The organism is Corynebacterium sp. CTNIH16 (genome assembly GCF_032821655.1).
GTDB classification, from domain to species: Bacteria; Actinomycetota; Actinomycetes; order Mycobacteriales; family Mycobacteriaceae; genus Corynebacterium; species Corynebacterium marquesiae.
On sequence record NZ_JAVBIG010000003.1, the window covers coordinates 1 to 57,671 of the forward strand.

General features: G+C 59.4%; 47 protein-coding genes and 1 tRNA gene (1 of these 48 running past the window's edge). 25 read left to right on the forward strand and 23 right to left on the reverse strand.

All coding sequences use genetic code 11. The annotated features are described in order from the left end of the window. Nucleotides 1-142 precede the first annotated feature (142 nt). Together RAE04_RS03730 and glgA are read right to left on the reverse strand one after the other, a co-directional pair. Nucleotides 143-1,585, reverse strand: a complete 1,443-nt coding sequence (locus tag RAE04_RS03730) for a GH32 C-terminal domain-containing protein (RefSeq protein ID WP_049378315.1) — start codon at nucleotides 1,583-1,585, stop codon at nucleotides 143-145. Between the two features lie 12 nt (nucleotides 1,586-1,597). Further along, nucleotides 1,598-2,776: a glycogen synthase gene (glgA, locus tag RAE04_RS03735; protein WP_317026470.1), complete on the reverse strand. Its 1,179-nt coding sequence runs from the start codon at nucleotides 2,774-2,776 to the stop codon at nucleotides 1,598-1,600. Between the two features lie 109 nt (nucleotides 2,777-2,885). Between glgA and glgC the strand changes: the two genes are divergently transcribed. Further along, a complete protein-coding gene (gene glgC / locus RAE04_RS03740; RefSeq protein ID WP_284786604.1) occupies nucleotides 2,886-4,103 on the forward strand; it encodes a glucose-1-phosphate adenylyltransferase in 1,218 nt (405 codons plus the stop codon). Here glgC and RAE04_RS03745 read toward each other — a convergent pair. Beyond that, nucleotides 4,100-4,747: an O-methyltransferase gene (locus RAE04_RS03745; RefSeq protein ID WP_317026471.1), complete on the reverse strand. Its 648-nt coding sequence runs from the start codon at nucleotides 4,745-4,747 to the stop codon at nucleotides 4,100-4,102. The two genes, glgC and RAE04_RS03745, sit on opposite strands and share 4 nt — an antisense overlap. Before the next feature lie 151 nt (nucleotides 4,748-4,898). On the opposite strand from RAE04_RS03745, the gene sigE reads away from it, so the two are divergent. The 3 genes from sigE (at nucleotide 4,899) to RAE04_RS03760 (ending at nucleotide 6,656) form a co-directional block, all read left to right on the forward strand. Continuing rightward, nucleotides 4,899-5,528 carry an RNA polymerase sigma factor SigE gene (gene sigE / locus RAE04_RS03750; RefSeq protein ID WP_005323510.1) on the forward strand — a complete coding sequence of 210 codons (630 nt, stop codon included), beginning with the start codon at nucleotides 4,899-4,901 and terminating at the stop codon, nucleotides 5,526-5,528. Between the two features lie 100 nt (nucleotides 5,529-5,628). After that, nucleotides 5,629-6,078, forward strand: a complete 450-nt coding sequence (locus RAE04_RS03755; RefSeq protein ID WP_317026472.1) for an anti-sigma factor — start codon at nucleotides 5,629-5,631, stop codon at nucleotides 6,076-6,078. Between the two features lie 23 nt (nucleotides 6,079-6,101). Further along, a complete protein-coding gene (locus tag RAE04_RS03760; protein WP_317026473.1) occupies nucleotides 6,102-6,656 on the forward strand; it encodes a twin-arginine translocase TatA/TatE family subunit in 555 nt (184 codons plus the stop codon). Between the two features lie 4 nt (nucleotides 6,657-6,660). Here the strand turns inward: RAE04_RS03760 and RAE04_RS03765 are convergent, their stop codons facing one another. Further along, entirely contained in the window at nucleotides 6,661-7,791 is a 1,131-nt protein-coding gene (locus tag RAE04_RS03765) for an Mrp/NBP35 family ATP-binding protein (protein ID WP_317026474.1), read from the reverse strand. A gap of 105 nt (nucleotides 7,792-7,896) precedes the next feature. Here RAE04_RS03765 and RAE04_RS03770 point away from each other — a divergent pair, with 105 nt between their 5' ends. Beyond that, a complete protein-coding gene (locus RAE04_RS03770; protein ID WP_294164988.1) occupies nucleotides 7,897-8,637 on the forward strand; it encodes a hypothetical protein in 741 nt (246 codons plus the stop codon). A gap of 420 nt (nucleotides 8,638-9,057) precedes the next feature. Here the strand turns inward: RAE04_RS03770 and RAE04_RS03775 are convergent, their stop codons facing one another. Next, complete coding sequence (locus RAE04_RS03775) at nucleotides 9,058-12,780, reverse strand: multifunctional oxoglutarate decarboxylase/oxoglutarate dehydrogenase thiamine pyrophosphate-binding subunit/dihydrolipoyllysine-residue succinyltransferase subunit (RefSeq protein ID WP_408933126.1); 3,723 nt, start codon at nucleotides 12,778-12,780, stop codon at nucleotides 9,058-9,060. 177 nt (nucleotides 12,781-12,957) lie between these two features. Continuing rightward, nucleotides 12,958-13,692 (reverse strand): hypothetical protein, encoded by a 735-nt coding sequence (locus RAE04_RS03780; protein ID WP_317026476.1) that lies wholly within the window; start codon nucleotides 13,690-13,692, stop codon nucleotides 12,958-12,960. A gap of 116 nt (nucleotides 13,693-13,808) precedes the next feature. Between RAE04_RS03780 and RAE04_RS03785 the strand changes: the two genes are divergently transcribed. The 3 genes from RAE04_RS03785 (at nucleotide 13,809) to RAE04_RS03795 (ending at nucleotide 17,456) form a co-directional block, all read left to right on the forward strand. After that, nucleotides 13,809-15,512, forward strand: coding sequence for a carboxylesterase/lipase family protein (locus RAE04_RS03785; RefSeq protein WP_317026477.1), 1,704 nt, complete (start codon nucleotides 13,809-13,811; stop codon nucleotides 15,510-15,512). 81 nt (nucleotides 15,513-15,593) lie between these two features. Next, on the forward strand, nucleotides 15,594-16,442 hold the full coding sequence (locus RAE04_RS03790) for a DNA primase (protein WP_294164996.1): 849 nt from the start codon (nucleotides 15,594-15,596) through the stop codon (nucleotides 16,440-16,442). A gap of 171 nt (nucleotides 16,443-16,613) precedes the next feature. Further along, nucleotides 16,614-17,456: a hypothetical protein gene (locus tag RAE04_RS03795; protein WP_317026478.1), complete on the forward strand. Its 843-nt coding sequence runs from the start codon at nucleotides 16,614-16,616 to the stop codon at nucleotides 17,454-17,456. On the opposite strand, the gene RAE04_RS03800 is transcribed toward RAE04_RS03795, so the two are convergent. After that, nucleotides 17,453-17,977 carry a hypothetical protein gene (locus tag RAE04_RS03800; RefSeq protein ID WP_408933124.1) on the reverse strand — a complete coding sequence of 175 codons (525 nt, stop codon included), beginning with the start codon at nucleotides 17,975-17,977 and terminating at the stop codon, nucleotides 17,453-17,455. The two genes, RAE04_RS03795 and RAE04_RS03800, sit on opposite strands and share 4 nt — an antisense overlap. 106 nt (nucleotides 17,978-18,083) lie before the next feature. On the opposite strand from RAE04_RS03800, the gene RAE04_RS03805 reads away from it, so the two are divergent. Further along, nucleotides 18,084-19,316, forward strand: coding sequence for an MFS transporter (locus RAE04_RS03805; RefSeq protein ID WP_317026480.1), 1,233 nt, complete (start codon nucleotides 18,084-18,086; stop codon nucleotides 19,314-19,316). A 23-nt stretch (nucleotides 19,317-19,339) separates the two neighbouring features. On the opposite strand, the gene RAE04_RS03810 is transcribed toward RAE04_RS03805, so the two are convergent. The 3 genes from RAE04_RS03810 to RAE04_RS03820 form a co-directional block, all read right to left on the reverse strand. Further along, nucleotides 19,340-20,554: an Nramp family divalent metal transporter gene (locus tag RAE04_RS03810; protein ID WP_370633389.1), complete on the reverse strand. Its 1,215-nt coding sequence runs from the start codon at nucleotides 20,552-20,554 to the stop codon at nucleotides 19,340-19,342. A gap of 172 nt (nucleotides 20,555-20,726) precedes the next feature. Further along, nucleotides 20,727-23,849 carry a DEAD/DEAH box helicase gene (locus RAE04_RS03815; RefSeq protein ID WP_317026481.1) on the reverse strand — a complete coding sequence of 1,041 codons (3,123 nt, stop codon included), beginning with the start codon at nucleotides 23,847-23,849 and terminating at the stop codon, nucleotides 20,727-20,729. Between the two features lie 539 nt (nucleotides 23,850-24,388). Then, the gene (locus RAE04_RS03820; protein WP_317026482.1) at nucleotides 24,389-24,784 is read right to left on the reverse strand and encodes a (deoxy)nucleoside triphosphate pyrophosphohydrolase; all 396 of its coding nucleotides are present in this window, start codon (nucleotides 24,782-24,784) and stop codon (nucleotides 24,389-24,391) included. A 133-nt stretch (nucleotides 24,785-24,917) separates the two neighbouring features. Between RAE04_RS03820 and RAE04_RS03825 the strand changes: the two genes are divergently transcribed. Then, complete coding sequence (locus RAE04_RS03825; RefSeq protein WP_317026483.1) at nucleotides 24,918-26,264, forward strand: YjiH family protein; 1,347 nt, start codon at nucleotides 24,918-24,920, stop codon at nucleotides 26,262-26,264. Between the two features lie 8 nt (nucleotides 26,265-26,272). Here RAE04_RS03825 and hutG read toward each other — a convergent pair whose 3' ends face one another. From hutG to RAE04_RS03845, 4 genes are read right to left on the reverse strand one after another with little or no spacing between them, the layout of a single operon-like run. Next, nucleotides 26,273-27,205, reverse strand: a complete 933-nt coding sequence (gene hutG, locus RAE04_RS03830; RefSeq protein ID WP_317026484.1) for a formimidoylglutamase — start codon at nucleotides 27,203-27,205, stop codon at nucleotides 26,273-26,275. A 23-nt stretch (nucleotides 27,206-27,228) separates the two neighbouring features. After that, nucleotides 27,229-28,569: a YjiH family protein gene (locus RAE04_RS03835; protein WP_317026485.1), complete on the reverse strand. Its 1,341-nt coding sequence runs from the start codon at nucleotides 28,567-28,569 to the stop codon at nucleotides 27,229-27,231. Nucleotides 28,570-28,587: 18 nt separating this feature from the next. Then, a complete protein-coding gene (locus tag RAE04_RS03840; RefSeq protein ID WP_317026486.1) occupies nucleotides 28,588-29,736 on the reverse strand; it encodes a CoA transferase in 1,149 nt (382 codons plus the stop codon). A gap of 27 nt (nucleotides 29,737-29,763) precedes the next feature. Next, on the reverse strand, nucleotides 29,764-30,957 hold the full coding sequence (locus RAE04_RS03845) for an acyl-CoA dehydrogenase family protein (protein WP_317026487.1): 1,194 nt from the start codon (nucleotides 30,955-30,957) through the stop codon (nucleotides 29,764-29,766). Between the two features lie 200 nt (nucleotides 30,958-31,157). Here RAE04_RS03845 and RAE04_RS03850 point away from each other — a divergent pair, with 200 nt between their 5' ends. The 3 genes from RAE04_RS03850 to RAE04_RS03860 all read left to right on the forward strand — a co-directional run bounded on the left by RAE04_RS03850 (nucleotide 31,158) and on the right by RAE04_RS03860 (nucleotide 34,236). Further along, nucleotides 31,158-31,910: an IclR family transcriptional regulator gene (locus RAE04_RS03850; RefSeq protein ID WP_317026488.1), complete on the forward strand. Its 753-nt coding sequence runs from the start codon at nucleotides 31,158-31,160 to the stop codon at nucleotides 31,908-31,910. A 108-nt stretch (nucleotides 31,911-32,018) separates the two neighbouring features. Continuing rightward, nucleotides 32,019-33,572, forward strand: coding sequence for a histidine ammonia-lyase (gene hutH / locus RAE04_RS03855; RefSeq protein ID WP_317026489.1), 1,554 nt, complete (start codon nucleotides 32,019-32,021; stop codon nucleotides 33,570-33,572). A gap of 73 nt (nucleotides 33,573-33,645) precedes the next feature. Further along, a complete protein-coding gene (locus RAE04_RS03860) occupies nucleotides 33,646-34,236 on the forward strand; it encodes a flavin reductase family protein (protein WP_317026490.1) in 591 nt (196 codons plus the stop codon). Here the strand turns inward: RAE04_RS03860 and RAE04_RS03865 are convergent. Then, nucleotides 34,219-35,004 (reverse strand): SGNH/GDSL hydrolase family protein, encoded by a 786-nt coding sequence (locus RAE04_RS03865; protein ID WP_317026491.1) that lies wholly within the window; start codon nucleotides 35,002-35,004, stop codon nucleotides 34,219-34,221. The two genes, RAE04_RS03860 and RAE04_RS03865, sit on opposite strands and share 18 nt — an antisense overlap. Nucleotides 35,005-35,192: 188 nt before the next feature. Here RAE04_RS03865 and hutU point away from each other — a divergent pair, with 188 nt between their 5' ends. The 4 genes from hutU to RAE04_RS03885 all read left to right on the forward strand — a co-directional run bounded on the left by hutU (nucleotide 35,193) and on the right by RAE04_RS03885 (nucleotide 41,316). Further along, complete coding sequence (gene hutU, locus RAE04_RS03870) at nucleotides 35,193-36,869, forward strand: urocanate hydratase (protein WP_317026492.1); 1,677 nt, start codon at nucleotides 35,193-35,195, stop codon at nucleotides 36,867-36,869. Beyond that, a complete protein-coding gene (hutI, locus tag RAE04_RS03875) occupies nucleotides 36,870-38,039 on the forward strand; it encodes an imidazolonepropionase (RefSeq protein ID WP_317026493.1) in 1,170 nt (389 codons plus the stop codon). Between the two features lie 43 nt (nucleotides 38,040-38,082). Then, nucleotides 38,083-39,942 carry a DEAD/DEAH box helicase gene (locus RAE04_RS03880; RefSeq protein WP_317026494.1) on the forward strand — a complete coding sequence of 620 codons (1,860 nt, stop codon included), beginning with the start codon at nucleotides 38,083-38,085 and terminating at the stop codon, nucleotides 39,940-39,942. A gap of 147 nt (nucleotides 39,943-40,089) precedes the next feature. After that, on the forward strand, nucleotides 40,090-41,316 hold the full coding sequence (locus tag RAE04_RS03885; RefSeq protein ID WP_317026495.1) for an HNH endonuclease signature motif containing protein: 1,227 nt from the start codon (nucleotides 40,090-40,092) through the stop codon (nucleotides 41,314-41,316). A 20-nt stretch (nucleotides 41,317-41,336) separates the two neighbouring features. Here RAE04_RS03885 and RAE04_RS03890 read toward each other — a convergent pair whose 3' ends face one another. From RAE04_RS03890 to putP, 3 genes are read right to left on the reverse strand one after another with little or no spacing between them, the layout of a single operon-like run. Next, nucleotides 41,337-41,786, reverse strand: a complete 450-nt coding sequence (locus RAE04_RS03890; protein WP_239272881.1) for a DUF2269 domain-containing protein — start codon at nucleotides 41,784-41,786, stop codon at nucleotides 41,337-41,339. Nucleotides 41,787-41,830: 44 nt separating this feature from the next. Next, nucleotides 41,831-42,409, reverse strand: a complete 579-nt coding sequence (locus tag RAE04_RS03895) for an HNH endonuclease family protein (RefSeq protein ID WP_317026496.1) — start codon at nucleotides 42,407-42,409, stop codon at nucleotides 41,831-41,833. Between the two features lie 37 nt (nucleotides 42,410-42,446). Next, a complete protein-coding gene (gene putP, locus RAE04_RS03900; protein ID WP_284786631.1) occupies nucleotides 42,447-44,012 on the reverse strand; it encodes a sodium/proline symporter PutP in 1,566 nt (521 codons plus the stop codon). A gap of 167 nt (nucleotides 44,013-44,179) precedes the next feature. Here putP and RAE04_RS03905 point away from each other — a divergent pair, with 167 nt between their 5' ends. The 7 genes from RAE04_RS03905 to RAE04_RS03935 all read left to right on the forward strand — a co-directional run bounded on the left by RAE04_RS03905 (nucleotide 44,180) and on the right by RAE04_RS03935 (nucleotide 52,872). Beyond that, nucleotides 44,180-47,215, forward strand: coding sequence for a DEAD/DEAH box helicase (locus tag RAE04_RS03905; RefSeq protein ID WP_317026604.1), 3,036 nt, complete (start codon nucleotides 44,180-44,182; stop codon nucleotides 47,213-47,215). 3 nt (nucleotides 47,216-47,218) lie between these two features. Further along, on the forward strand, nucleotides 47,219-48,040 hold the full coding sequence (locus RAE04_RS03910; protein WP_198492869.1) for an SWIM zinc finger family protein: 822 nt from the start codon (nucleotides 47,219-47,221) through the stop codon (nucleotides 48,038-48,040). Further along, nucleotides 48,040-49,158 (forward strand): exonuclease SbcCD subunit D, encoded by a 1,119-nt coding sequence (locus RAE04_RS03915; RefSeq protein WP_317026497.1) that lies wholly within the window; start codon nucleotides 48,040-48,042, stop codon nucleotides 49,156-49,158. Before RAE04_RS03910 ends, RAE04_RS03915 begins: the two co-directional genes overlap by 1 nt. Next, entirely contained in the window at nucleotides 49,158-51,743 is a 2,586-nt protein-coding gene (locus RAE04_RS03920; RefSeq protein ID WP_317026498.1) for an AAA family ATPase, read from the forward strand. Before RAE04_RS03915 ends, RAE04_RS03920 begins: the two co-directional genes overlap by 1 nt. A gap of 5 nt (nucleotides 51,744-51,748) precedes the next feature. Further along, a complete protein-coding gene (locus RAE04_RS03925; protein ID WP_284786637.1) occupies nucleotides 51,749-52,255 on the forward strand; it encodes a MarR family winged helix-turn-helix transcriptional regulator in 507 nt (168 codons plus the stop codon). 5 nt (nucleotides 52,256-52,260) lie between these two features. Further along, nucleotides 52,261-52,560 (forward strand): hypothetical protein, encoded by a 300-nt coding sequence (locus RAE04_RS03930; RefSeq protein WP_005327602.1) that lies wholly within the window; start codon nucleotides 52,261-52,263, stop codon nucleotides 52,558-52,560. Between the two features lie 108 nt (nucleotides 52,561-52,668). Beyond that, nucleotides 52,669-52,872, forward strand: a complete 204-nt coding sequence (locus RAE04_RS03935; RefSeq protein WP_239272888.1) for a hypothetical protein — start codon at nucleotides 52,669-52,671, stop codon at nucleotides 52,870-52,872. A gap of 58 nt (nucleotides 52,873-52,930) precedes the next feature. On the opposite strand, the gene RAE04_RS03940 is transcribed toward RAE04_RS03935, so the two are convergent. From RAE04_RS03940 to RAE04_RS03950, 3 genes are read right to left on the reverse strand one after another with little or no spacing between them, the layout of a single operon-like run. Then, complete coding sequence (locus tag RAE04_RS03940; protein WP_317026499.1) at nucleotides 52,931-54,097, reverse strand: ABC transporter permease; 1,167 nt, start codon at nucleotides 54,095-54,097, stop codon at nucleotides 52,931-52,933. 3 nt (nucleotides 54,098-54,100) lie between these two features. Further along, nucleotides 54,101-55,000, reverse strand: a complete 900-nt coding sequence (locus RAE04_RS03945) for an ABC transporter ATP-binding protein (protein ID WP_317026500.1) — start codon at nucleotides 54,998-55,000, stop codon at nucleotides 54,101-54,103. 2 nt (nucleotides 55,001-55,002) lie between these two features. After that, nucleotides 55,003-55,422 (reverse strand): hypothetical protein, encoded by a 420-nt coding sequence (locus RAE04_RS03950; protein WP_317026501.1) that lies wholly within the window; start codon nucleotides 55,420-55,422, stop codon nucleotides 55,003-55,005. 165 nt (nucleotides 55,423-55,587) lie between these two features. Between RAE04_RS03950 and RAE04_RS03955 the strand changes: the two genes are divergently transcribed. Further along, nucleotides 55,588-56,406, forward strand: a complete 819-nt coding sequence (locus RAE04_RS03955; protein ID WP_317026502.1) for a MerR family transcriptional regulator — start codon at nucleotides 55,588-55,590, stop codon at nucleotides 56,404-56,406. A gap of 64 nt (nucleotides 56,407-56,470) precedes the next feature. Here RAE04_RS03955 and RAE04_RS03960 read toward each other — a convergent pair. Both RAE04_RS03960 and RAE04_RS03965 read right to left on the reverse strand, forming a co-directional pair. Next, nucleotides 56,471-56,544 (reverse strand) — tRNA-Arg (locus RAE04_RS03960). Nucleotides 56,545-56,597: 53 nt separating this feature from the next. Continuing rightward, nucleotides 56,598-57,671: the 3' portion of an alpha/beta fold hydrolase gene (locus tag RAE04_RS03965; protein WP_317026503.1), read on the reverse strand. 498 nt of this gene lie beyond the right edge of the window; the window shows 1,074 of its 1,572 coding nt (coding positions 499-1,572); its start codon lies off the right edge, out of view; its stop codon occupies nucleotides 56,598-56,600.

Consider the following 57,671-nt stretch of genomic DNA (forward strand, 5'->3'; position numbering starts at 1 on the left):
GTCATCGAAAGTCCTGGCACCCGGCGGCAACACCCCCCGGATTATGGAAACTACAGGGCAGGTAAGCCATACCGGGACCAGCGACTATCCCCATTATCGGGGACACTCACAAGGTAACGGGCGGTGTGGCGAGCCTAGAGGATTAAAGCTTGGAGCCGGAGCGCTGCCAGTCCTGCTCGATGACGGCATCGCCGGAGGTCTCGACTCGCAGGCCGGAGCAGCCACCTTCGAAGTAGACGCGGGATGCCATGGCGATGAGGCCACCGTCGACGAAAACCTCGACTGTGGAGCCGTCTTGGATGATGGTGAGGGTATCGGAATCGCCTTCGGCAAGCGTGGCCGTGGCGGGCTCGGAATCGGCGAAACAGTGGTCGAAGGCCTTGTTCATGGAGCGATCGAGGCTGATGTCATCGCCGGAGTGGCAGATGGTGGCGGCGGGGTCACCGGCGCCGTCGAGAAGCGTGACCGTTACGCAGGAACCGGAAGGGACCTCCATGACGCCGGTCCAGGAACGGGCGTAATCGGAGAGCTTGACGGCATCGGGCAGGCCGCGGGCGGGTGCTTGATAGAGGACGCCTCCTTCGAGGGTGACCCGGCGAGGCAGGGAGAGGGTATTGGCCCAGCCTTCGGCCTCCCAGGAGGCGTGTGCGGTGGCATCATCGCCGCGGCCGTTGCCGTTGAGGAGACCGACGATGACGGCGCGCTCGTAGCGCTGCTCCGGGGTGAGCGTGCCGGTAGTGGTGTTGGTACTGCGTGGGCGGGAGAAATCGTGGCCGAAGTCTACGCGGCGGAAGCCGGAGACCACGGTAAAGGTGGTGCCCTCCAGCCGGCCGACGAGGTAGCCGGAGACGTCGCGGCCGCCGCGTTCCAAGGTGACAAAGAGGACGTCGTAGATATTGCCGTCAACCTCATCGCGCAGTCGGACTAGGCGCGGGGAGACGACCGGCGGAATGGGCGAGGTAGCGGGGACCTCGCCCTCTAGGAAGCCAGGGTCGCCGTCGAACTTGAGGCTGCCGCGCAGGCGCCAAGACACGCCATCGGTGGATTCGAGGATGACGGGAACCGGGGCGTCGGAGTGGCCGGTGAGCGCGAGCATGAGCCAGCCGTCGTGGCCGTCATCGCGGTCCTCGGAGGCCCAATCGGGCACCACAGAGGGGGAGCGGAAGTGATCGAAGTTGCGGGTATTGCCTACGACCTCGCCAAAACGGACGACATTGGGGTCGAGGGCCTGGGGGTCATCGGAGACCTCGCAGATCTCGTCCACGTCAGCGTAGCGGGCGAGGTGAACGGCGATTCCGGCGGCGGTCACGGAGGTGAAGTAGAGATGGATATCTTCCGGGCCTTGGGCTACGGATCCTGCGCGCAGGGAGAGCTCGCCGCCGACGGGGGCGAGGGCATCGTCGCAGTCCAACCAGTCAAAGGGAGACTCTTCGGAGTAGGTGTGTCCCCAGCGGGCAGGGGAGTCTGCGGTGGGGCGGTACTGGTAGAACAGGTGCCAGGTATCGCCGTCGCGCAGGATACCAGCGGGGGCGTCGAGGACGCCGTCTTCAGGGACAAAATGCAGTTCGGGGCGGTGAGTTGTCACGGCTATCCTTCCTTAAATCAAACTGCGGTAGATATCGACGGTCTGGGCGGCAATCGTAGCCCAAGAGAAATCGCGAATGGCGCGCTCGCGGCCGGCACGGCCAAATTCCGCGGCGCGCTCTTTATCGGCGGCGACGTCATTGACGGCGGCGGCGAGGTCGGCTTCGAAGGCAGCGGTATCGGCGGCTTCGAAGGCAGCGGTATCGGCGGCGTCGTAAGGCACCAGTACGCCGGTCTCGCCATCGACCACAACCTCCGGAATGCCGCCCACGTTGGAGGCAACAACGGCCGTGCCGCAGGCCATAGCTTCTAGGTTGACGATGCCGAGCGGCTCGTAGATAGACGGGCAGACAAACACATCCGCGCCGGAGTAAATCTGCTGGACCTCGTTGCGCGGGAGCATGTCCTTGACCCAGAAAATGCCATCGCGCTGGGCGCGTAGCTCATCTACCAACGCCTCGGTCTCCGCCGCGATTTCGGGCGTATCGGGCGCGCCGGCGCACAACACCAGCTGGATATCCGGGTCGAACTTCCGCACTGCCTGCAGCAGGTGCTTCACGCCTTTTTGCCGGGTAATGCGGCCAACAAAGGCGGCGATGGGGCGTTGCTTATCGACGCCCAGCTTGTCCAACACATCTCCCTCTCGCGGTTGCCACAGCTCGGTGTCGATGCCGTTGAGGACAACGTGGACCTTGGAGGCGTCGATGCGCGGGTAGGCATCCAGGATGGAGTCCTTCATGCCAGCAGAGACAGCGATGACGGCGTCGGCATATTCCATGGCGTTCTTCTCGGACCACGAGGAGACGTCATAGCCGCCGCCGAGCTGCTCGCGCTTCCATGGGCGGTGTGGCTCCAGGGAGTGGGCGGTGACTACGTGCGGGATATCGTATAGCTGGGCGGAGAGGTGGCCGGCAAGGCCCGTGTACCACGTGTGTGAATGGGCGATGTCGATATCGGAGGCAGCATCGGCCATGCGAAGCCCGGTAGACAAAGTCTTGAGCGCTCCATTGGCACCCTCGAGTGCGGGGTCCACGCCGTGCACAAAAACGTCCTTTTCTTCGCGCGGGGAGCCCATGCAGTGCACGGAGACATCGATGATATCGCGCATAAAACGGGTGAGTTCAGCTACGTGAACTCCGGCCCCGCCGTAGATTTCCGGCGGGTATTCTTTGGAAAAGATTCCGGCTCTCATACCCATCCAGAATACGTATCTCTGGTGCCGCGTGCAGAAATACGGGATGGGGGTAGAAATGTGCATATTTCTGCTGCGAAATGTGGGATTTGGAGATAGGTTTGAAAACGTGAGAAGCCTGCCAAATGTCCTAGCCATTGTCCTTGCCGGCGGCGAGGGAAAGCGCCTTTTTCCCCTGACCGAAGACCGCGCCAAACCCGCCGTGCCTTTTGGCGGATCCTACCGCCTCATTGACTTTGTCCTGTCCAACCTGGTCAACGCCGGCTACCTCAAGATTGCGGTGTTGACCCAGTACAAGTCCCACTCCTTGGACCGCCACATTTCCCAGGCGTGGAATTTGGCGGGGCCGACGCCGCAATACATTGCTTCGGTGCCTGCCCAGCAGCGCCGCGGTAAGCGTTGGTACAACGGCTCGGCGGATGCCATTGTGCAGTCGCTCAACCTCATCTATGACGAAAAACCGGACTACGTCATTGTCTTCGGCGCGGACCACGTTTACCGCATGGATCCGGCGCAGATGGTAGAAGAACACATCGCCTCGGGACTGGATTGTTCGGTGGCTGGCATTCGCGTGCCGCGCGAGGAGGCAACGGCCTTTGGTTGCATTCAGGCCGATGGCATGGGAACCATCACGGAGTTCGTGGAAAAGCCTGCGGACCCACCAGCCACTCCGGATGACCCGAATATGAGCTATGCCTCGATGGGCAACTATGTCTTTACGGCGCAGGCGCTTATTGACGCCCTCTTAGAGGACGAAAAGAACGAGGACTCCGCCCACGATATGGGCGGCGATATTATTCCGTACTTTGTGAAGCGTGGGCAGGCGCATGTCTATGACTTCATGGCAAATGAGGTGCCGGGATCTACCGAACGCGATCACGGCTACTGGCGTGACGTGGGCACCATCGATTCCTTCTATGAAGCGCACATGGACATGATTTCGGTGCACCCGATCTTTAACCTCTATAACCAGAATTGGCCGATTCACTCCACGGATGACTCCAATTTCCCGCCGGCGAAGTTCGTGCAAAATGGCATCGCGCAGTCCTCGATGGTGGCGCCGGGCTGTATTGTCTCCGGCGGCACGGTGCGCAATTCCGTGCTGGCGTCCGATGTCCACGTGGCCGATGGCGCCACGGTCGAAGGATCGGTCATCCTGCCGGGCGTGCGCATCGGTCGTGGTGCGGTGGTGCGCCGCGCGATCCTCGATAAGAACGTCGTCGTCAGCGATGGCGCAATTATCGGTGTGGACCGCGAGCGCGATGAGGAGCGCTTCAAGGTTTCTGACGGCGGCGTGGTTGTCGTCGGCAAAAACCAGAAGGTCTAGAGCTTCGTCACGAGCGTGACCCCGGAACCCAGCGGCAAGCGGGTGACGTTTGCGCCCTCGAGCTCGCGCAGGTACTCGTCTGCTTCGCGGGCGGCGGCGGTGTCGCGGTCGGTCCGGGAGACGTCGGCAAGCGTGCCATCGAGCAAAGAATTAGCCAAGACCAGGGTGCCGCCTTGGTGCAGCAGTGGCCACGCTGCCTTGATGATGGCGGGGAGCTCGAGCGCGGCGACGTCGGCGTAGATGACTTGGTAGGCATCATTAGCCAGGCGGCCCATGACCTCGAGCGGGCGAGACGGCAGGAAGCGGCCGCGCGAAGGTGCATAGCCCGCCTCGCGGAAGGCGGTCTTGGCGCTGCGCTGGTGCTCAGCCTCGGGGTCGATGCAGGTCAAGATGCCATGATCGGGCATCCCGGCAAGCAGGTAGAGGCCTACCACATTGGCGGCTGGGGTGATCGCCACGGACTGGGGGCGTTCGGTAGAGCCGGCCGAGGCGGCTGTCAGCGTGGTGAGCAGCTGGCCCGTTGATTCATCTGGAACGGGCAGACCGTACTCATCGGCGTGGTCGCGCGCCCCACGCAGGGCGGCGGAGGGCTCGCTGGTGGTCTCGATATAAGAACGCAGTGCTTCATATGCGGTAGTAGTCACGTAATAAACCTTAGGGAAAAGTGTCCGCAAATGTGGCAAAAACGCGCCTAGCCAGCGAGGTTGTGGTGGGTGGGGATAATGTGACGGACTCACAGGAAATTATCAGCACTGTGGCTGGAGTTTCACTTTGAAGTGTAGAAAGATGACATGCATGACAACAACGAAGCGCGATGCCGAATCCCTTCAGCCCGCCACCCCTGAGGCGGAGTTGACCGGTACCGCGGCGTTTGATGCCGGCGAAGCCGACATGCCCGCCTGGGGTGACCTAGTGGCCGAACATGCCGATGGCGTCTACCGCTTGGCGTATCGCCTCTCCGGCAACCAGCACGATGCAGAGGACCTCACCCAGGAAACCTTCATGCGCGTCTTCCGCTCCCTAGATAAATACCAGGCCGGTACGTTTGAGGGTTGGCTGCACCGCATTACCACCAACCTCTTCTTGGACATGGTTCGCCACCGCTCCAAGATCCGCATGGAGGCCCTGCCGGAGGATTATGAACGCGTGCCCGGCACGGATATGACCCCGGAGCAGGCCTATACCGTGGCCAACCTGGACCCGGCGCTGCAATCCGCACTCGATGGCCTGGCTCCCGATTTCCGCGTGGCCGTGGTGCTGTGTGATGTCGTAGGTATGAGCTATGACGAGATTGCGGAGACCTTGGGCGTCAAGATGGGTACGGTGCGCTCCCGCATCCACCGAGGCCGCTCGCAGCTGCGTGCTGCACTCGAAAAAGAAGCGCAAACCAATGCGGAAACCCGCATGCTGCTGCGCACACGTTAAACCACCGCGCGCTAAACTTTAAAGAAACTGCATAGTCCCCGCTACCGGCGGGGACTTTCCGTGTCACTGAAGGCCAAGCAACTACTGGAGGAGGGTGTTGATGGACTCGCTGCGGGGACGTCGAACCTTGTCCACGCTGAGCGTGCGCGGCGGATTCGATGCCGCCCAGGCCAAGGCCCGCGATAAGGCGAAGGCTAAGGCGCGGCGCAGCGATACCATCGGGCACCTTGGCCCGGAGGCTGTCGTTGCCTTCGTAGACGGGGAGATGGAGCCGAAATTCATGCATCGCGTGCGCATCCACTTGGTGCACTGCGCCGAGTGCCGGGCGGATGTTCACCAGCAGCGCCATGCCTCAGAGTGGGTTCGCCACTGTGCGGATTCCGCTAAGGTCAAGGCGCCGCAATCCTTGCTGGCAAAGCTCGCGGGCATTGCCACCGAAGGGGCGACGCCCGGGCCGGATGCGGCAACGCCTGCGCACCGGCCGCAGCAGGATTTCTTGGACAAGGTGGAAATGGTGGTTCGCGCAATCAAGCACAATCAGCGCGGCTAAGAGTGAGGGACTAGTATTTAACCGTGTTTTCTTCCATTGGTTGGCCCGAGATTTTCGTCATCGTGGTTTTGGGCATCATCGTCATTGGCCCGGAGCGCATGCCCGAGGTGATTAAGGATGTGCGCGCCGCCATTTACGCGGCCCGCAAGGCCATCAATAACGCCAAGGCGGAGCTCAACGGCGAGATGGGCTCGATTACCTCGGAGTTCGATGATATCCGCGGCCCGCTCACCCAAGCTGCCCAGTGGACGCGCCTCGGCCCGAAAGGGGCAATTACCAAGGCGCTTTTCGATGGCGACGATTCCGCCTGGGACGATTTCAACCCCAAGAAAATGGCAGAAAACGTCAAGACCGCTACCGCTCCAAAGGAGCCGGAGGAGCAGCCGCAGTCTCAACCGCAGCAGCAGCGCCCGAGCTTCGACTACTCCCAGATCTACGCTGAGCAGCCGCAGCCAGAGTCCCGGCCGCAGCAACGCACCGAAGCCCCCAAGCCGACGGAGCAGCCCGCGCCGGAGAACAAGCCGCCACGCGGTGGGGAAGAATTCACCGGCGGCGGCATATGGGGCGATGTGACCTAAGGCGTTAGTTCACGCCCAAGTTGAGGTTTTTACCCACCAGTGAATCGGAGCGGATGGCCAGCTTATCGGCCACCGCCTGGATCTGCTGGGCGGCGGGGGACTCGGGGGAATCGAGAACAATCGGCGTGCCGGCATCGCCACCGCTGCGCAAGGTGGGATCCAGCGGCACGGAAGCCAACAATGGCACCTCATGGCCCAGGATGACGCCTAGGCGATCGGCCACAATCTGTCCGCCGCCGGAGCCAAAGACATCCATGGTGGAGCCATCCGGCATCACCATGGCGCCCATGTTTTCAATTACGCCAGCCACGCGCTGACGGGTCTGCTGGGAGATGGATCCGGCGCGCTCTGCCACCTCGGCGGCCGCGGCCTGCGGGGTGGTGACAATGAGTAGCTCTGCATTGGGAATGAGCTGGGCTACGGACAGGGCGACGTCGCCAGTACCCGGTGGCAAATCCAAGAGCAGGACGTCGAGGTCGCCCCAAAAAACGTCGGCCAGGAATTGCTGCAGAGCGCGGTGGAGCATAGGCCCGCGCCAGACCACCGGGGCATTGCCCTCCACAAACTGTCCGATGGAAATGTGCTTAATTCCGTGAGAAATCGGCGGTAGTAGCATCTCATCATCGAGCACGGTAGGCCCGTCGGTGCAGCCCAAGAGGTTAGGAACGGAGTGGCCGTAAATATCGGCGTCCACAATGCCAACCTTGAGGCCCTTCTGGACCAGCGCTGCGGCCAGGTTTACGGTCATGGAGGATTTGCCCACACCACCTTTACCGGAGGCCACCGCGAAAACGCGAGTAGTGGAATCCGGCTTTGCAAACGGGATTTCGGGCTCGGCTCGGCCGCCGCGTAGCTTCTTCTTGAGCTCGCGACGCTGCTCATCGCTCATGGCTTCCATCGTCACCGTGACGTTTCCAACGCCCTCGATATCCTCTACCGCAGCGCGGGTATTGGACTCGATGGTGGACTTCATGGGGCAGCCAGCGATGGTGAGGTAAATTTCCACGGCCACGTCATTACCGGTGACGGTAACGGACTTCACCATGTTGAGTTCGGTGATGGGGCGGCCAATTTCGGGGTCTTCGACGCGGGAGAGTGCCTCGCGTACGACGGATTCAGTAATAACGCTAGACATAACCCTTGCCATCTTAGTCACGCCGCAACAGGAGGTAAACACACCCTCGGTGTAGAATCAGCTAGACGCTCACGCGCCGCCAACCAAAAGGAGAAGAGTACCGCCATGCGCAGCTTTGCCCGCCCCGCTCGTGTCATTGCCGGTGTGGTGCTGTCCGCAACGCTGCTTTCCGGCTGTTCCTCCCAGCTCGATACCAACCCCTTTGCTAAGAGCTCCCAGAGTGAGCCTATTGGCATTTTGGTCGATACTAATGAGACCGACCAGCTGGTCCTCGCAGAGATCTACCGTCAGGAGCTGATGGGGCAGGGCCGCGAGGCGTCCATTGTGAAGGGAGACATCTTCCACGACACCAAGGGTGGGCGTTCCATGAACCCGGGTGGCAATTTCTATGTGGGTTGTACCGGCGCGTTTCTTAATATCCTCAACCCCCGTGAGGCGCGGGCTATTTCGAAGGACTACAAGAAGGCACAGAAAGCCTCTGAGCCCGGCGGCGAGGATTACTTGGCCCGTACCCACATTGCGCTCATGTCGAGCTTGCCCACGGATACCTCCACGGTTGAGCCTTCCGGTGCCAGTGGCTGTGAGGGTTCCGAGCCCGAATTGCCAGAGAATTTCGTGGTGCTTTATCAAGATGATCTTTTCGACCGTGAAGAGCGCCAAGCCGTGGCCTCGCTGACTAAGTTCATTACCCAAAAAGACCTCTCTGACATGGCCGATGAGGTAGAAAACGACCCCACCAGCGCGGAGAAGGTCGTGCGCTCCTGGATGAATTCCTCCGGCGGCGACATCGCCCATGAAGAGGGCGACTCCGATTCTTCCGGCGGATCGAATCTCACTGGTTCTTAATATTTGATCGTTGGCAACTCGGAGCTGCTGACGATGGGTAAACCGGCAGACCGACACCTCCACAGGAGATGACCCCTCAAGCTCACTTGTGACTCGATGTGGAGCAATTCCGAGCTCGTGAATGCCGACGCGAATGCCTTTGCATTGCAGCCTGGTTTGAACGACATGCATACGTGTCACGATTGGACATATTGAGTAAGCGCGCTAATTCTTAACTCGCTCCCTTGGCGCTCATGGGAAAGCTACCGCCAAGACAATAGTGTTCCGCTGGTGAGCGCGAAGGAATCGGAGATGAGAGAGCAAGAACGCCGAAGGAGTGCTCTGGCAGAAGCAAGAGCAGAAGCTCTATAAGTGCTGGCGTCGGCGTGAATAAACCCCAGTGAGGAGGTTCTCACTGGGGTTTAAACGGGGCAGAGGCGACTAGATGTCGAAGGCCTCTTCCAGCAGGTTCTTCTGCTCAATCTGGTGCACCTTGGCGTTACCGGTGGCAGTCGAGGACTGAGCACGGCGGGAAACGCGAACCAGCTCCGGCATATCCGGAATCAGGGTGCGCAGGTGCTCGTTGTAGAACGGCCATGGGCCCTGGTTGGCCGGCTCGTCCTGAACGAAGCGGACCTGGGTGGCGTTCGGGTAAGCCTCGAATGCCTCGCGCAGGCGGTTGAAAGGAATCGGGTGGAGCATTTCCACGCGGACGATGGCGATGTCATCGCGGCCATCGGCCTCGCGCTTCTTCTCCAGATCCCAGTACAGCTTGCCGGAGACCAGCATGATGGTCTTGACCTTGTCGGTATCGCCGACCTTATTGCCGTCGATGTCGACGTAGTTCGGGTCATTGATAACGGACTGGAAGCGCTTGACCTCGGTGAAGTCTTCCACGGCGGAGGTAGCTGCCTTGTTGCGCAGCATGGACTTCGGGGTGAAGACGACCAGCGGGCGCTTCATCTCACCGAGTGCCTGGCGGCGCAGCAGGTGGAAGTGGTTAGCCGGGGTGGAAGGCTGAGCCACGGTCATGGAACCCTCAGCGCACAGCTGCAGGTAGCGCTCGATGCGGGCAGAGGAGTGGTCCGGGCCCTGGCCCTCGTAGCCGTGTGGCAGGAGGAGTACCAGGCTGGACAGCTGGCCCCACTTCGCCTCACCGGAGGAGATGTACTCGTCGATGATGGTCTGGGCGCCGTTGGCGAAGTCACCGAACTGTGCCTCCCAGGCAACGAGAGCGTCTGGGTTGCCCACGGTGTAGCCGTACTCGAAGCCCATGCCGGCGAACTCGGTCAGAGCGGAGTTGTAAACCATGAACTTGCCGCCGTTGCCCTTGGAGGTAGCGACGGCGTGCAACGGGTTGTACTCGTTGCCGTTGCGTGGATCGAAGGTGACGGCGTGGCGCTGGGTGAAGGTACCGCGACGGGAATCCTCACCAGCCAGGCGGACAACCTTGCCCTCGCCGGCCAGGGAACCGAAGGCGATGAGCTCGCCCCAGCCCCAGTCGATGCCGCCCTCACGGGAGGACTTCTCGCGCTCCTTGGCTACCTTGCCCACGCGCTTGTGGTACTCGAAGTCCTCTGGTGGGTTGCCATAGGCGGCACCCAGCTCGGCCAGTTCCTCGGCGGTAATCGAGGTGTCCAGGCCGCGGGTGAGCTCCTGGGAGGAGGTGATACCGGTCTGCTCCTTCGGGCGAGCCTTGCCGGCTTCCTTATGCTCAGCAAAGACGGATTCCATCTGGTCGTGGAAGTCGCGAGCGGCTGCCTCGGCGTCCTCGGCGGAAAGGTCACCACGGCCGATGAGGTCGTTGGTGTAGTGTTCGCGCACTGCCTGGTGCTCGTCGATGACGGAGTAGAGCTCCGGCTGGGTCATGGACGGGTCATCGGCCTCGTTGTGACCGCGCAAGCGGTAGACCATGAGGTCAATGAAGACGTCCTTGCCAAACTGGCGGCGGTACTCGGCTGCCATCTGACCAACCCAGACAACTGCTTCTGGGTCATCGCCGTTGACGTGGAAGACCGGGCAGTCGAAGCCCTTGGCCAGGTCGGTGGCGTAGTGGGTGGAGCGGCCGGAGTCCGGGGTGGTGGTGAAGCCCACCTGGTTGTTAACCACGATGTGGACGGTGCCGCCGTTAGTGTAACCGCGCAGCTGAGACAGGTTGATGGTCTCTTGGACAATGCCCAGGCCGGTGAAGGAAGCATCGCCGTGGAGCATGACTGGAACAACGGTGTGGCCCTCTGGGCCCTTGTCCAAGATGTCCTGCTTAGCGCGGGCGATGCCCTCCATGACCGGATCGACGGCCTCGAGGTGGGATGGGTTGGCGGCAAGGGTGACCTTGATTTCGCCATCGCCAAACATCTGCAGGTGGTGGCCCTCGGAACCCAGGTGGTACTTCACGTCACCGGAGCCGCCGAGCTGGCCGCCCTTGTAGTTGCCGTCAAACTCGCCAAAGATATCGGCCAGTGGCTTGCCCACGATATTGAACAGGACGTTTAGGCGGCCGCGGTGTGGCATGCCGATGACGACCTCGTCCAGATCCTGGCCTGCGGCGGTATCAATGATGGAATCCAGCAGCGGGATGAGGGTCTCGGCACCCTCGAGGGAGAAGCGCTTCTGGCCCACGTACTTGGTCTGCAGGAAGTTCTCGAATGCTTCGGCGGCATTGACCTTCTGCAGGATGTACTTCTGCTCCGCGTTGGTCGGCTTCGGCATGCCCGCCTCCAGGCGGTCCTGCAGCCAGCCGCGCTCATCGCGGTCGAGGATGTGGGTGTATTCGGAGCCGACCTTCAAGGTATAGGCGGCGCGCAGGCGAGAGAGCACCTCGCGCAGGGTCATCTGCTCCTTGCCGCCAAAGCCACCGACATTGAAGGTGCGGTCCAGATCCCAGATGGTCAGACCGTGGGTTGCGATGTCGAGGTCGCGGTGGTCCGGGTTAGGCAGGCCCGGCTGGATCCAGCCCAGCGGGTTGGTATCGGCCAGCAGGTGGCCGCGGGAGCGGTAGGACTCGATGAGCTGCATGACGCGGGTGTTCTTGTCCACGCCGGAGTTCGGCACGTCCTGCGCCCAGCGGAACGGCTCATAAGGCACGCCCATGGAGGAGAAAAGGTCGTCCCAAAAGGCGCCGTCGACAAGCAGCTGGCCAATGGTGCGCAAGAATTCACCGGACTCTGCACCCTGGATGACGCGGTGGTCATAGGTGGAGGTCAGGGTAACTAGGCGGCCGACGCCCAAGTCTGCCAAGCGGTCCGCGGAAGCGCCAGCGAACTCGGCTGGGTAATCCATGGAGCCCACGCCGATGATGGAGCCGGCGCCCTTGGTCAGGCGGGCGATGGAGTGGCGGGTGCCGATGCCGCCAGGGTTGGTGAGGTTAATGGTCACACCAGAGAAATCATCCATGGTGAGCTTGTTCTTGCGAGAACGGGTAACGATGTCCTCGTAAGCCTCAACAAATTCGGAGAAGGACTTGGTCTCACACTCCTTGATGGCGGCGACGACCAAAGCGCGGGAGCCATCCTTCTGCGGCAGGTCAATGGCCAGGCCTAGGTTGATGTGCTCAGGCTGGATGACATAGGGCTTGCCGTCCTTGAGCTCGTAGCGCACGTTCATGTCTGGGTGCAGCTGTACGGCCTTAACCATGGCGTAGCCGATGATGTGGGTAAAGGAGATCTTGCCACCGCGGGTGCGCTTGAGGTGGTCATTGATCATGGAGCGGTTTTCCCACATGAGCTTGACCGGCATATCGCGCACGGTGGTGGCGGTAGGAATCTCCAGGGATTCTTCCATGTTCTTCGCAATGGCCTTGAACATGCCCTTGAGCTGGCGCTCTTCGCCGCCCTTATAGTCCGCGATGCGGTCGAGCGGGGACTCGGACTTCTTTACGGACTGCTTGGCCTTAGCGGACTTTTCCTGCGCCTTAGCTACGGATTTTTCCACGTTAGTCTCGCGGGCCTCCTGCTTGCGGGCGGTAGTAGTACCCTCAGTCTTCTTCGCGGCATGCTTAGACGGCTTCTCCGCAGCCTCCTTGGCTGGTGCCTTAGACTTAGGCGCGCCGTTTGCCTCGAAGTAGTCGCGCCACTCCTTATCTACGGAGCTAGGGTCCTTGGAGTACTGCTGGAACTGCTCGTCTATCAGCCACGCATTGGGGCCGAAGATATTCGATGTGCTCACGGCAGGTATTCGCCTCATTTCTCTGCTTTAAAATGGTCGTTTATTCGACTTTAGTGCGGCCTTTGCACGAGCGCATGCGTCACTCGCCAAAGAGTCTGCCTACATGATACGGGTCATCCCCCTAAACTCACTATGTTAGGGGTATCAATAGCCCCGCTTAGTGGTTTCCGGTTACCCCTAGGCTTGGGTGAGGGGAGAAAGCTGCTCGCTGGCGTGCTCGATGACCTGCTTGGCCAGCTTGCGGTTGGCGGTGGTGCCCAGCACGGCACCGATACCCATGGGCATGAGCTTGCTGATCCACGCCCACTTCAGGCGCTTGGTGATCTGCTTGGTAAAAAGCTTGGTCAGGCGGCCGTTGATGCCAGACAGCGTCGGGCCGGAGAAGCGGGAGAGGCTAGCGGCCGAGCGCATGCCCGCCACGCTATTGAGATCGCCCACAAAGGTATCCACCAAAGCGGAGCCCTTCGAGCCGGTCAGCACCAAAAGTACAAGGGCGCGGCGGCGCTCGGGGGACTTGATGTCATCGCCACGCAGGTAGGCCGAGGCCAAGATGTACCACGCGGCCGCCTCCAAGAAGACTACGGATTCGCCGGCGATGGTAGCTGCGCCGGTTACCAAACCGACACCAGGGATGGCAGCGGAAGCGCCCGCAGCCGCACCGGTGCCGGAGGTGATATTGAAGAAGTGCTTGTCAATGAGCTCCTGTAGCTGCTGCGGGCTCGCGTCCTTATTGCCCTTCTTCAGGTTGTCGACGTACTTGATGATGACACCGGACTGCACGGCTACTGCGCGGTCCAAGGAATTGAGGAGCGCGGAGGTAAAGCGGTTGGTATCTTCCGGATCGATATCATAGGTATCGACGGTGTCGACCTCGGTGGAGTTGTCCTTCTTGTCTTTAGTAAAGAAACCCATGTGTCCTTTTCTTTCGCTAAAACTTATCTGTGTCCAGCATAGTAAAGGCTCTATTAATACGCCGTCGCGCCGCAAAGAGATCGCCGAGGGCGTGCAAGGCACCTAAGCTAGAAGGCATGGTTACGCCGCACGAGAACACCCGCGATTCCGGGAACTTCCCTCCGGAGGAGTCTTCCGCGGCGGCGCGCCTGAAAGCGGAGCAGGCCCACGAACGCGCCCGTCGCGCGCACGAAGAGGCCCAAAACGCCCTGGCAGATGAGCTCACCGTCCGCACTACCTCCGGGTGGGTGCGTGGCGTTATAGAGGAGGACCTGCGCACCGATCGCCCCATTAGCGCCGGGCCGGTGCTCACCTGGCGCGGCATCCCCTTTGGCAATACCACTGCCGGGGACGACCGCTTCCGCGCCCCGCAGCCTGCACCGGCTTGGGAGGGCGTGCGCGATTGCAGCCAATTCGGCCCACCGGCCCCGCAGCCCACGTACTCCTGGACTGACCGCATTATCGGCTCCGAGGACTGCCTGCACCTCGACATCGTGCGCCCGCGCACCGAAGAGAAGCTTCCTGTGGTGGTCTACCTACACGGCGGCAGCTTCATCATGGGCTCGTCGCACATGCTCATGCTCCGCGGCTTTGAGCTGGCTACCCGCATGGACGTGGTCTACGTATCCATTAACTTCCGCCTCAACTCCCTGGGCTATTTGGATCTGCGCAGCCTGGGCGGAGACTGCAGCGCTAACCCGGCGGTGGCCGATCAGATCCTGGCGTTGCAGTGGGTGCGCGACAATATTGCGGCCTTTGGCGGCGATCCTGAATCCGTCACCCTCATGGGTGAATCGGCCGGCGGCGCGGCGGTTCTCACCCTCATGACGAGCCCGGCCGCGGAAGGCCTCTTCCACCGCGCCATTGCCCAGTCCCCGCCGATTGCCATGATCCATTCTCGTGCCCAGTCCACCTTGTGGGCGCGCGAGTTAGTCCACCGCATGGCCTTGCCCCGGCGCACCTCGGTGGAGGACCTGCGCCAGGAAAACTTTGCCGATTTAGTGCGCTCGGGCCAATCCATGATGTGGCGAGCTGGCGAGCTCATTCACCTCAATTCCTGCTACGCACCCACGGTGGATGATGAGCTCATTCCGGAACACCCCATAGCTGCCTTTGAAAATGGGCACCAGCACCAGGTTCCGCTGCTCATCGGCACGAACTCGGACGAGGCTAGCTTTGGTAAATTCCTCTTCCAGCGCCAAAGTTCCCGCGAGCGCGCCGCCTTGCGCCTCCTGGCTTCCTTCGATCCCCAGCACGCCCCCGAGGTCGTCGCCGCCTATGACGGCGCGGTGGCCCGGGAGGACTTTGCGCACCTGCTTGCCGACGCCCTTTTTTGGGCACCCTCCACCCGCATCGCCACCGCCCATGCGCAGGTGGCACCAACGTGGATGTACCGCTTCGACTTCGCCTCTGCCGTGCTCAAGTGGCTGGGCCTCGGAGCCATGCATTCGATGGAGCTGGGCAATGTATTCGGTGACCCTTACTCCTCGCGCGCATCTTTCCTTACCAATTGGGGCTCGCGCGCGGAGATGGAAGAACTTACCGCCACCATGCAGCAACACTGGTCCGCCTTCATTCATGGCGGCCGCCCTGAGATGAGTTGGCCGCGCTACGGGTCCACTCAGCGCGCCACCATGATCTTCGATGCCGAGGCCTATATTGAGCACGCGCCGCACGAGCTCAAGCGGCAAGCCTGGGAGGGATACCACATGTTGGAGTGGGGAAGCGGGCGCCCAGAGCTGGTGAGATCTTTGGGCTTCCAACCATCCGGGTGGGAATAACGGTAGACTCCACAGTGACCGCGGGCGGCGGCTTGCCTACCGTGGGAACCTCTGCTTCCGAAGGATGGATTTTAAACCACCATGAGCTTTTTCGAAGATATTGCTTCTGCATTGGATGCCGAGGGCATCGAGTCCCGCGTCAATGATGACGTCATGTTTGTTCCGATCACCTCTGATCTGGAAATCCAATTTATTGAAATCGATCCGCTGCTTCCGGCCGCGAATGTCTACATTGCCGCGGCGGATGTCGATGAAGACGATGAGGAATTCGAGGCAGTCCTCGTCTCCGTTGCCTTCTCGGTAGACGATGCCGTGGAGGCGGTATCCCGCCACATCGCCACCGACCAGGTCGTCACCGTCCTGCGGGACCTGCTGGAGGGCACCGATGAGCGCATCGCGGAACTAGAATTTGCCCAAGATGAGCTCAACCCGCACCTCGTCGTGGCTGAAGTGGCCAACGACTCGGAGCTGCGCGTGCTCGTGGAAACCATCGACGGCGTCCCGTCCGCCATCGTGCGCTTCCTTGCCTTCGACTTCGACGAAGACGATCTCGATGACATGGAGGATGAAGCAGTCACCCTCGCGTGGGAAGTGGATGAAGAGGATGAGGACCTCGATGAGGCTGATCGCCTCGCCCTCTTTGATAACGCCGAGTTTGATGACGTTCCCATCGTGGAGGTTCCGGCCGAGGCCCTTGAGCTTGGCACCTACACCGACTTCGATCGCCTCTTCGATGTCCTAGGCCTCGTCTCCGAGCAGGCCCTGGACTGGGAAGCACAGCTCGTCTCCTTTGATGACGAAGACTACGAAGAGCCTGACGTCTACGACATCTTCGGCGAAGACGACGAGGACGAAGACGAGGACTACCTGGACGGCGACGATGCCGACCTGGACGACGAATCCGACGCCCCCGAAGCTGACGAAAAGTAGTCCCGGCCTTCCCCATAGCCCAGCCCGCCACTCCCAGCGGACAGGCTGGGCCTTTCCCGTTTTAGGGGCCCTTTTGTGTTGCTACTTTCGTGCGCTGCCAATTAGGCTTTAGGATAATCCCAGCTTGCAGCTGGGAATCCGCCCTAAACCTAGCCTTGTGAGGAGGAGACCATGGCGATGACCCGCGACACCACGTGGCGCTACGTCCTTGTTGTAGTAGCGGTGGCACTCTCGCTCGCCGCGTGGCTTTGTACCGTCTTTGGGGTGTACTCCACGGTAAATGTGACTTTCGAGTCCTACCTGACCGCCAGCGTCTGGGTCCTCCTCCTGGTGGCCGCGGTGCTGCTATATACCTCGCAGTATGGGTTGGTGCCCAACTGCATCCTCCTGTATCCCATCTTCGGTGCCTCCATCAATCTGCTGTTGGGCTCGTTGACGGTGCGCTCGCAGGTGCCGATGTTCTTCGACACCGTCGGCACCGCCATCGTCGCCATCATCGCCGGTCCCGTGCTCGGCATGGCCACGGGGGTTACGACCACCGTATTGGGCGGAGTGTACTTTGCCTATGATCTCGCCTTTGCGCCCGTAGGCATCTTTATCGGCGCCGCCGTGGGCATTCTGGCGCGCCGCGGGGTATTCAACAAGCTGTCATGGATCATTTTCTCCGGCCTTGGAATGGGCATCGGCTCCGGCGTGATGAGTGTGTACGTGCTCATCTTTTCCTTCAGTGGACGACCGCGCAAAGGGTCACAAAACCTCACCGAGTTCTACGAGATGATTTTCCAAGACGAACGCTTGGCCATCATCTTGCAGGGCCTTACCTCGGATATTCTGGATAAGGTCTTTACCGTCCTCATCGCCTGCTTGGTCCTGCGCTTTATGCCAAAGGCAATAGCCCGGCACTACACGGTGGCCTTCAACCGCGAGGTGATGAGGAAGGTGCTCCACGCCCCTGATCCGCATGCAGGGCCAGACACATCTGCGCAGTCAACGAAACAGCGCGCGACCGCCTAGGCGGCTTGGCTGAAGCCGGCGAAGAGTGACTCGGGGGAGTGGACCGGCTGATAGGAGCTATCCACGAGCCACACATAAGTGGCATTCGGGCCACGGGAGACCTCGTGGACTGCACCCACCATCTCTGCCGGCACGAGCGTGCGCACCCAGCTCTCGGCCACGGCCGGATCTACCGGCTGACCAAAGTTCTCGGTAATGCGGATGGTAATCAGATAGGCCGGAATGCGGTTTTGCCCAAAGCCGCGCACGCGGGCCTTCACGCGCGCACCCACACGGTGGCGGGTGATGCTCATGCAATACTCTCCGCCCGGTCCACCGGCGGGCGTCGGCAGTTGCTTTATCGGTGGGCGCCACGTGGGCGTGGGGCGCGCGAGGGAGCGCGGGTGGTGAATGATGGCGGCGATGGAATTGATGGTGTCATATTCGTGGTAGAGCAAGTCCGCCGCAATCTCGGAGGCGGACTGGGGCAGGTTCATTGCGGTGGGCTGGGGGAACTTCTTTTGTACGTTGTGCATGGCCATCACACTAGAACCCAACGCGGACACAGACCCAGTAAAAGCAAACGCATGTTCGAACACAACCTGCAAATGGCTTTCCCTGATGCCAAGGATTAGAGTTGCAGCCGATATGATGAATACACACAGCGGGGAAGTAGAACACGAGGAAGCACCAAAGATCCCACGCGAAATCTGGGTCATGGTTACCGCCGCCTTTATTATCGCTTTGGGCTACGGCCTCATTGCCCCGCTACTTCCGCAGTTTGTGGTTAGCTTCGATGTCTCCATGGCCGCCGCGGGCCTTGTAGTCTCCATCTTCGCCGCCTCGCGCCTTATCTTCGCGCCCATGTCCGGTTCTTTGGTGGACCGCGTCGGCTCGCGCCGCGTTTATCTCATCGGACTCATGACCGTCGCGGTAACCACGGGGCTAGTCTCCATTGCGCAAAGCTACTGGCACATCGTGGCCCTGCGCGCCCTGGCCGGCATTGGCTCTACCATGTTCACCGTCTCCGCCATGGGCCTCATCGTGCGCATGTCCCCGCCAACGATTCGCGGCAAGTGTTCTGCCACCTACGCCACGGCCTTCCTGCTCGGTAACGTCGCCGGCCCTGTTCTTGGTGCGAGCCTGTCCTTCCTGGGCTTTCGCTGGCCATTTTTCATCTACGGTGTGGGCGTGGCGCTGGCTGCGTTCGTCGTCTGGTGGCAAATGCCCCGCGTGAACCACAAACAAGCCAGCAAGGATAAGTTGCCGCCCATGCGCCTGCAGGAGGCCTGGGGCGATACCGCCTACCGTGCGGTGCTGACCTCTAACTTTGCCCATAGCTGGATCAACATGGGCGTGCGCGTATCCGTCCTGCCGCTTTTTGCTGCCTCCATCTTCCACAATGGCGCGGCTGCCTCCGGTCTTGCGCTCGCGGTCTTCGCGGCCGGCAACGCCATCGTGCTGCAGTTCTCCGGCAAGTGGTCCGACATCCACGGCCGCAAGCCACTCATTCTCATCGGCCTTATCGGCTCAGCCATCTTCATGGTGCTGATGGGCATGGCTACCAGCGTGTGGTTCCTCCTGCTTATTTCCGCCTTCGCCGGTGCATCGTCCGGGCTTATCAACCCCTCCCAACAGGCCGCGGTGGGAGACATCGTGGGCAATGACCGCTCCGGCGGCAAGGTGCTATCCACCTTCCAGATGGCAGGAGACTTCGGCCAAATCTTGGGGCCCATGCTCATTGGCCTGCTTGCCGACGCCTCCGGGTTCCCCCTTGCCTTCACCGTCTGCGGCGCTATCGCCTTCATCGGCATCATTGCCTGGGCATTCGGCCGTGACCCGCATGCTGGAGTGGGGAACAAGCCGAAGCGAGTGCCGTAGGGGAAGTAGGCACTTATTCTCGGCTAGAGAATTTCACCCAGTTGGGAAACACATAGATAAACGAAGGCAACGGAAATTACCGCCATCAACGTGTTGACGATCCAGCCGTTTCTCCATTGCTTTGGGGTGTGTTTGGTATTCAGCAGGACCAAAAGCGTAAGGCCTAAGAACGGCATAAATAAAGCGCCCAGGACACCGTAGGCGATGATGAGTCCGGTTGGCTTTCCAAGGAGCAAAAGTAGCATTGGCGGGAAGGTCAGCCAGATGAGGTAAGCGCGGTAGTACTTTCCACCAGTACTGGTTCGGGGATCGCCTTGCGGGATCTTTTTGAGGTGGCCGATGTAGTCGGCAAACATCAGAGACACACCGTTCCAAACACCGAGGCAGGAAGAGAATGCGGCAGAGAAGAACCCGACGATGAACAATTTGGACATGAAGGCTCCGTAGCGGTCCTCGAGAACATCTGCCATATCAACGAGACCCTGGTCATTATCAGAGACCGCGACATTGGCGCTGTAGAGGAGTTCAGCGCCCAGCGCGAGTGTGGCTAAGACAAAAATACCGGTAACTGCGTATGCCACTGCATTGTCCATGCGCATAACTTGCATCCATTTTGGTGTGTACCATTCCTTTTCTCTCAGCCAGTAGCCGTAAGCGGCAAGCGTGATTGTGCCGCCCACTCCGCCAGCGATGGACAACACATAGACGAAGGAGCCATCTGGAATCTGTGGTACCAAACCACCGATGACTTCGGGAAGGTTCGGAGCTGTAATGGCGGCGATGCCCACCACGGTGACAAACATGATTCCGACCAAGATGGCTGATAGCTTCTCAAAAAGCTGATATCGCCCAAGCCAAGTTAGAGTGAAGCAGGATATTCCAGCAATAATTGCCCACATTTCGAGACTGGTACCTGGGAAAAGGGCGCTAAGAGCGAGGCCAGCGCCGGACATCGATGCAGCGCCGTAGACGAGACCCCAAATAACGATATATGGGGCAAAATACCAGGAAGTCCACCGTCCCAACTCCCGCCAGCCATGGAACATAGTGTTTCCGGTGGCAAGGCTATACCGTCCGACACCTTCGACCAGTACAATCTTCATAATTGTGCCGATGATGACCGCCCAAAGGAGTGCGTAGCCATAGCGCTGGCCAGCGATCATGGTGGCCACTAGGTCGGCCGCACCAACGCCTGTCGCTGCGGCAACTAGTCCTGGACCGACTAAGGTCCATTTCACTCTAGCTTGGTTGGTAGTGTCTACGTTGTGTCTGCTGCCTGCAGGCCGTGCAGAACTCGATTCGCTGGTCTGACTCATGGCACTCTCTCGATTGATTGTGTTTCTAATCACTATAGGGAGGGTGGTGCTTTTCTATCAGGAAAACGAGGATTTCAATTTTTCGATCGGCCGTCTAGGCCACCGTTCTTCCCGCAGCGTAGAGAGCCTTGGGCATTGCTCGCTGGAGCTTCCATTCGAATTGGATCGGCTTTTCTCCATGATGTGACACATAATCCACAGCGCCTAAATAGGTATAAGCGCTCGCTGTACCGACTTCGTTCTTCTTGTTAAAACGCGAGGCTATGAGAATCTTGCCATCACGGTTCTGATGGCCGATGTAACGTTTAGCCGCCTTCGACTTCAGCGTCGTTGTTGATTGGGATTCCCAGTGCAACAGATCAGGTGAAATTGGATAGTCTCGGTAATTCGTAGAGGCACTTACTTGTTCGTCTTTTTGGAACGTCACCAAGAACAGGTCTGTATTGATATCGGGGAAGTATTTCACGCCCTCGCGGGGAAGGTTCACCAGTCGTGCAAGGCTTCCAGTCTCCAAAGCACCAATTAGTTCAGCCAATGAATAGTCCGCGTGCGTCTCCAACACAGAGGTCTCGCTATGCTGCGGAATAATGCGAGCGGAGTCGCTGCACATTTGCATAACCTGTTGCAATTCCCAAGCAACCTGCGGGTGCTGGCGCAATATCATCAGTGCCTCGTCATAAGAACCGGGATGCGGAGAATTTGAGTTTGCCCAGAACCCGAGAACAAGCATCCGGGTGAAAGCTTGATCGGATGGTTCCATGTCGGCATAGCGGAGATCTGGGGTGGAAAGGATGCGCAGGTAGGCATCGATTCGGTGCGGATCGTTGACGTGGAGGAAAACCCGAACCCGATTAAGCAGAAACGCCTCGGTCTCACTGGCGTTCTGCTGAATGAGGCCTTCTTCACGAAGTAACCGCGTCCATGAATATTTTGACGGGCGATAGATGTTTTCTAATTGGAGATTTGCTTCCTCAAGGAACTCTTTGAGATCTGTAGTTCGAATCTCAGAGAGCAATGCGCGTACTTTGCGTAGGGAATTTCGCGAGATCTTCTTGACATTGCGGAGAACCTGCTCGGTTGTCGTTTGGTCGAGCTGAATATGTGACCCAGGTGGAGTCGTGGGAAATCCCTGTTCAATTTCTTCGGTCAAGCGCTTGCCCCGTTTCCGGGTTAGGGCATGGAACTTTCGCTCGAAATCAAAATCCGCATGCTGTTGGCCAATGAAATCGAAAATGACGCAGGAGTCTTTACCTGGAGATAGACGGAGACCGCGACCTAGTTGTTGCAGAAAGACCACGGGGCTTTGCGTCGGGCGGAGCAAAAGTAGGGTGTTAACAGCCGGGATGTCTATCCCCTCGTTAAATATATCTACAGAGAACAAAACTTTGACCTCGCCAGCCTCCAGCTCTCTAATGGCCTGGGCCCGCTCTACGGCAGAGAGCTCGTTCGTTACAGCGCGCGCTGGGATTCCAAATTGTTGGAACTGCGTTGCCATATATTTTGCGTGAGCAATAGTGACGCAAAACCCGATAGCTTTCATCTCTGAGAGATCGAAAACGCGTCGGTTAAGCTCGTTAATAATGAAGCGGGTGCGCTTTTCTCCTGCTTTGATGTAGAACTCAGAGAGCTCTCTGGAGTTATAGTCTTTCCTGCCCCGGCTCCAGGTCAACGAAGAAAGGTCCGTTCCATCAGCAATCCCGTAGTAATGCATAGGAACTAAGAGCTGTAAACGCAAAGCATCCCACAAGCGCAGTTCATGGGCTACGCGGTAGTCAAAGTATTTTTGAACGTTTTCGCCATCACCACGTTCTGGGGTTGCTGTTAAGCCTACGAGCTCTCGTGGTTGGAAGTGGTCTAAAAGCGCGTTATAGGTGGGAGCTTGTGCGTGATGGAACTCGTCAATTATTACGACATCAAAGCGTTTGGGATCCAGCTTTTGTAGACGAGAAGCGTGTAGAGATTGCACGCTTGCAAAAACAAAATCCCAACGGTGGGGCTCAGCGCCGTCGACAAGCAGCTCTCCAAAATCAGCGTCTTTGAGAACTTCCCGGAAAGTCCGTCGGGCTTGGTGAAGAATTTCCTTTCGGTGAGCCACGAAGAGCAATTGGGGGCGTCGCTTCCATTGTTCGCAAAGATTTCGATAATCCAGTGCAGCCACTACGGTCTTTCCAGTTCCTGTCGCTGCTACCAGGAGGTTTCGATGTCGATGCTTTATCTCGCGCTCTGACCTCAACGCCTCGAGCATTTCTTCTTGGTATGGGTAGGGCGTTACCTCTAGGCCAGAAAGCTCCAATTGGCGAAGCGCTCCGGACGATTCACCGCCTTTGGCAATGCGCAGAGACCGTTCCAGGCGCTCCATGTCACTAATAGGGTCGAAGGTTTTAAAATGGCTGTCATGCCAGTAACTATCGAAAGTCTTGATGAATTTATCGATTACTTCTGGTGTTGCGGTGTTAGATCCGCGGACGTTCCACTCCCAACCATCGACTAGAGCGGACCTTGACAGGTTAGAACTACCAATAAATGCAGTGTCGAAACCGGACTTTCGGCGGAACAGCCAAGCCTTGGCATGAAGGCGAGTGGATTTGTGCTCGTAGCAAATTTTCACCTCTGCCTGATACTTCTCAACCAATCGCTTGAGAGCGGCTGCGTCAGACGCACCGCAGTACGTAGAAGTAAGAAGGCGGAAGGGGATCTTGTTGTCTCGGAGATACTCGAGCTGTCTATCAAGGACGCTAATGCCGGAATTCTTAATGAAGGCGCACAGCAGGTCTACCGAATCGGCCGTCTTGATTTCTCTCTCGATTTCGCTGGTTAAACTAGATTCTCCCAGGGCGTTGGTAAATAGTGCGCTCTTGGTGAGTGAAACGTCTGGAAGGAGGGGCGGATCTGCTAACCCCGAGTTGTACACAGCGTAGAGAAGCTCCTCGGAATCGATTCCCTCATCATTGCCCAGTAGAAGCGCAATGTTGTTAATCAGAGCAACTCGGTCTTCGGGTGACTTCAATCCGAGGAGACGGCGCTCTAAGAGTGAGCCGATGTGCTGAGCAATCGCCGAGGTGTAGCGGCCTTGAGCTTCCTGATCGGAACTTCTTCCAATACCGAATCCTGCAGCAGGGTGTTGGTTTAGTGTTTCCTCCATTCGCTCGCGAATCCGGGTCGTAATGGGGGTTTCGTATACGCCAAAAGGTAGGGAAGAATCGGGACTGGTGCTCATAATGACCAAATTCTAAAGGCTTTGCACTTTTAATTGGCCTATAAGAGGATTAGCGAAGTAATTTTCTCCCGCTGATTTTGTTCTGCATCGATTTCCCGAGAGTGTGAACTCTTTGAAGAAAAGCGTGTAAAGATTCCGAACCCTATATTCCCTTTTGATTGGAGCCCGGATTGAGAAGCCCGAAATGGTTACATGATGAAATTTTTTAGTGGCTGAGGTGGGCATCCGTTTAGGTTGGCCAACTACCGGTCCGACAGAAGAAGTATCTCGGGTCTCCAGCCTTCTGGCAAGCGGCACCATGCATGGAGAGGAGTTCCTACCCGGACCAAAGTTTAGGAATGTCAATGGCGTGAGCCGAAAATACTTTGACCTCTATTCAGCGCGGCCTTCATATGAGGGGAAAGCGACCAACGGAGGAAAAGCAACACAGGAAATCGCCGCATTGGCGGAGTCTGATCCGCAATTGGTGTTGCGTTTAGCGGAGGATATCCGCCGAATGCTGGCGAAAGGATACTACGAAAGAAGGGATCTCTCGTTCCTTAGTTGTGAGTAGAAGCTAATGCTTCTACCGCCGGAATATCAGCGGGAGCCCAGCTCAAACTAGCGGCCTCAGCGGGGGTAACCCACTTCGCCTCGTCGTGGTCGGTCAGGCATAGGTCGCCGTCGGCAAGCGTGCAATAGAATGTCGTTAGTTCAATGGTCCCGAATGCGTACTCGTAGGTTGTTGTCGCGACCTTGGCTCCCACCTCGGCTTTGAGGTTAAGTTCTTCGTGTATTTCCCGAGCTAGAGCTTCCTCAGGAGTTTCGCCAGGCTCAATCTTTCCACCTGGAAATTCCCAGTGGCCTTCTAGTGGTTTGCCCGGTTTCTTTCGGCAGGCGAGGAAACGCTGGCCATCATGGAAGACGGCGCCGACGACGCGAATGGGTTTAGACATGACTTTATTGTGCCTTAGATCTCGAAAACGTCTAGACAGTGAGCTGTTACTTAGCTAACATATCCCCAATGTTCGCGTAAGGCTGTCACGCGGGCTTGATTTTTGTATGCAAGCTTGAGGGGACGGTTTTACTGTGACTTCTACTGAATCGGTTTACTCCTCCATCCAGAGCCATGACGGGGAAATCCCGCAGCCTGGCGGACGGTGGAAACTCTTTCTATATAGCGCCATTGGCGCGTTCGTATTCTTCCTGCCGGTGACGTATCAGGATAAGCGCTCCATTCCTTTGGATCACATGGTCACGATGGTGCGCGAAGGGATTCCGGCAGCGGTGCCGTGGATTATCTTTGCCCTTGCTGTCTACGGCACGGTGCGCAGCTTTACCACCGGGGCGTTTAAGGAAAGCGCGCTGCAGGCGGTCTTTGCGGTGCTCAACATTGTGGGTGCGGTGGTCTCCTTCCTTATGGTCATCGATGCGCTGCCGTGGGTGCTGGGCGATGAAGACCTGGTGCCGTTCCTGTGGAACTCCATCGCGATTCCGGTTGGCCTCATTGTGCCTATCGGTGGGGCATTCCTGGCATTTCTCATTGGCTTTGGCCTGCTGGAATTTGTCGGCGTGCTCATGCAGCCCATCATGCAGCCGCTGTGGAAGACGCCGGGGCGCTCCGCCATTGACGCGGTGGCCTCGTTTGTGGGCTCGTATTCGCTGGGCATTTTGGTGACGGACCGCGTCTACCAAAAGGGCGGCTATACCGGGCGCGAGGCGGCCATCATTGCCACCGGCTTTTCGACGGTCTCTGCGGCCTTCATGGTCATCGTGGCCAAGCAGCTTGACCTGATGAAGGTCTGGGGCACCTACTTTATTGTCACGCTCATCGTGACCTTTGTAGTGACGGCCATTACCGTGCGCATTCCGCCGCTGCGCACCATTCCAGACGAGTATTTTGCGGATGCGCACCCAGACCCGGAAAAGCCGGTGGAAGGCTCGCGCATCAAGAACGCGTGGCGCGAAGCAATGCTGGCACTGCAGCGCGCGCCGTCCTTGTGGGAATCCATCTGGGAGAATCTGCGCGATGGCGTGCGCATGGCGGCGGCCATCGTGCCTTCCATTATGTCGGTGGGCCTTATTGGCCTACTACTTGCGCGCTTTACGCCCATCTTCGAGTGGATTGGATACCTGTTTTATCCCTTCGCGTGGGTAGTGCAGCTGCCGGAGCCGGTCCAGGCTGGAAAGGGCGCGGCCATGGGTATTGCGGAGATGTTCCTGCCCGCCACCGCAGTGGCAGGCAGCGACAGCATGGTGCTCAAGTTCGTCATCGGCGTGGTGGCAGTCTCTGCCATCATTTTCTTCTCCGCTCTGGTGCCGTGCATCCTGGCAACCAAGATCCCGGTGAAGCTGACCCACCTGGTCATCATCTGGTTCGAGCGCGTGGCGCTGACCATTCTTATCGCCACGCCGATTGCCCACCTGCTGTTTTGAGAAAGTAGCTAGGCCTCTAGGTGGGCCGTTACGATGTCGTCGATGAGCCGCGCCGCTGCCTTGGCGGTGCGGTTATCTATGTCAAAGGTGGGGTTGAGCTCGACGACGTCCACCAAGGCCAGCTTTCCAGTCCGCGCAATAGCTACGGCCATGGCGCGGATGCGCTCATAGCTCACGCCCAGAGACGCTGGGGCGGATACGCCCGGCGCGGTGGACGCTGGCAAAACGTCGAGGTCGATGGATAGGTGGACCTTGTCCTTGCCCTCCGTGGCGCGGGCAGCGAGCTCGCCGCACTCGGCCGGGGAGAGGTTAACGAGCTCTTCGTCCAGAGCGATGGCCACGCCGAGGGACTCGGCTTCGTCGAAAAGCACTGCGGTGTTATTGGGGCGGGAGATACCCAGCACGGTGTAGTCGAAGTCATCGGTGAGCTCTGAAATCTGCTTGAACGGGGTGCCGGAGGTGGCGTGGTCCGCGCGGCGTAGATCGAAGTGGGCGTCCAGGTTGATGATCTTGGTGGCGCCCACAGCGCGGTAAAGGCCGCGGTGCGAGCCGAAGGCGGTCTCGTGCCCGCCGCCCAAAATGATGGGGAGGGTGCCGGCCTCGACGAGTTCCCGCACCTTGTTAGAAAGCGCGTCGTGGGCGCCGTCGAGGTCATCGGCCTGGGTGGTAATCGTGCCGGCGTCGGCAAGCGCATGCCCATGGTGGACCGCCAAGGAACCCAGCGCGGAACGCAGCGCGGCTGGGCCTGCGGCTGCACCCTGGCGGCCGCCATTGCGCAGCACGCCTTCATCAGACGCAAAGCCTAGGAGGGTTACTGGGGCGGGTGATTCGGTGGACTGATTGATAACGCTATGCCAGCGGGCATGTTCTGGGCCTGGGCCATCGGAGCGGCCAGACCATTCGGGGGCGGGGGTGAAAAGTTCAGCTTTTTCTGTGTTCATGGTTTTCGATGTTAGGCGGCGAGTTACATTAGCGCAGCGATGCCGTAGGCAAACGGTGCGGCGATGATGGTGGACAAAATGACGCGCTCGAACCAGATTATGATGATGTTCTTAATGCTCAGTGGAATGTCCGTGGCCAGCACGGAAGGCACCATAGAGGAGAAGAAGAATACCTGGGAGACTGAGACCATGGCGATAATAAGCCTCAGGACATCGGATTCCGCGCCGGCAACCAAGGTGGCTGGTAGGAAGAGCTCAGATAGGCCAATGGCGAGGGCTTCGGAGCCAAGGCCCGGATCCGGTACTCCCAAGATCCACAGCACTGGGTAGAACAGGTAGCCAAAATAAGTAAAGAACGGGGTGTAGAAGGCCACTACCAAGCCAAGGAAGCCCACGGACATGATGCCTGGTAGAACCTGCATGGTCATGAGCAGGCCATCGCGGAAGTTGTGCCACAGGACCTTCCAAAGCGGTGGCGAATCACGGAGAACTGCCTTTGCTTCTTCCCAGGCAGTGTGCGCACGGCTGTCATTGACCTCGGATTCCGGGTTGGGTTCCGCGCCGGGGTAGTAGTCCTCCGGGATGGTAGCGATGGGTGGAATGCGCACCATTATTACTGTCACCAGGAAGGTGACGATAAGGGTGGCTCCGAAATACATTCCCCACACACTCATAAGGTCAAGGGCGCGGGCGATGACCACCATGAATGTGGCGGAGGCGGTAGAAAATCCAGCAGCGATGATGGCCGCTTCTTTCCCGGTATATCCACCGGCCTTATACACGCGGTTAGTCACGAGCAGGCCTAGCGAGTAGCTGCCGACGAAGGAGGCCACTGCATCAATAGCTGAGCGCCCAGGTGTTTTGTACAGCGGCCGCATGATGGGCTGGACCCACACGCCCATGTACTCCATGAGGCCGAATCCAACCAGTAGGGCGAGGAAAATGGCACCCACAGGGATTAAGAGGCCCACGGGGATGACTAGTTTATTGAGGAGAAATGGACCGAGGTCTTCTTCAAAGATGAAGGCGGGGCCGAAATTAAACACCAGCATGGCCGTGATGAGCACCGCCAAGATATTCAAGAAGGCGAAGACCATGCGTGCGGCAGAGGACTTCCATGTGCCCGTGGCAAATGGGGCGATGGCACCGGCAACGATGAGCAGCAGCACTACGTACTTGGAGCCGCTACCTAGGGTGTCAGAAATCCAACCCACCAGGTGATCGAGCAGGATGGTGTTTTCTCCTCCGAAGGGAAAAGGGACGAAGAAGGCGAAGATGCCGAGTCCGCTATATACAAAGAATCGCCAGGTGTTTTTCACTGGAGGGGTGGAGGTTTTAGTGCGAGGATTTGTGGTGTCAGTCATGGTGTTTCCATTTCAGAATCATCCGCGCACCGGCTCAGCGAGCCATTCGGGGATATGGGCGTTGTGCTCTCCTAGTTGCGGTGCTGGCTCCGGCTGGCGGGAGCCAGTCAGACGCAGGGGAGAGCTTAAGGTAGTAAATCCATCGGATTCGGTAAAGAGAACTTCGCGTTCAGTGCCTACATCTCCGTGCAGGGCTTCGTCAACGGAATGGACCGGCGCGGTGGGAACCCCGTGTTCTTGGAAGAGGGCGAGCGCTTGCTCGACGGTCTTGCCCCGCAGGGCGTCCTCAATAATGGAGCGGACTTCTTCGCGGCGCTCTTTGCGGGCGGGATTGGAGTTGTACCGCGGATCATCGACCATGTATTCCAAGCCCAAGGCGCGAGTCAGGCATCCGAAGAGCTTCTCATTCAAGATGGCGATGACCACCTCACCGTCATCCACACGGTAAGTACTGAAGGGGACGGTCATGGCGTGGTCGCTACCAACGGCCGTGGGTACCTCTTCTTCATACAAGTCTCGCATGGCCACTGATTCCAGAATGGATACCAAGGAATCAAACATGGCGACGTCAACGTGCTGTCCATGGCCGGTGCGATGGCGCTCCTGCAAGGCGCCGAGCGTGCCGATAGCACCATAGAGTCCGGGGATCAGATCTCCCAGACTGATGCCTACACGGGTGGGGCGCCCGCCTGGCCAGCCGGTTACAGACATGATTCCGCTCATCGCTTGTGCCACAAGGTCATAGGCAGGGGCCTTGCTCATAGAACCGCTTTGGCCAAAGCCACTGATGCTGGTGACGATGAGCTGCGGGTTGAGTTCAATAAGGGATTCTGGAGAAATGCCCAGTTTTTCCATTACGCCGGGCCGGAAGTTTTCTACCAGTACGTCGGCACGCTGCACCAACTCGCGCAACGTGTTCAAGTCTGCCTCTTCTTTGAGGTTCAAGGTGATGCCCTTCTTAGACCGGTTAAATAGCCGGTAGTAGGCGGAGTCACCTTTGAAATCTGGGCCAAAATTGCGGGAGTCATCACCCCAGGGGGTTTCGATTTTGATGACCTCGGCCCCTAAGTCAGCCAGAATCATCGAGCAAAAGGGACCTGCCAGCACGCGTGACATATCCAGCACGCGCAGGCCTTCGAGGGAGTGTGGGTGTCCAGTATCGACCATGGGGGAGCTCCTTTCCGGGGAAGTGGTTTAGACAAAGGCGGAAATGCCGGTGATGGAACGGGCAGCAACGAGTTGGTTGATATCGAAGGTGCCTTCGTAGGAGTAGATTGCTTCGGCATCGCAGAAGTGCTTGGCGGCGGTGTAGTCAGAAATGATGCCGTTTCCGCCGAGGAGTTCGCGGCCAAGTGCGGCGGACTCGCGCATCAACTTGGATACGTGTGCCTTAGCTAGTGCAGAGTGCTCGCCGCGGGTGTCTCCCCGGGCCTCCAGGCGAGTAAGGGCCGCCATCATGGATTCGGAAGCGATGAGGTTGCCCAAAATGGTGGAAAGTTTGGACTGGTTAATCTGGAAGCTAGCCAGTGGCTTTCCAAATTGATTGCGCTTGCCGGTGTAGTCCAAGGCAGTATCCAGTACACCCATTTGCAGTCCTACTGCTTGCCAGCCCACTGTGGAGCGGGCGGACTTCAACACCTTGTTGGTGTCTTTAAAAGTATTGGCGTGGGCCAGCTTGTAATCATCTGGAACAAAGACGTCGTTAAGCGTGATATCGGCATTTTGCACAGCGCGAAGCGCAATGCGGTTGCGCATGAGGGTGGCTTTGTAGCCTTCCCAGGAGGTATCGACGAGGAACCCCTTGACGTGGTTGTCTTCAGGATCGCGTGCCCAAACTACGACGTAATCGGACCAGGTGGCGTTGCCGATCCAGCGTTTCGCACCGTTGAGGATCCACCCGCCGTCGACCTTCGTGGCGGTGGTGGACATATCTTGCGCGACGTCGGAACCGGCATCCGGCTCGGTGATGGCGAAGACGCCGGTTTTCTTTACCGCGTAGATGTCTGGGAGTTTCTTTACCGCGTAGATGTCTGGGAGCCACCGCTCCTTTTGCTCCTCGGAAGCGAGCAGCTCAATGGATCCCGTGAACAGACCATCCTGGCCACTGAAAAACGTTCCGACGGAGGCATCGGCGCGGTGAATTTCCGCCGTGACTAGACCAGCCAGCAGATGGGAGCGGCCTTGGCGGCGAACCAAACTGATGATGTCGAGTTCTTGGATAGAGGGGAGTAGCTCGTGGGGGAATTCGCAGCGATTCCAGTAGTCGGTGGCGATGGGGCGAACCTTGTCGTGGGTCCAGTCGCGGACCTTGTGGAGAATCTCAAGTTCTTCCGCGGGTAGGTCCTGTTCGAATCCGTAAAAGTCTCCGTCTGGGGAGCGGCCGGGCATAGGGTTCTCCAATCCAATAAGTTAGACAACACACATTCGGTGACAGAATGTAACCTGTAACACTCTGTGTGAGATAGACTACGGTGAGCGGAATAGGAAAGCACTAGTCGAATCGGGTGGAAAGTCTTGTATATGAGACTGTTAAGAGGTAAGTTATTTCTGTACGTTAATAGTTATTTCTATAGTGGAGGCGGTTGACCGTGGCTAAATCTCATGTTCCAGCGGCGAGAAACGTGCTCGCTATCTTGCGGCTGCTTTCCACTATTGATGTCCCAATCTCTGCCAGTCGCATCCGTTCTGAACTGGACCTTCCCCGCTCGTCCACTTATCACTTGCTTAATGAAATGGTGGAATCCGGATTCGTGGTGCATATTGAGGAAAATCAAACCTACGGACTTGGTCTTGCGGCATATTCCATGGCTTCGGCTTATTCGACCCAGCAGCCCCTCGTGCGCTTGGCGACAAACCAGCTGCGCGACATTGCCACTTTCGTGGCTGGCTCCGGGCACATCGCCCGCATGTCTGGTGCTGAAATTGTCTACCTGCAAGAGGTTCGCGCGCCGGGCGCTGTGTCTCTGGTGACGGATAAGGGGGTTCGATTGCCGGCCTATAAAACTGCTTCCGGAAAGATCATGATGGCTTTTCAGTCGGAGGGTGAAGTGCGTGCTGCATTTTCGGATAAGGGGGCATCTGCCTATTTCGCTCCGTATAAAAAGCAGGTAGGAACCTTGCGTGCGCGCGGTTGGGCGGAGGAGAGGGAAGAGGTATCTAAGGGGCAGGCCACGGTTGCGGTGGCAGTCAAGGACCACCTCGCCCGGCCGTCGGCGGCGTTGGCGGTCACGTTTTCCATCACGGAGGAAAACCGTGCCAAGGAAGCCGTGGTGGTTGACCGGCTGGCGCTCTTGGCAGCAGAACTTTCGCGTCGCATTTATGGCAAGAAGGCGGCGGATTAACGACTGAGCCCTCGCATGGTGAAAATATGATGTAGCATACATCTATCGCGTTGGGTTGTCGCGCGACACATTTTTGATTATTGATCCCTACTCCAAGGAGTTTTTGCCATGCCTAGCGCCTACCCAACCACCGTGACTGTAAATGTCGGCGCACTGAGCATCGAGGATGTCGTTGCCGTTGCCCGCTATGGGGCGAAGGTGGAGATTGCGCCCGAAGCCTTAGAAGAGGTGGCCGCCACCCGCGAGCGCGTAGAAGAACTCGCGCAGGATCCCACCCCGGTCTATGGCATTTCCACTGGCTTTGGTGCGCTCGCTCGCCGCCATATCCCAGAAGAGATGCGTGCACAGCTGCAGCTTTCCCTGGTGCGTTCGCACGCTGCGGGCACTGGCCCAGAGGTAGAAGAAGAAGTTATCCGCGCACTGATGCTGCTGCGCCTGTCCACCTTGTGTACCGGCCGCACCGGCGTGCGCCCCGTGGTGATAGAAACCTATGCCAAGGCACTGAACGCTGGCATCGTTCCGGTGGTGCGCGAGTATGGTTCGCTGGGCTGCTCCGGCGATTTGGCACCGCTTGCTCACTGTGCACTGGCCCTGCTGGGGGAGGGAGAGGTGCGTGTCAATGGTGAGCTTAAGGACGCGGGCGACGCCCTGGCCGCGGCCGGCATCGAGCCGCTGCAGCTGCGCGAGAAGGAAGGCCTAGCGCTTATTAACGGCACCGATGGCATGCTCGGCCAGCTCTGCTTGGCCATTACTGACCTGCGCGCGGCCGCAAAGACCGCCGATATTGCCACCGCCATGTCTGTGGAAGGGATGCTCGGCACCCTCGTGGTCTTTGCCGATGACCTGCAGCAGCTACGCCCGCACCCGGGCCAGGCTGATGCCGCGGCCAATATCCTCCAGGTAGCCGAGGGATCACAGATCTTGGAAGCTGCGCTCGAGGAGTTCAAAAAGAATCAGGTACAAGATGCCTACTCCGTGCGGTGCGCCCCGCAGGTAGCGGGCGGATTCCGCGATACCTTGGCGCATACCACCCAGGTGGCGGAGCGCGAGCTGGCCGCCGCGGTGGATAACCCGGTGGTAACCAAGGATGGTCGCGTGGTCTCCAATGGCAACTTCCACGGCGCGCCAGTTGCCTATGCGCTCGATTTCCTGGCTATTGTCACCGCGGACTTGGCCTCCATTTCCGAGCGCCGCACCGACCGCTTTCTGGACCCGGCGCGCAACCGCGGGCTGAATGCCTTTCTTGCCGACGACCCCGGTGTTGACTCCGGCCACATGATTGCCCAGTACGCTCAGGCCGGCATCGTGAGCGAAATGAAGCGCCTAGCCAACCCATCTTCGGCCGATTCCATTCCTTCTTCGGCCATGCAGGAAGACCATGTGTCTATGGGGTGGTCCGCCGCTCGCAAGCTGCGCAAGGCCGTGGATGGCCTACAGCGCGTGCTCGCTGTAGAGATCCTCACCGCCGCCCGCGCCATCGACATGCGCGAGGGCACCCCGGCCAAGGGAACCGGCGCGGTGATTGAGAAGCTGCGCCAGACTGTGGACGGCCCCGGCGTGGACCGCTACCTGTCCCCGGAAATCGAGGAGACTGTACGCCTAGTCAAGGAAGGCGCTCTTATCGACGCCGTCGAGGACGCTACTGGAAAGCTGCGTGGTTAATATGTCGACCATTTCCTGGCATCCGCAGACCGAACCTAACCCCTTGCCATTTTCGCCCTTTAAGGCGAGCACGGTGCCACGACCTATTGGTTGGCTCTCTAGCGTCGACGGCCAAGGCCGCGAAAATATCGCTCCCTATAGCCAGTGGCAAAACCTCACCTTCGATCCGCCCATGGTGATGTTTTCGGCCAACCAGTACCCGGATGGTCGCCGCAAGGACACGGTCCTCAATGCGGAAGAAACCGGCTGGTTCGTGTGGAATATGGCCACCTATGACCTACGCGAGGAAGTCAATAAATCCGCCCAGGTGCTCGACTATGGCGACAGCGAGTGGGACCGCCTGTCCGTTACCAAGGAATATGCGGACAATTACCGCATTCCCATGGTGAAAGAATCGCCGGTGAAGTTCGAGTGCCAGTACAAGACCACGCTGCGCGTGCCTGGCAATTCCAAGGTGGGCAGCATCGACCTCGTGGTGGCGGATGTCAAGACCATTCACATCGATGAATCCGTCATTGACGAGGACGGCAAACTGGACATCCTCAAAATTAAGCCCATCGCGCGCATGGGCTACTTTGACTACACCGTGGTCACAGAAAAATTCGAGATGCGCGTGCCCGGTTCCGACGAGGCCGCGCGCGCCGGACTAGAGGGCAGCGTGTAGCGCCTGGGCCATTGCCATCTGGCCCGCGTGGGTGGGGTGCATGGGGAAGGAATTGGTCTCCTGGCCTGTGAAATCCACCCACGGTGAGGGGGAGCAGGCGGTGTGGTCTAGGGCGGCGTCGGCAAGCACGTAAGTAGCCCCGTTGCGCTCGGCGGCCTCGCGCACCGCCTGGTTGATGCGCTCGATGGACTCTGCCAACCATTCCCGGTCACTGGCCGGGATTTTTTCTATGTAGGGGCAGGTCTCCCCGTGCTTGATAAGGGGGAGGTAGCCGGTGGCAAGGACCTTCGCATCGGGGGAGCGGTGGTGGATTTCCTCATAGACCTTGTCGAGCCGGCGGGGGAGATCGCGAATTTCCAGGTCTATCTGCGGGCCGGATTCCGCCTGGCAGATATCGTCCGTGGCGCACTGGGTAAGGCGCACGAAGCTGGCGTCATTGCCGCCGATGGACAGGCTCACTAGGTCGGTGTCTTCCTGCAGGGCGTCCACCTGGGCGGGGTGCTCTCCGGCCGAGGAGAGTACGTCGAGGGTGCTAGCGCCCTGGCAGGCAACATTGGTGAGCTTCGCATCCATCTCCTCGGCCGCGAGCTCGGGGTAGGAATCTTGTGCGCGTACGCAGGTATTGGGCGGATCTAGTGGCAGCGTGGTCGATCCCATGGCCGCATAGGAATCTCCCAGCGCTACATAGTGGGGTGGCTGCGGTTCCTCGGCAGGGGTGGAACAAGCGGCGAGGAGGGCCGCGGAAAGGAGGGGGATGAACCGGCGCATGCAGGCCATCGTAGATCATTCCGCGGGTGTCTCATATACGAGACAGTTAGGGCTAATGTGTCATGGTACACAGAGCTGCGTCACAGTACCTTATGACATGTGACGCCGAGCAAGTCCTCGGGGACAGCCCCGGGAAACCGGCCTAGGGGGCTTGGGAGGGCGTCGGAAAAGCACGACGAAAGGAAGCCATGTCTCAACCACGCGAAGTACGCGCGCCGCGCGGAACCGAATTGTCCGCCAAGTCTTGGCAGACCGAAGCGCCCTTGCGCATGCTCATGAATAACCTCGACCCCGAGGTTGCCGAGCGCCCCGAGGACCTCGTGGTCTACGGCGGCACCGGCCGTGCAGCGCGCAGCTGGGAAGCTTTTGATGCCATCGTAGAATCCCTCACAGACCTCGAGTCCGATGAGACGCTGCTGGTGCAGTCCGGCAAGCCGGTGGGCATCTGGAAGACCAATGAGTGGGCACCGCGTGTACTTATTGCTAACTCCAACCTCGTGGGAGACTGGGCTAACTGGGAGCACTTCCGCAAGCTCGAGGATGAAGGCCTGATGATGTACGGCCAGATGACGGCCGGCTCGTGGATCTACATCGCCACCCAGGGCATCCTGCAGGGCACCTTCGAGACCTTTGCGGCCGTGGCTAAGAAGCGCTTTGGCGGCAGCCTGGCCGGCACCTTCACCCTGACCGGTGGCTGCGGTGGCATGGGCGGCGCACAGCCGCTGTCTGTCACCCTCAACGGCGGGGCCTGCCTCATCGTGGACGTGGACGAGACCCGGCTGAAGCGCCGCCAGCATAAGCGCTACCTCGATGAGGTGGTCACCGACCTCGATGAGGCCCTCAAGCTGGTCCTCGAGGCAAAGGAAAACAAGAAGCCGCTGTCTGTCGGCCTGGTAGGCAACGCCGCCGAGGTCTTCCCAGAGGTTTTGCGCCGCCAGCGCGCCGGGGAATTTACCGTCGACATCGTCACGGACCAGACCTCTGCACACGACCCGCTGTCCTACCTGCCTTCTGAAATTACCGTGGAGGACTGGCATAACGAGGCCAAGGCCGACCCAACCACCTTTACCAAGAAGGCCCGCGAATCCATGGCCGCTCAGGTCCAGGCCATGGTTGAGTTCCAAGATGAGGGCGCCGAGGTCTTTGACTACGGCAACTCCATCCGCGATGAGGCTCGCAAGGCCGGCTACCAGCGTGCCTTCGAGTTCCCTGGCTTCGTTCCGGCCTATATCCGCCCGCTCTTCTGTGAGGGCCTAGGCCCCTTCCGCTGGGCCGCGCTCTCCGGCGACCCAGAGGACATCAAGGTCACCGACCAGGCGCTCAAGGAGCTCTTCCCAGATAACGAGCACCTGCACAACTGGCTTGACGCTGCCGAGGAGTATGTCGAATTCGAGGGTCTGCCGGCACGCATTTGCTGGCTGGGCTACAACGAGCGCCACAAGGCCGGCCTGCTCTTCAACGACTTGGTGCGCGAGGGCAAGATCAAGGCGCCGATCGTCATCGGCCGCGACCACCTGGATTCTGGCTCCGTGGCATCCCCATACCGCGAAACCGAGGCCATGCTCGATGGCACCGATGCCGTGGCTGACTGGCCGCTGCTCAATGCCATGACTGCCGTATCTTCCGGCGCTACCTGGGTTTCCCTCCACCACGGCGGTGGCGTGGGCATGGGCCGCTCCATCCACGCAGGCCAGGTCACCGTTGCAGACGGCACCGAGCTCGCCGCGGCCAAGTTGCGCGCGGTGCTCACTAATGACCCGGGCATGGGCGTTATCCGCCACGTCGATTCCGGCTACACTCGCGCGAAGGAGGTCGCCGATGAGCGCGGCGTCCGCATTCCAATGGAATTCAAGGCAAGGGACTAGATGAGCACACTTTTTACCGGCATTTCAGAACTCCGTACGGTCAGCGAGCGCGGCACGCTTAACGACGCCGCAATTATCGCCCAATCCGGCACCATCGCCTGGGTCGGCCCAGCCTCCGAGGCGCCGGCGGCCGACGAGAAGGTGGACCTGGGCGGCCGTGCCGTCCTGCCCGGCTGGGTAGATTCGCACACCCACATGGTCTTCGACGGTGACCGCTCCGCCGAATTCGAGGCCCGCATCTCCGGCGGTTCCTATGAAGCAGGCGGCATCGCGGTGACCATGGACGCCACCCGCCAGGCCGGTACCGACCGCCTGGACAAGCTGGTGGCGGATCGCGTGGCCGCCGGCCGCCGCGGTGGCACCACCACCTTCGAGACCAAGACCGGCTACGGCCTTAACACCGAGTCCGAGGTGGAGGCCGCCAAGGTAGCCTCCCGCCACGTCGATGACGTGACCTTCTTAGGTGCGCACCTGGTCCCGCCAGGGGCAGATGCGGAAGACTACCTCGACGAAGTGGTTGGCCCCATGCTCGAAGGCGTTGCCCCCTACGTGCAGTGGATCGACGTCTTCTGTGAGCGCGGTGCTTTCAACGAGGAACAATCCCGGCGCGTGCTGGAGGCCGGCAAGAAGTTGGGCCTTGGCCTGCGCGTGCACGGCAACCAGCTGGGCGAAGGCCCGGGCGTGGCCCTAGCCGTCGAACTGGGCGCGGCCTCGGTAGACCACGTCAATCACTTGAGCGACGAGGATGTCGAGCTGCTGGCTAACTCCGATACCGTGGCCACGATGCTGCCGGCTTGCGACCTATCCACGCGCGAGCCGCTCGCCCCAGGCCGCACGCTTCTCGACGCCGGCGCTACCCTCGCCATTGCCTCCAACCTTAACCCCGGCACGTCCTATACCTCCTCGATGAACTACTGCGTGACCACCGCGGTCCTGCAGCAACACCTCTCCGTCGATGAGGCCATTCACGCCGCCACCACCGGCGGAGCGACTGCCCTGCGCCGCCACAACGTTGGCAATGGCCTCGACCCGCAGGGGCGCCCCGCTAAGGGCACCATTGTGGAGGGCGCCGCAGCGGACCTGCACGTGCTCGACGCCCCCAGCGCCGTGCACTTGGCCTACCGCCCGGGCATGCCGCTGAGCTACCGCACTTTCGTCGCGGGCGCTTAGGATATGGAGTTTGGGGCGGCAATCGCGTAGGGTTGGTGAAGCAATGAGCATTACCGATAACGCCACCGGCGGCGTCAACGAGCCGGAAGATTTTAATAAGTCGGAATCTCAGGACAACTCGCAAGGTGTCACCAAGGACACCAGGGCTGCGAATACTTCTGAGGACACCGGCGCTGAGTCCCAAGATTCAGCCAACGACAATTCCCAGGGGTTCGCGCATCTTGGCCTGCCAGAGAAAATTCTGGAGGCCGTTGCGAAAGTAGGCTTCACCAAGCCGTCCCCCATTCAGGAAGAAACCATCCCGATCTTGATGGAAGGCCGCGACGTAGTCGGCCTCGCCCAGACCGGTACCGGCAAAACCGCAGCCTTCGCGCTGCCGGTTCTGTCGCAGATTGACACCAAGGCCCGCCATCCGCAGGCACTCGTGCTCGCCCCAACCCGCGAGTTGGCCCTGCAGGTGGCGGACTCCTTCCAATCCTTCGCCGAGTCTCTCAAGGGCATCGAGGTGCTGCCTATCTACGGCGGCCAAGCCTATGGCATTCAGCTATCCGGTCTGCGCCGCGGTGCCCAGGTCATCGTGGGTACCCCGGGTCGAGTCATCGACCACCTAGAGAAGGGCTCGCTGGACCTGTCCCAGCTGCAGTTCCTCGTCCTCGATGAGGCCGATGAGATGCTGAACATGGGCTTCCAAGAAGACGTCGAGCGCATCTTGGAGGACACCCCGGACCGCAAGCAGGTGGCGCTTTTCTCGGCCACCATGCCGAACGCTATCCGGCGCCTCTCTAAGCAGTACCTCGATAACCCCGCCGAGGTCACGGTGAAGTCCGAGCGCCGCACCAATGACAACATCACGCAGCGCTTCCTCCTCATTCCGCACCGCGCAAAGATGGATGCCTTCACCCGCATCCTTGAGGTCATCAATTACGACGCCATTATCGTCTTCTGCCGCACCAAGCACGAGACCGAAGAGGTAGCCCAGACACTGCGTGACCGCGGTTTCAGCGCCGCCGCCATCAACGGCGATATTGCGCAGGCGCAGCGTGAGCGCACCGTCGATCAGCTCAAGGATGGCCGCCTAGACATCCTCGTGGCTACCGACGTCGCCGCCCGTGGCCTCGACGTCGAGCGCATCACGCACGTGGTCAACTTCGATATCCCGAACGATACCGAGTCCTACGTGCACCGCATCGGCCGCACCGGCCGCGCGGGCCGCTCCGGCGAAGCCATCCTGTTCGTCACCCCGCGCGAGCGTCGCATGCTGCGCTCCATCGAGCGCGTGACCAACGCTCGTCTGGAAGAGATGGACCTGCCGTCCGTCGATGAAGTCAATGAAAAGCGCAAGGAAAAGTTCGCGCAGTCCATTACCAACTCCATGGACAATAAGCAGGCGGACTTCTTCCGCACCCTGGTGCGCAAGTATTCCGAGGACAATAACGCGGCTATGGACGACATCGCTGCGGCCCTTGCCGTCATGCTGCAGGACGGCAAGAACTTCCTAATGGAAGACAAGCCGCTTCCCAAGCCGAAGCGCGACCGCGACCGCCGCGACGATCGCAAGCGCGATTTCAAGGGCGGCGGCAACGGCCGTGGTCCTAAGCGGCCGGACGGAGACTTTGAGACGTACCGACTGGACGTGGGCAAGCGGCAAAATGTGCGCCCAGGAGCCATCGTGGGTGCTATTGCCAACGAGGGTGGCCTGTCTGCCAAGGACTTCGGCCGTATCACCATCGCGGTGGGCCATACCCTGGTTGACCTGCCAAAGAACCTTGACCCGGCAGTACTGGACCGACTGAAGGATACCCGCATTTCCGGCCAGCTGATCAAGATTCAAAAGGACACCGGCCGCCCGCCACGCCGTGATCACGGCGGCGGACGCAAGCGCGGTGGACGTTGGCGCGACTAGCATTTTCGACTCAATGGGCCTCTTCGGAGGCCCATTTTTCTCGCCCTTTGACCTGCGGTTTTACTATAAACGGGGGTAGGGTGTCGGAGGGGTTTTGTATACTGAAAGCGCAAACATGTTCTAGAGAAACTTCTGCGGGGAAAGTCCATGAATGCGCCTTACTTTGCCAATACCAATCCAGCAAATTCCACCTCACAAGCAGCTACAGACATCCGCAAATCCGAATACCTCCTATGGAAGCGCCTGCATCCAGACCCGGATGATGATATCGAAATAATTAGCCAATCACTGTCGGATCTCACCGGAACGCGGCAGTCCCGAATTAGAAATATTATTTTCGCCTTTGAGCGATTACAGGAGCTGCCGCGCCTTAAAGCCCGGCAGGAAGAGCTTTACCACTTAGATTTAGACCGGTTAATTACTATTGACCAGACGCTGTCCAAGTTGGGCGAGATTGGCACCGAACAATGCCTGCTTATCGACGCCGAATTAACCACCTACCTCACCCCCAAACGCCCCAACCAAAAATTACCGTCCCATCGCAACCTGCGGCGAAAGCTGCGGGAGCTCATTGTCCGCCTTGATCCGACCATCGCCGCACGCGACCCGCGGCGCAAAGAGACTTATCACCTCGAGCCCACGGGCGGGGAGTGGGCCGCAGTTTGTCTCGATGTCGGCTTAGAAACTGCCGAGATCATTGATCGAAATATTCGCGGTGTGGCCGCGGAGAAGGACATTCCTTTGGCGCAAGCGGCGATCGAGTTGCTTACTGGCGCGGCTGAGGCCAAGGCAAAAGTGGTGCTTAATATGTACCGCTGCGACCTGCCGGATGCTCCTGCTTTCGTCCAAAACCTGGGTTGGGTTTCGCCGGAGGTTGCGGATGACATGCAGTCGCGCGCCACGACCGTGCGCGACATGGATGCAGCAGCGGAGGATGAAAGCGGAAACTACGTCACACCGCCGCATATCCGCGCCTTTGTGGAAGGGCTCGATGGAACCTGCCGGTGGCCTGGATGCACGCGGCCGGCGATGGCTTCCCAGATGGACCATCGACACGATTTTGCCGAAGGGGGTCCTACCTCTGCAGCAAATTTGACCTGCCTTTGTCAACACCACCACAACATAAAGACCGATGGACGGGCCTTCTATATTAAGGACCCGATTAGCGGGGACGTCGTCTGGCTCTTTGAGGATTCCACTTGGGTCTATGACGAGGCTAGCGGTCCTCTTGCGCCGAAGAACCGGCGGTGGGCACAGACGGTGGCGCAGGCGACGCGGCGGCATCGAGAAAATGCGCACGAAGATGCACAAAAGTTGAAGGAGGAGCTCAAAAACGAGAAAAGGGACAGTGAAGACACTGTCCCAGAAGAATAAATGGCTTCTTAGAAGGCCACTTAGAAGTTGACGTACATCAGGATAAGGCAGACAATCCACAGCAGGTTGAACACGCCGCCGAATGCGGATAGTGGCTTCTTAGCAGCTGCATAGTCAAAGGTGGAGTTGGATTCTAGGGCCGTCAGGGACTTCTTCTGCTTCGGCAGAATAACGAAGAACAACAGGCACCACGCGATGATGGCCACGAGGATAGCGATGTGGAAATTGACCGCGGACTTGTAGGCGTCGATATCGGAAAGGAATACGCCGAGGCCCAGGATAGGCACGATGGCGGAGATGTAGCCGTAGGTATTGGTGATGTTGTGTAGAACGCGGGCGGAGCCAAGGGCTGCTTGGTCACCTTGTGCTGCCTTCGCCATTTGGGTCTGGTAGGAGGAAGTGGATACACACACCGGGCCAATCAAGAGGATGGCCGCGGCCACGTGGAGGAATACAAGGAAAGAAGTCATTGAAAGAACCCTTCAATCGCGGAAAGTTGCCACGTCAACCCTAATCAATTTCCAGTCAGGAGGGCTAACCGACATTGCCTTTGCATCGCGCGTACATCCTTGGAGGGTAGAGGAAGGGAGTACTTGCGGGCGATGTCGGCGAGGCGGCGCGAGTAGTCGCAACGGTTGGCCGGGGGAAGCCATTCCGCAGGGAGGGAATCTGACTTTTCTTGGTTGAGCTCACGGCTGGTGGCTACGAGGTTGAGCGGATCGTTGCCAAAGCGGACCTTGGTTTCGCGGTCCCACTCGGAAGCACCCATGTCATAGGCCGCGGAGAGGGGAAAAATGTGGTCGATCTCAATAGGGGAGGTAGCAGGAATAGTGGTGCCACTGTAGGGGTCATAGAGAGTTCCGCTACGGGCATGGCAGCCGTGGAGGGGATCGCTGGCCTGGCTTTCTAGAATGATCTCGCGCGTGGTGCAGGCACCGTGGGGCTGCCAAATGCCGAAGTCTTCGCGGTTGTAGCCGGTGGTCTCGGGCCGGGCTGGGAGGGTAGCTACATCAAAACGTGGAAAAGGCCACGCATACCATGCGCCGATAAGGACGGTGACGCATGATAGCGCGGCCAGGTAATAGGACTTCATGTCCTATTGGACTGCGCGGAGTCCGCGTTGGTTCCGACTATTTATCGGTGACCTTCTCTGCTGCTTCCTCGAAGTCGAGGTTGGAGTTATTTTCCACGAGCTTGGCCAGCTTGGTGGACTCTTCAAATTCGGCCACAACCTCTGGCTTAGGCTCCTTGGTGAGCTTGGCGACAATAACTGCCACGATGAGGGCCAGGAAGAAGCCTGGGACGATTTCATAGAGGACGTCGGAAAGCGGAGACATACCCCAGCCAATAGCAACGATGGCACCGGTAAGCATGCCGGCAATGGCACCGGCGGAGTTGAGGCGCTTCCAGTACAGGGAGAGCAAGATGATCGGGCCGAAGGCAGAGCCGAAGCCTGCCCAAGCGAATCCAACCAGACCCAAAATGGAGTCAGATGGGTTGATTGCCAGCAGGGCGGCAATGACCGCGATAGCTACGATGGCGGTGCGGGAGAGGTTGATGAGGACCTGCTCGCCTGGCTTCTTCTTGGCAAAGATGAGGAAGAGGTCCTCGATGAGGGAAGTAGAGACGACGAGCATCTGGGACGACATGGTGGACATAATGGCGGCTAGAACCGCGGTCAGGACGAAGCCTGCGGGCAGTGGGTGCATCATGGCCTGCGCCATATCCAGGAAGATGGTTTCGAAGTTTTCCTGGTCGGTGATGCTGTGGCCGGTCTGGGTGAAGTAAACGGTGCCGGATAGGGCGACGAAGATAGCGCCGATGACGGATAGTCCCATCCAAGTTACGCCGTAGAAGCGGCCTTGGCTGGCGTCGGAAGGCTTACGCAGCGCCATGAAGCGGACCACGATGTGCGGCTGGCCAAAGTAGCCCAGGCCCCAAGCCAGGTTGCCGATGATGACGCCAGCGGAAACGCCCGCGAACATAGAGAAGTAGTTGTCATTTTCCACTACGCCATCGGTGCCATAAGGATTATCTGCGGCAAACGTGAAGATCGAAGACGGATCGCTGAGAGAGACAATGGCCATAATCGGCACGATCATCAGGGCGACGAACATAAGAACGCCCTGGACGACGTCCGTATAAGACACCGCCAAAAAGCCGCCGACGAAGGTGTAGAAGATGGTCACCGCAGCGATGACGAGCATGCCGGTGAGGTAGTCACCACCGAAGGTGGACTCGAAGTAGCGGCCACCGGAAACCATGCCCGAGGAGACGTAGAAGGTAAAGAAGAAGATAATGATGGCTGCGGAGATGATGCGCAGCAGGCGGGACTTATCGTGCAGGCGGTTTTCAAAGAAGGACGGCACGGTGATGGAGTTGGCCGCGATTTCTGAGTAAGAACGCAGGCGCGGTGCGACCCACTTCCAGTTAGCCCAGCAACCGACGAGCAGGCCGATGGCCATCCACAGCTCGGACATACCGGAAAGGAATAGAGCACCGGGCAGGCCCATCAGTAGCCAGCCGGACATATCGGATGCGCCAGCAGAAAGAGCCGCTACGAATGGGTGCAGGCCACGGCCGCCCAAAACATAATCGTCATATTGGTCGGTTTGTTTGTAGCTCCAATAGCCAATGGCTGCCATTGCGAAGAGGTACACGATCATCGCAATGACGTACCAAGTTGAATCTTGCACGTTTTACTCCTTGTAGTGATCTGTAGGACATACCCACGTTAACGAGGTCACAAGGTTAACCCAAGCGAGAATACAGGTGTGGCGCATATCTCCGTATGGATTTTCTATCGTTCAACTGGGAAAAGGGGAGAACATAACGAGCATGTAACAAAATGGGAAGGGCTGCTATGCTGGCGGTTATGGCTTCTTACCTCGTGCATGGACTGTGGCTCCCCGTTACGGGACTTAGTCTATGGATTGAACAGGTAGAAGGGCACAAGATTGTCATGCCCAACGCCGTTCCTGAAGGCACCTTCCCGCCGGCGGTGGAGTCCATCTTGGCGAAGAAATCCTTCCGCAACCGAGCACGGGTATCGCTGCGCACGCCCAAGGGTAAGGATGTGTCCTTGATGGTGCCGATGGCAATGTTCGGCCCAGAAGAGGCTGTGGCGGCGCTTGCTCAAATGGAACACCTGAATCACAAGCCGCCCGCCACCATCGCGCCGGATCTCCAATGGCTGATCCATGCTTACAGCGGGCTGTGCAAGTTCGTGCGCGCCGGGCGCGTGACCTTCCGGCTTGCTTACCAAGCCAATGAGTGGTTCCCCATGTGGCAGCTGGCCTCCGGCCTGGGTGAGCGCGGATGGCTTGCGGAGATGATGGCAGCTGCGCCGGGCATCTTGCACGTGAATAACCGGGCGCTGTCGGATGACCTGGCCGATGAGCTCACCCACTGGATTGCCTTCCGCGAGCTGCGGCCCGTGGCGGAAGCACCGCGGCCAATGCCATGGCACGAATTCGCCCGCGCGTTGCTCGATACGCGGCCGATCCGGCGTGGACGCGCGCAGCTTTTGCGCGGGCTCAATGAGTGGAAGAATTCCATTTACGAGGTAGAGCTCCAGCTGGTCTACATCGTGGAGGAACCGCTTGACGATGACCCGGATGCAGCCAAGTGGCCGGTGCGCGTGCGGGTACGCTCGGGCACGGATTCACCGCGGCCGGTGTCGGCGCAGAGTTTGGATAGGGCGAGTGTGGAAAAGCTGCGCGAGGCTCACCGCAAAGCCGTGCGCATCGCACCCACGCTGGGGGAGACCGCGCAGCTGCCGCAGCCTGGCGACGGCGACTGGGACGTCTACCTTGAAACCCACCAGCTCACTCATTTTATTACCCACGAGGTGGATAAGCTCAAGGCCAGCGGCGTGACCGTCATGCTGCCCAAGGCGTGGGCGCAGATGGAAACTAAGGCCAAGCTGGAAACCCACGAGGCCCGCGATCCGGCCGAGGCCGCCACGAAGAAGCACATTGGCATGAATAAGCTGGTGGACTATAACTGGCGCATGTCCGTGGGCGATGTGGAGCTGACCGAGGAAGAGATGGAGGACTTGGTCAATTCCAAGTCCGGCCTCATCCAGCTGCGCGGCAAGTGGGTCATGGCCGATAAGCAGGTCGTTTCCCAAGTCTCCGGCTACATGGACGCGCTGCGGGAAAAGTCCATCGCGCGCAAGAAGAAGGAGCTCGAGCAGCTAGCCGCCTCCGCGGAAATGGCCAAGCAGCTCGACCAGCCAGGGTGGGAAGCCCTGATGGCGGACGTGGAGCGCCGCCGCCAAGAATTCAATGAGGGCGGCGAGGAGCACGAACAGGTCACCGTGGCCGAACTGCGCGAGCTGGCGTTGGAGTCCATGACCCAAGAGCCCATCGAGTTCACCGGCAGCACCTGGCACACGGCGCTGCTCGGTGGGGTGGACAAGGTCGCCCCGGAACGCGTGGATATTCCCGCATCCGTACATGCGGAGCTGCGCGAGTACCAGCGCCGCGGCGTCGACTGGCTGTATTGGATGTCGCGCAGTGGCATTGGTGCCGTGCTTGCCGACGACATGGGGCTCGGCAAAACCCTCCAACTACTCTCCCTCCTTGCAGTGGAGAAGGAGCGCGGCGAGCAGACCGGCCCCACGCTCGTGGTGGCACCAACGTCCGTGGTGGGCAACTGGGCGCGCGAGGCTCAACGCTTCGTCCCAGATTTCAAAGTCATGGTGCAGCACGGCTCGAGCCGCCCGCGCGGCGAGGACTTTTTTAAGGAGGCCAGCGAGTGCGACCTCGTTATCACCACCTATGGCACCGTGGGCCGCGACTTTAATGACATGGGCGAGGTGGGCTGGCAGCGCGTTGTCCTTGATGAGGCCCAGGCGATCAAGAACTCCGCTACCCGCTCGTCCAAGGCCGTGCGCTCGCTGCCCTCAGAGCACCGCGTGGCACTGACCGGCACCCCGGTGGAAAACCGACTCTCCGAGATGCGCTCCATCCTGGATTTCTGCAATCCCGGCGTGCTGGGCACCGCCTCGTTCTTCCGCAATCACTTTGCCAAGGCCATCGAGCGCAATAATGACGAGGAAATGTCCGAGCGCCTCCGCCAGCTCACCGCGCCGTTTATCCTCCGCCGCGTCAAGACGGACCCGAATATCATCGATGACCTGCCGGAAAAGTCCGAGCAAATCCTCACCGTATCCATGACCACCGAGCAGGCCGCCCTGTATAAGGCATTGGTCAACCAGGTAAAGAAGGACCTGCAGGAGGCTACGGGCATCAATAAGCGCGGTTTGGTGTTGGCCTCGCTAACCCGTATTAAGCAGATTTGTAATCACCCCGCGCACTACTTGGGCGATAACTCGCCGGTGACGCTGAAGGGCAAGCATCGCTCCGGCAAGGTCAAAGAGCTCATGCGCATCGTGGACGAGGCCACCGAATCCGGCGAGCGACTCCTCGTCTTTACCCAGTACAAGGCCTTTGGAGATATCCTGCAGCCCTATCTGAGTGACCAGCTGGGCCGCGATATCCCCTTCCTCCACGGCGGCGTAACCAAGAATAAGCGCGACCAGATGGTGGAAGATTTCCAGTCCGAAGACGGCCCGCCGGCGATGATCCTTTCGCTCAAAGCCGGCGGCACCGGTCTGAACCTGACGGCCGCATCTATCGTCGTGCACATGGACCGCTGGTGGAATCCGGCGGTGGAAAACCAGGCGACGGACCGTGCCTTCCGTATTGGCCAGCGCCGCAATGTGCAGGTATATAAGATGATCACCGCGGGTACGCTGGAGGAATCCATCCAGGATATCTTGGACGGTAAGACGCAGCTGGCCGGCGCCGTGGTGGGCGAAGGCGAGGGCTGGCTCACCGAGCTGGACCCAGATCAGCTGGCCGCACTCATGAGCTACCGGGGGAGGGAGTAATCCATGGCCGTCAAAGGCGACGACAACGTCATCTATGCCAATTTTGGCACTCGAAAGCGGGTAAGTACCCCAGACGAAGTCAATCACGTCGACCGCAGCGGGCGCATCCTGTCCACTACGGCTTCGCGGATCGCAGCCTTTACCTCACACGGTGCGGACCGCGGCCGGATTACCCGCGGCCGTCAGTATGCCGAGGGCGGACACGTCGTAGGCCTCGAGGTGCGCAACGGTGCGATTCACGGGCGCGTGGCTGGCTCCCAGAATGAGCCCTTTGCGGTGCTCATCCAGCTGCCGTACCGCAATAACGATGATATTGCCCAGCTGGCCACCGAGTTCGCCCGGACCCCCAATTCCGTGGCCAATGCGCGCAAAGGCCTGCTTTCCGACGCCGCCTTGGACACCCTCTTTGCCCCCGAGGCCGAAGACCTGCGTCTGACCTGCGACTGCCCAGATGGCGAGTACGTGTGCAAACACATCGTGGCGGTGGGCGATAAGCTCGCCACCCGTGCTGATGCGGACCCAGCCGTCATTTTTAATATGCGTGGTCTGGATTTTGTCCGTCTCGAGCGCATGGTCTTAGAGCAGGCCAAGACGGTCAGCCGCGAAAGCTTTACCCCGAGCGACCTGTCCGAGGAAGAAAAGAATGACATCTTCTGGAACGGCCGTGAGTTGCCGAAGCTGCCGCAGCCCAAGGTAGCCCCAGCTATCGATGACTCCGATCCGGACCTGTTGCGCAAGGCCATGCGCTCGGTTTCACACACCAATCTGGATCTCCTGCGCGCGGTATCCGATATTGAAGACCTCTACTATCACCTCTCGCACTAATGACTGCTACCACGTTTATCCACACCTCCGATTTTCAGCTGGGCATGACCCGGTGGTTTTTGAAGGGCGAGGCCCAGGGCCGCTTTAATGATGACCGCGAGGCCGCCATCGTCCGGCTGGGAGAGCTGGCTCAGGACACCGGCGCGGAGTTCATCGTCGTGGCTGGTGACGTCTTCGAGCATAATGCCCTCTCGCGCGAAATCCTCGCCCGCGCCACGGAGATGTTCAAGCGCCTACCGGTGCCGGTCTATGTCCTGCCCGGCAACCACGACCCGCTGGTGGCGGATTCGGTCTTTTATAAGGCCAGCGCGGACAATGTCCACGTCATAGCAGACTCGGAGCCTATCGAGGTCGCACCCGGCGTGGAACTGGTTGGCGCGCCGTACCTTTCCAAGCGCGCGAACCACGACTTGGTCCGCCAAGCGCTCGAACCATTGGAGCCGGCTGCGAGCATCCGCATCGCCGTCGGCCACGGCCAGGTGGATTCCCGCTCCGGCGAGGATGACGCCGATACCATCGACCTTGCCTTCGTCGAGGATTGCCTGGACCGCGGGGTCATCGACTACCTCGCGCTCGGTGATACCCATTCCACTGCGAGCCTCGGCACCACCGGCCGGGTGTGGTTTTCCGGTAGCCCGGAGACCACGGACTATAAGGAAACGAGTACTGGCGGCGGCGAATCTGATTCCGGCAATGCGTTGGTGGTGCGCGTGGGGGATGAGGTGGACGTCGACAAGCGCCGCATCGGCCGCTGGACCTTTGAAGCCCTCGACGCTGCCGTGGATTCCGCCGAGGATGTGGACCGCTTCCTCGCGCGCTTGGGCGAGTACCCGGATAAGGTGCGCACGGCCGTGAAATATAGTCTGCGCGGCACGCTCGGCGTCGCGGCCCATGCCCGCCTGCAGCGCGGACTGGACGAGTACGAGGCCGTATTTGCATCCCTGCGCCCCCGCGAGCGCACCATGGAGCTCTACTTGGAGCCCAGCGAGGAAGAATTGGCCAGCCTCGATATCTCCGGCTACGCGGCCGAGGCGCTGCATGAACTATTGGAGAACCGCGAGGATCCCGTCGCCCGCGACGCCGCCAACCTGCTATTCCGCCTGGAGGGACAGTCCTAATGCGTATCCACCGCCTAGAACTCATCAATGTCCGCGGCATTGAGCACTTGGCCCTCGATGAGCTGCCTGAGACCGGCGTCGTGGTCATCCATGGCAAGAACGAGGCAGGCAAGTCCACCATCGTGGAGGCGCTCGACGTGGTGCTCACCGAAAAACATAGCGGCCGCTCCAAGCGCATTCGCGCCTTGCAGCCGGTGGGCAAGGACGTTGCCCCGGAAGTTACGGCCGAGCTGAGCGTAGGGGAGTACCGCTTCCGCATTGCCAAACGTTGGCTATCTAAGAAATCCTGCGAGCTTAATGTCACGGCTCCACGGCCGGCGCAATTTACCGGCAGCCAGGCCGACGATGAGCTGGAGCGCATCCTTTCGGAGCACTTGGATCGCTCGCTTGTCGACGCCCTCTTTATGCGCCAAGACGATACCGGCGAGGCCATCTCTGCCGTCGGCATTCCTAGCCTCACCCGCGCCTTGGAGCGCGAATCCGGCCTAGCCGAAGAAGAAGTCTCCGGCGATGATTCCGCGCTCTTGGCCCGCGTGGACAAGGAATATCAGCGCTACTTCACCGCTGCGAAGGGTAACCCGGCCGGCGAGTACAAAGAATCTGCCGAAGCCCTGTCCCGCGCCGAAGAAGAATACGCAGAGGCTACCCGCGTAATGCGCGAGCTCGACTCCGTGGTCGAGCGCTATGAGCAACTCGAGCGCGACCAAGCCGCCGCCCAATCCGAACTTCCCACTGCGCAGGCCGAGCTCACTGACAAGCAGTCTCGGGCCGAGGAAGCCGCGACCGCGCAGGCCAAGCTGGACTCCCATAAAGCCACGCTTGAGCGTGCCACGGACGATCTCGCTCGTGCACAATCCGCAGTCACCGAGCGCGCCGAGCTCGTCACCGCCGCCGAGGAATCTGCCAGGGCCACCGAGGCTGCCCAGTACAGGCTCACCGCCGCGCAGGACAAGGCTAAAGAGGAGGCCGAGGAGAAGGAAAGATTAGAAAAGCGCCTGGCGGAGGCCAAAGAGGACTATGCTGCGGCTCGTAGCACGCTTAAGCAAGCGCGCCGCCAGCAAGATAAGCAGAAGTTTGAGCAGCTCAGTGCCCGGCTAGAATCGCTTGACGCCCTTGCCGCCGAGGCGGATCAAGCCCGCGCCGTCGTTGCGCAGCGCGGCCGTGAGGTGACCGCTGCCGATATCACCGGTCTGCATAAGGCGGACTCGGCCCTTTCGGTAGCAGAGCGCCTGCACGAAGCCGCGGCCGCCAAGGTGCATTTTTCTGGACCGGCGGGTTCTACCATTCGCGTCGATGGCGAGGATATCGAGGTGGGGGAGGGTGCCGCCATCGAGCTTGTTGATTCCCGCGTAATCACCATCGGCGATATCACCGCCCGCTTTTCCGCTGGGTCCTACTCGGCCGAGGACACCCAGCGCGATGTGGAACAGGCGCGCATGCGGCTGCAAGAACTGCTCGATACCCTGGGCGTAGGTTCAGTAGCTGCGGCCGAAGAAGCCCATGAGACGCACCGTGCGCAGAACGATGCCCTCGATGCCGCTACCCGTGCGCTTAGTGCCGAGCTGGGTCCAGATGACTTGGCCGGCTTGCGCTCCCAGCATTCCGCGCTGGCTGAAAAGGTCGCGGACCTTGAAGATACCGCCGAGGTAGACCTTACTGGCGCCGAAGCCGCAGAGGAAGCCGCGAGCGAAAAGGTCGATGCGCTCGACCGCGAGCTTGTGCCGTATCGCGAAAGCCGCCTTGCTCACGAGGTGGTGCGCCTAGATGCCGAGCTGGACGCCGCCCGCGAAAACGCGCAGCGCGTGACTCGAGACCTTTCCTCCGCGCGTGAACGCGCCGCCGACGAGGCCCTGCGTGCCGAGGTCATCCGCCTGGAATCCGTAGTGGCGGACCTGCGTGGGCAACTGGATCAGATGGAAGCTGTGGACCTTAAGATCGCCAACTCCTTGGTGGAAGGCGCGCAATCCCACCTAGATTACCTCACCGAACGCATCCAACGCTGCGAGGTGGACCTCGGCCGGCTTTCTAGCGAGGTGAACTTCCACTCCGGTGCCGCCGAGCGCGCACAGCAGGCCACCGCGGCGGTAGAGATGGCTCGGGCGGTGTACGAGAGCGTCGACAAGCGCGCCCAAGCAGCCCGTTACCTGCGCGACATATTGCTCAAGCACCGCGATGCCGCCCGCCAGCGCTACGCCGCGCCCTTCGTGGCTGCGCTCTCACAGTTGGCGCGCACCGTTTATGGTGGCGAAATCACCTTTGAACTGGATGAAGATCTACGTGTCATCGCTCGCACTCAGGACAATGAGACGGTAAGTCTGGCTAGCCTTTCTGGTGGTGCCCGCGAGCAATTGGCCATCCTCACCCGCTTTGCCATTGCGCAATTAGTGGGGGCGGAGTCGGTACCGGTCATCGTCGACGATGCGCTGGGTTCTACTGACGCGCACCGTCTGCAACTTATGGCCACGCTCTTTTCCCATGTCGGCCGGGATAATCAGGTATTGGTCTTTACCTGCATGCCAGAGCGCTACTCCCGGGTGCCGGGACGCGACGAGCGCGACATAGCTTCCCTCAAAGGGGTAATCTAGGTCCCATGCCTTATCAAACTCGCTGGTTAGACGACGAAGAACAGGAGCTATGGCGCCTGTTGCTTGCCGCTATGCGCAAAATAGATAGGGGAATGGATGAAACGCTGAAAGCCGGTGGGGAAGTCTCTGCCTCCGAGTTTGCCGTCTTAGTCGCTCTTTCAGAGGCACCCGAACAGCGCCTGCGCCTGCGCGAGTTGTGCACACAGCTGGAGTGGGACCGCTCTAGGGCCTCGCACCAGGTAACCCGAATGGAAAAGCGCGGCCTATTGTTTAAGGAACCGGACGAGGACGATGCCCGCGGTATCAATGTGTGCGTAACGCACGCCGGTTTAGAACACCTACGCCGCGCCGCTCCCGAACACGTGGAATCGGTGCGGCGCATGGTCTTTGATCACTTGCAGCCCGAGGATATCCCGGCGCTTAAGCGCTTTTTCACCGGAGTTGTGCAGGTGACTAACCTGCCAGGCTACGAGGGGTATGTGCCGGATTCACTACTACACGGAAAGGATTAAGCTTCATGATGGGCCAAGAGCTCTTTGAGCACCCAAAAAAGCAATATAAAACCTACGGCATCACCGCGCTGGAGGAGCTTAGCCCGCGAATCGGCGACCCCGAGGCACACTTGGAGGATACGGCTAGCGCAGAACAAGTCGCCGCAATGGAAGAGGCGCTAGAGGCGTACCCAGACTCCGCGCTGACCTACGACCAAGACACCGAGCTGTGGATCGTAGGCGCGGAGGAAGACATCGAGCGCATGCTCGCGGATCGCGAGTCTTTCGTAGAAGCGCTGCTTAATAACGAGGACCCGGGGATCTAGAGTTCGGACTTCGGCGTCAATCAAAAGTGCGAGGAATGCGGCCTTGTAAGCACTTAACTGTTAAGATATCCGTAGTTAATCCTCGGTGGATCGAAAGGTTTTATCATTATGAACGAGCGTGAGGCTCAGGAACAGCGCGAAGCAGCAGCTCGCGATAAGGGCAATGGCTGGGTTCCAGTATTCCTTCAGTGGATTCCTTCCATGCTGCTATCCGTAGTGATGCTGGCAGCCATGTTCCTCGGCATGTACTACATCGAGCACGGCACCTTAGACATCACCCAGCCGATTACCAATGAGTTCATTACTCAGTAGCTTCGGCACATAGAAGAATCCGGCTCCCCCCTGCACAGGGCGGGGAGCCGGATTATTTTTATTTGCCCAAGGCTTGGCGCCAAGTCATTTTGCGTCCATTATTCAAAATGGCGCGGCGGTAGATGCGACCGACTAGCACGATAATCAGTGCGGTCACCACAGCCATGAGCACATAGCTAGCTAGCAAGCCCAACCAGCTGAGGTTGCCCCCGGCCACCTGCAGCGGAGCGACCAGCATGGACACCGGCGGCAACCAGGTCATGACTTGCATCCACGTGGCATCCAGGTGCATCCAGCCGAACATCGGTACATACATGGTGGCAAAGACAAGGAACAGAATCGGTGTCTGCGTGGACTGGAGATCCTCGGTGCGCTGCACCATCGAGCCAGCTGCAGCGTAGAGGCTGCCAAAGAAAAGCAGACCTAGAATCTCGCCAACAAGGAGGATCGCTACCAAGCCATAGTCCAGCTCGATGTCATTAGCCAGTCCAGTCGCAGCAAGCGAGATTGCACCGCCGCCCAAGATGAGGAGGGTGGCCAAGAAACCGATGATGGTATTGCCCAAAATCTTGCCGGCCAGGAAGTCCGCTGGGCGCACGGAAGATAGGATAATTTCCACCACGCGGGAGGACTTTTCCTCGGTGACGCGGCCGCCAATCAGACCAGCGAAAGTCATGACGGAAAAGACTACGACCATGGCTCCGATCATGACGGTGGCAACGCCGGCCAACTTTTGTTCAGTGCCGTCCTCTTCTTCCAGGTTCACCTGATTGACCGTGGTGGACGGGGTAGCCTTTTCTAACTCTTGCGGGTCAATATTGAGCTTATCCAGCGCCGTTGCTTGTGCTTGAGAAGCAACGATTTGGTTGACCGTGGTAGTTACCGCGGCAGGCGTATCGCCCTTGCTTAGGAGATCCCAACCGTCGTTCTCTGCCGGTACTAGGGCGGCATCGGCCTCGTCATTTTCCACCAATTGCTGGGCTTCCGCGCGGTCTTTTGCCTCTGTGGCATCGATACCGGAATCATCAAAGGCAGACGCTTCCATCCCCACGATGGCTACGGAATCCGGTTCGTCATCGCCGCTGAAGAAATTGATAGCAATGGGTGCGATAATGGCGCCGAGGATGAGTAGCAGCATAGTGCCCACTACCATCTTTGACTTCAGTGCGACTGCCATCTCACGCTTGGCTACAACCCCGATGGTCTTCATTGCGGAATACTGCATGGCTTAGGCCTCCTCATTCTGGTTGCTGGTGACGACGTCCTGGAAAAGCTCGGTCAGGTCTGGGATCTTGCGGCCGAAGGAATGCACTGGGCCTGCAGCTAGGGCTGCCTGCAGGATTGCCTGATCATCTACGGCGGGATCGGCTTGGAGCACTACGGCATCGGCATTTTCTTCCACCAGCTCCGTGCCTTCCGGATACCAGCCGCGCGCTGGGGTAACGACCTCAAAGCGGGGAGGGCCTTGGCTGCGCAGCTTATCGACGCCCCCTTCAGCCACCATCTGCCCCTTCGTCACAATGCCCACGCGGTCACACAAGCGCTGCACTAGGTCCAACTGGTGCGAGGAGAAAATGACGGGCACCCCGCGGTTGGCGCGCTCGCGCAGCATGTCTGACATGACGTTGACCGCAACCGGGTCTAGGCCGGAGAAGGGCTCGTCCAGAATCAGCATGTCAGGATCATGGATGAGGGAGGCTGCCAGCTGCACCCTCTGCTGGTTGCCCAAAGACAGGTCATCGAGCTTATCGTCCATCCGCTCGCCTAGACCTAACTGTTCTAGGAGCTCAGTGCCGGCGCGCTTGGCGGCGGGTTTATCCATTCCGTGCAGGGTGCCGAGGAAGACCAGCTGGCTAAGCAGCGGTTCCTTTCCGTAGAGGCCGCGCTCTTCCGGCATATAGCCAATGCGGCGGCGATTATCGTCATTAATTGGGGCGTTATCGAAATAGACTTCGCCGGAGTCTTTCGCCAGCACACCAAGCGCAATGCGCATGGTGGTGGACTTTCCAGCGCCGTTGGAGCCGACGAAGCCGAAGATTTCGCCTTCGCCAACGCTAAAGGTCATATCCCGCAGGGCTTGAGTCTCCCCGAAGGACTTATTGAGGTGGTCGATGGTCAAGGTGGGCATGTTTAGTCCTCCGAGTTCTGGTTGAAGGTCAGTGCGTAGCCGACAGCGGGCAAGGTGCCAGAGATGAAGTAGCTAAAAAGCAGGTAGTAGCCGACTCCTAACAGAAATTTGGTGCTATTTATTTCGAAGGTATCTCCGTTCAAAAACCGAAAATTAGATGCGAAAGCAGCCAATCCTCCGAAGAATAGCAATGTCGTTGACAGCTTGAACGCCTTTTGCCGCCAGTGGTCCAGCACTTGGGCCTCGTATTCATCGAGGGCGGCCAGAGGTTTTGTGTCCTTGGTGTCGATGGAAATTCGCAGAATGGTCCACGGGATGCACGACAGTGCGATTGTTATCGACGTAGCAAAGAGGGCCCAATAGGCGGAAAATGCTAGGGCAATGATGAGGAAAATCGCGGATATGACTACGCAGCCATACATTGACGCGATTAATCCACGGGTGGGGCCGGGACGGCGGAACCGTTTGGCGCGGATCGTTGTTGAAACTGGGGGCGTCGTTTGCTGTCATGCACCCAAGTGTTGCATAAACCCAACACTCTGGCAAGAGATTCTGCAACTTTTTTCTGGCCTTGACCCTGACGCAGCGTGAGGCGCGACAATGAAATCATGGACGACATCGATGAAGTTCTTTATACCGTTGGCGAGGTAGCAGCGCTTTTTCGCATTACGGTGCGCACCTTGCATCACTGGGAGGCACAAGGCTTGCTATCTCCCACGTGGCGCAGCTGGTCCAACTACCGGCTGTACACCGAAGAAGACTGCGCCCGTGTGCAGAAGATTCTGATCTACCGCGCTACTGGTATGAAATTGACTGATATTAGGCAGCTGCTAGATGGAGGTGCCTCCGACTTAGAACATTTGCGGAGGCAAAAGGAGAGCCTGCTCGCGCAGCGCGACAGCCTTACTGACATGCTGGCAGCAATTGACACCCTGATGGAGGATGCAATGAATAACCGAAAGCTCACTGTGGAAGAAATCGGACAGATTGTCGGCGATGCCAACTTCGCCGCGCATCAACAAGAAGCCGAGGAGGCCTATGGATCGAGTGAGGATTGGGCTGTGTATCAGCAGCGCACTGCCGGCTGGTCGAAGGAAAACTGGAGCGATGCGCAAGCCGGAGTCGCTGAGGTCGAAAAAGAGCTGGCCCAGGCCGTAGCGAGCGGTGTGGCTGCGGGGTCGGAGGAGGCCCAGGGGATCGTCGAAAAGCACCGCGAAGCATTAAGCGCCTTCTTTCCCGTCACGCCAGCGAAGCACTTCCTAATCTCGCGCGGCTACGTAGCTGACGAACGCTTCCGTGCCCACTATGAAACTCAGCAGGAGGGGTTGGCGCAGTGGCTGGCAGACGCGATTGAGCATGCAGCTAAGGCACAGGGGGTGGATACCGACAACCCGGAGTGGGCATAGCTAGCGGGCCGGAAGATAGATAAACCGCTGACCACCAGACAGTCCTGGTGGTCAGCGGTGAATGTGTCCCCGACAGGGATCGAACCTGCGACCTTCGGTACCGGAAACCGATGCTCTAATCCGCTGAGCTACGGAGACATCGCTGGGAAAATTCCCAACGATGTGATTTTAGCGCATGTGCCAGTGGGAGACTAAATCAACCCGGGGGCGTCGGCAGTAGTGACTTCGCCGGTGCGCAGGTAATGCACGCCGATGTCATCTACCACCTTATTCCCAGAGGCAAAGTGCGCATGGCCGGGGCCATGGACGGTGACCACGCGCGACTGCATCGGCTGGGAAAGGCTCGTGTGATACTGGTACGGCGTTTGCGGGTCGCCCGTAGCCTGAATCTGGAGGGGCTTAGTGGCCAGCTTAGAGCCGTCGAGAGGCGCCTGGCCCGTGACCGGCGCGCGGCCACCGCAGCCCGCGCCGGAGCCGTAAAGGGAGTTGATGAGGGTGAAGGGATCAACGCTGACGAAGTTGGTCCACAGGTAGCTCGGGTATAGCAGCGGATTGCCGGGCACGGTGTTTTCATTGCAGACGATGAGGTTTTGCATATTCATCGCTTGAGCGACGGACTCTTGATGTTTGCGCAGCGCCTCCGGGTCGGGCTGCCCAGCATCCATGGGCTCGCTGCCGTTTAGGTGCTTGGCAAAGGCATCCCACTGTGCAGGAATCGGGACGAGGTCGCGCGTCATGACCAAAAGCGGGGAGAACACTTGCACGGCGTTGGGGTGCTGAATCTTCTGGGTGAGGAACTCTGCCTGCACACGCAGTGGGCCGGTGGCGGTCATAATGTCCGCACCAGGCTGACCGGCAAACTCGAGGCCTGGAGGCAGGTCACCAATCTTGGCGTTCGGTGGCAAGACCGTGGGGCGAACGCCGGCCTCGCGGGCTACCTTCTGTGACCATTTTTCATAGACCTGCAATGGGGTGGTGCCGAGGTGGTACTTGGCGTCATTTTTAGCAATGAACCCAAAGAGATCGTGCAGTCCCTTTTCATAGCCACGCTGTTGCGAAGCAAAGATGCCATTCCACGCCAGTTTGGGGCTCATACCCGAATCTAGCAAGACCTTGCCGGTGTGCTCTGGATACTTGGTGGCGTAGGCGGAGCCGAGATAGGTGCCATAGGAAGTACCGGCGATGTCTATCTTGTCTTCGCCCAAGGCGCGGCGCACCATTTCCCAATCTTGCAGGGTATTCGCAGTGGTCAGTGAGTTGGTATA

Bases quoted from the DNA above. Each gene is read 5' to 3' on its own strand.
- glgA (WP_317026470.1), bottom strand. From the start codon at position 2,776: ATGAGAGCCGGAATCTTTTCCAAAGAATACCCGCCGGAAATCTACGGC.
- sigE (WP_005323510.1), top strand. From the start codon at position 4,899: ATGACAACAACGAAGCGCGATGCCGAATCCCTTCAGCCCGCCACCCCT.
- RAE04_RS03755 (WP_317026472.1), top strand. From the start codon at position 5,629: ATGGACTCGCTGCGGGGACGTCGAACCTTGTCCACGCTGAGCGTGCGC.
- RAE04_RS03765 (WP_317026474.1), bottom strand. From the start codon at position 7,791: ATGTCTAGCGTTATTACTGAATCCGTCGTACGCGAGGCACTCTCCCGC.
- RAE04_RS03770 (WP_294164988.1), top strand. From the start codon at position 7,897: ATGCGCAGCTTTGCCCGCCCCGCTCGTGTCATTGCCGGTGTGGTGCTG.
- RAE04_RS03780 (WP_317026476.1), bottom strand. From the start codon at position 13,692: ATGGGTTTCTTTACTAAAGACAAGAAGGACAACTCCACCGAGGTCGAC.
- RAE04_RS03785 (WP_317026477.1), top strand. From the start codon at position 13,809: ATGGTTACGCCGCACGAGAACACCCGCGATTCCGGGAACTTCCCTCCG.
- RAE04_RS03790 (WP_294164996.1), top strand. From the start codon at position 15,594: ATGAGCTTTTTCGAAGATATTGCTTCTGCATTGGATGCCGAGGGCATC.
- RAE04_RS03795 (WP_317026478.1), top strand. From the start codon at position 16,614: ATGGCGATGACCCGCGACACCACGTGGCGCTACGTCCTTGTTGTAGTA.
- RAE04_RS03800 (WP_408933124.1), bottom strand. From the start codon at position 17,977: ATGGCCATGCACAACGTACAAAAGAAGTTCCCCCAGCCCACCGCAATG.
- RAE04_RS03805 (WP_317026480.1), top strand. From the start codon at position 18,084: ATGATGAATACACACAGCGGGGAAGTAGAACACGAGGAAGCACCAAAG.
- RAE04_RS03815 (WP_317026481.1), bottom strand. From the start codon at position 23,849: ATGAGCACCAGTCCCGATTCTTCCCTACCTTTTGGCGTATACGAAACC.
- RAE04_RS03820 (WP_317026482.1), bottom strand. From the start codon at position 24,784: ATGTCTAAACCCATTCGCGTCGTCGGCGCCGTCTTCCATGATGGCCAG.
- hutG (WP_317026484.1), bottom strand. From the start codon at position 27,205: ATGAACACAGAAAAAGCTGAACTTTTCACCCCCGCCCCCGAATGGTCT.
- RAE04_RS03835 (WP_317026485.1), bottom strand. From the start codon at position 28,569: ATGACTGACACCACAAATCCTCGCACTAAAACCTCCACCCCTCCAGTG.
- RAE04_RS03840 (WP_317026486.1), bottom strand. From the start codon at position 29,736: ATGGTCGATACTGGACACCCACACTCCCTCGAAGGCCTGCGCGTGCTG.
- RAE04_RS03845 (WP_317026487.1), bottom strand. From the start codon at position 30,957: ATGCCCGGCCGCTCCCCAGACGGAGACTTTTACGGATTCGAACAGGAC.
- hutH (WP_317026489.1), top strand. From the start codon at position 32,019: ATGCCTAGCGCCTACCCAACCACCGTGACTGTAAATGTCGGCGCACTG.
- RAE04_RS03865 (WP_317026491.1), bottom strand. From the start codon at position 35,004: ATGCGCCGGTTCATCCCCCTCCTTTCCGCGGCCCTCCTCGCCGCTTGT.
- hutU (WP_317026492.1), top strand. From the start codon at position 35,193: ATGTCTCAACCACGCGAAGTACGCGCGCCGCGCGGAACCGAATTGTCC.
- hutI (WP_317026493.1), top strand. From the start codon at position 36,870: ATGAGCACACTTTTTACCGGCATTTCAGAACTCCGTACGGTCAGCGAG.
- RAE04_RS03880 (WP_317026494.1), top strand. From the start codon at position 38,083: ATGAGCATTACCGATAACGCCACCGGCGGCGTCAACGAGCCGGAAGAT.
- RAE04_RS03885 (WP_317026495.1), top strand. From the start codon at position 40,090: ATGAATGCGCCTTACTTTGCCAATACCAATCCAGCAAATTCCACCTCA.
- RAE04_RS03890 (WP_239272881.1), bottom strand. From the start codon at position 41,786: ATGACTTCTTTCCTTGTATTCCTCCACGTGGCCGCGGCCATCCTCTTG.
- RAE04_RS03895 (WP_317026496.1), bottom strand. From the start codon at position 42,409: ATGAAGTCCTATTACCTGGCCGCGCTATCATGCGTCACCGTCCTTATC.
- RAE04_RS03905 (WP_317026604.1), top strand. From the start codon at position 44,180: ATGCTGGCGGTTATGGCTTCTTACCTCGTGCATGGACTGTGGCTCCCC.
- RAE04_RS03910 (WP_198492869.1), top strand. From the start codon at position 47,219: ATGGCCGTCAAAGGCGACGACAACGTCATCTATGCCAATTTTGGCACT.
- RAE04_RS03915 (WP_317026497.1), top strand. From the start codon at position 48,040: ATGACTGCTACCACGTTTATCCACACCTCCGATTTTCAGCTGGGCATG.
- RAE04_RS03920 (WP_317026498.1), top strand. From the start codon at position 49,158: ATGCGTATCCACCGCCTAGAACTCATCAATGTCCGCGGCATTGAGCAC.
- RAE04_RS03925 (WP_284786637.1), top strand. From the start codon at position 51,749: ATGCCTTATCAAACTCGCTGGTTAGACGACGAAGAACAGGAGCTATGG.
- RAE04_RS03930 (WP_005327602.1), top strand. From the start codon at position 52,261: ATGATGGGCCAAGAGCTCTTTGAGCACCCAAAAAAGCAATATAAAACC.
- RAE04_RS03935 (WP_239272888.1), top strand. From the start codon at position 52,669: ATGAACGAGCGTGAGGCTCAGGAACAGCGCGAAGCAGCAGCTCGCGAT.
- RAE04_RS03940 (WP_317026499.1), bottom strand. From the start codon at position 54,097: ATGCAGTATTCCGCAATGAAGACCATCGGGGTTGTAGCCAAGCGTGAG.
- RAE04_RS03945 (WP_317026500.1), bottom strand. From the start codon at position 55,000: ATGCCCACCTTGACCATCGACCACCTCAATAAGTCCTTCGGGGAGACT.
- RAE04_RS03950 (WP_317026501.1), bottom strand. From the start codon at position 55,422: ATGTATGGCTGCGTAGTCATATCCGCGATTTTCCTCATCATTGCCCTA.